Source organism: Rhizobium sp. BK529 (genome assembly GCF_014194105.1).
Classification (GTDB): domain Bacteria; phylum Pseudomonadota; class Alphaproteobacteria; order Rhizobiales; family Rhizobiaceae; genus Rhizobium.
Genome location: NZ_JACIAU010000001.1, coordinates 1,336,901 through 1,394,571 on the forward strand (window position 1 = coordinate 1,336,901; position 57,671 = coordinate 1,394,571).

A 57,671-nucleotide genomic window follows, 5' to 3' on the forward strand; every position below is an offset into this window, starting at 1 on the left:
TCTATGCGCTCGCCCGCTGGCGCAACGAGAATGTGCCGCCGGATGCGCTCGGTCCTTCCGGCGTGGTCATCCCTCAGAACATCATCGACAAGGCGCCGTCGGCAGAGCTTCGCCCCGACCAGAAAGACCAGGATTCGCTGCCGCCCTATCCGATTCTGGACGACATTCTCGAATGCCTGGTGGAGCGGGAAATGGCAGTCGAAGAAATCGTGGCGCGCGGCCATGATGTCGAGACGGTGCACCGCATCGAGCATCTGCTCTATCTCGCCGAATACAAGCGCCGCCAGTCGGCGCCGGGCGTGAAGATCACCAAGAAGAATTTCGGCCGCGACCGGCGCTATCCCATCACTAATCGGTTCCGGGATCGCTGACAGGTTCAAAGTCCGGGAGGGGAGGAGATGCGCAGCTCTGTTGAAATCTACAATGTCAGGCGAGGCGAAAGCCGCGTCGTCTGGCAGACGGAGGCGCTGGTGGAGGCGCCGAACTTTTCCCGCGACGGCGCCTATCTGCTCATCAATGGCGACGGGCTGCTCTATCGCCTGCGTCTCGACGGCAGCGACTTGGTGGAGCGGGTCGATACCGGTTTCGCGGTCAACTGCAATAATGATCATGGCATTTCGCCCGATGGCGAGGAGATCGTCATTTCCGACAAGACCGAGTTCGGCAAGTCGGCGATCTACATCCTGCCGATCGAGGGCGGCAAGCCGCGGCTGATCACGAAGAACCTGCCATCCTATTGGCACGGCTGGTCGCCCGACGGGCGCGAGCTTGCCTATTGCGGCATCCGCAACGATGTCTTCGATATCTACACGATCTCGGTCGATGGCGGCGAGGAGAAGCGGCTGACGCATGGCGAGGGCCGCAATGACGGGCCGGACTGGTCGGCGGACGGGCAGTGGATCTATTTCAACTCCAGCCGCACCGGGCTGATGCAGATCTGGCGCATTCATCCCGACGGCACGGGTCTTGAGCAGGTGACATCGGACAATTACGGCAACTGGTTCGCCCATCCGTCGCCCAACAACGACAAGGTGCTGATCCTCTCCTACGACCCAGACGTTTTCGATCATCCTCGCGATCTCAATGTGCGTCTCAGGATGATGGATATGGATGGCGGCAACCTGACGGAATTGTTCGAGCTCTTCGGCGGGCAGGGCACGATCAACGTGCCGAACTGGTCGCCCGAAGGCGATGAATTCGCTTATGTGCGGTATTTCCCGGTGACAGCTTGAGAAGGCGCACCGCAATTTGATGAGCGGGCGGTGTGAGCTCACTGATTAGTGGGATCCGTTTTCCGCCGGGCACGGTGTTTCAGAAGCGCGGTTCACAGTAATTCTTGAGTGCCCTCCGACACTTTGCAGCTGCACGGATACAGACTCGCCTCGGGAAGGGGCGAATTTTGAATCGATACTCGACACTGTGGTCTGTCCGAGGGGAAACGCCACGACGGTCGTCTCAGGTCGACCATACCTTGATGTGAATGAATAGAAGACGGTCGAGGCGAACTCATCAACGCCTCCATCTCGAGTTTTCGCCACGCTGGCGATCTTGTTGTTGTTATCGCAAACGAAAAGACTGACCTCCGCGCCATCAACATACCATTGACCGGGAAGATCAGGTGAAAGCACTCTCACCTTCCAACCCCGCTCGCTTGAGATGCGACGGGCCTCATCTAGTGAGCTACCGAGTTTAAAAACACTTGGGCTATCAGCTGTGTCAGCGTTGGCAAGCTCGGCATTGAATTCCAAAGCTGATGCTATACAGCAGGCAAAAAGCAAACGAGCACGGGCGGCAATCAAGTTTCTTGTCCTTAAAATATTCAGTCGTAAGGTGTTACGATTGCATCGATGCCGCCGGCTCCACAAGCCATTTTGTGAATAGGCGGCGGGCTTTGCCCGCCGCGACTGATGCAGCGACTCAGGCAGCAACAGCAGCCTTGCGGCGGTCGCGGACGGCCTTTGCCAAATCCTCGAGCACATCGACAGACATGTCCCAACCGATGCAGCCATCGGTGATCGACTGGCCGTAGACCAGCGGCTTGCCGGGAACGAGATCCTGGCGGCCGGCGACGAGGTTGCTCTCGATCATCATGCCCTTGATATGGTCGTTGCCGGCGACGATCTGGCCGGCGACGTCGTGGACGACCTTCGGCTGGTTCATCGGGTCCTTGCCGCTATTGGCGTGGCTGGCGTCGATCAGCATGCGCGGGTTGATACCGAGCTTGATGGCCTCAGCGATGACGGCCTGGACGTCGGCTGCCTCGTAGTTCGGGCGCTTGCCGCCGCGCACGATGATGTGGCAGTCCTCGTTGCCGCGGGTGGAGGCAATCGCTGCCTGTCCGTCCTTGGTGACGGCCGGGAAATGGTGCGGCTGGGAAGCGGCGATGATCGCGTCGAGCGCGACACGCGCACCACCATCCGTGCCGTTCTTGAAGCCGATCGGGCAGGAGAGACCCGAGGCGAGCTGGCGGTGGATCTGGCTTTCGGTCGTGCGTGCGCCGATGGCGCCGTAGCTGACGAGATCGGCGATGTATTGAGGCGTGATTGTGTCGAGGAATTCACAGCCGGCCGGCAGGCCCATGGCGTTGATGTCGAGCAGCAGCCGGCGAGCGATACGCAGACCTTCCTCGATGCGGTAGCTGCCGTCGAGATGCGGGTCGTTCACCAGACCCTTCCAGCCGACGGTGGTGCGGGGCTTCTCGAAATAGACGCGCATGACGATTTCGAGATCGCCTGACAGGCGTCGTCGCTGCTCCATAAGGCGGGATGCGTATTCGCGGGCGGCTGCCGGATCGTGGATCGAGCAGGGGCCGATGATGACGAGCTGGCGGTCGTCCTTGCCCGTCAGGATATTGTGGATCGTATCGCGCGTGCTGGTCACCGTCTCGGTGACGGCGGCGTCACGCGGGATTTCCGAGATGATGTCGGCAGGCTTGGTCAGCGGGGTGATCTCGACGATGCGCAGATCATCAATAGTATCAGTCACGGTATGCTCTCCTGTTTGGTCATACCGTGCGGAACAAAAAAGCCGCCAGGTAGACTAGCGGCTGTTCGGGTTGTCGTCGCGTTAGTTTCGGTTACGCACAGACCCGCATCCGCTGGGAGCAGCGGTACGAATAAAATCGCGATGCGTAAACGGACGAAATCGACATGCGGCCTATGTAGCCATGCCGATGCAGATTGTCACGCGGAATCTGTGAGGAAAAATGACAGGTCCGTGAAGTTTTCAGCGGCTTTCCGCCAATGCCTCTTCTTGTGCCTCTTCCCGAACCTCTTCCGGCTCCGCATGCCTATGTTTGCGACGCCGCGTCGTCAGCTCCTCGCCGGCATTGGCGGGCAGGCGCAGGAAGGTGATGCAGGCAAGCGCGGAGATCGCCGCCACGATGAAGAAGGCGGTGTGGAAATCTGAAACCAAGAGCTTGCCGCCGTGGAAGCTCGAGGAGATTTCCAGGATCGTGCCGGCGACTGCAACGCCCATGGCCATGGAGATGCGCTGCGCTACCGCATTGATGGCGGTTGCCTGGCTGCTGTCGGCATCATCCACATCGCCGAAGGCCATGGCGTTGACGCCTGAGAAGGCCATGGAGCGCAAGAGACCGCCGACGAGGAGACAGCCCATGATGACGGGGAGCGGCGTTTCGGCGGTGAAAAAGCCGTTCACGCCAAGGAAGATTGCGGCCAGGAAGGTCGTTAGCGCGATGACGTTGCGGAAGCCAAAGGCGTTGTAGGTGCGCATGGCTGCGAATTTCGAGCCCATCGAGCCGAGCGCGCTGATGAAGGTGATCGAGCCCGATTGCAGCGGCGTCAGGCCGAAGCCGAGCTGCAGCATCAACGGCATGAGGAAGGGCAACGCACCGAGGCCCATGCGGAAATTCGAGGCACCGAGGATCGAGGCCCTGAACATCGGATAACGGAACATCTTGGGGTCGAGCAGCGGATGCCGCGTGCGCCTGGCATGGATGAAATAGAGGATACCGGAGACGATGCCGACGGCGACGGTAATATAGCCGTAGACCACGGGAACGGCCGGCAGGCTGATGACCGAGACGCCAAAGACGAAGCCGGCAAAACCTATCCCTGAGAGGAAGAAACCTCGAAAATCCATCGGCTTCGGGCTGCGCGGCTCGATCGCCGGGAGGAAGCGGGTGACAAGGATGATGCCGATAATGCCGATCGGCACATTGATCCAGAAGATCCAGTGCCAGCTCAAATAGGTCGTCAGGAAGCCGCCGATCGGCGGGCCCATGATCGGGCCGATCAGCGCCGGAATCGTCAGCCATGCCATGGCATTCACCAGCTGGTGACGTGGCGTGCCGCGCACCAGCAGCAGGCGCCCGACCGGCGTCATCATCGAGCCACCGGCACCCTGTATGAGGCGGGAAACGACGAAGGCGGCGATCGAATTGGAAAAGGCGCAGGCGACGGAGCCGACCATGAAAACGAAGATGGCCAGGCGGAAGATGTTGCGCGCGCCGAAGCGATCCGACATCCAGCCGCTGACCGGAATGAAGATGGCAAGCGCCACGAGGTAGCTCGTTACCGCAAGCTTCAGCGCGATCGGCGAGGTGCCGATATCGGCAGCAATCGCCGGCAGGCTGGTGGCAATCACGGTCGAATCCATCTGTTCCATGAACAGGGCGACCGCAAGGATCATCGGCGTTAGACGGGACAAAGGCCAACCGGGATGCAAGGAGACAGGATTCGGCGCGCCAGCGGCGTCGATTGGATTTGATTTTCGTTCTAGGCCAGCATTTTCAACCTGTCCACGAAATGAATGTCGCATGCCGCTTGCTGCCGTGGCGTTTCCGCGCCATAGATCGCCCGTCAGGTGCCCGCTTTCACAAGCGGGAGAATCGGGAATCCGGTGCGAGACCGGAACGTGCCCAACGCTGTAAGGCCGACGCCCGCCGCCCAACGACGCCACTGGCCGCAAGGCCGGGAAGGCTGCGGCGAAGCGAATGACGCCAAGTCAGAAGACCGGCCTGACAAGATAGACCCAACCCGCGCGGACGGCGGGCGGTTGCGTTGTTGGGGATTTGACGATGCGACCCATTGATGATGCCGTTTGTCCGGCATCCAGTTTTTCTGCGGCCGAACGCGAGGCTGTCTATCACGCTATCATGACGCGGCGCGATGTGCGCAGCCAGTTCCTGCCCGATCCCTTGCCGGATGATCTCGTCACGCGATTGCTGACGGCAGCCCACCACGCGCCCTCGGTCGGCTTCATGCAGCCGTGGAATTTCATCCTGGTGAAAAACGCCGAGGTCCGGGCGCGGGTGCGCGATGCCTTCGCGAAGGCCAATGAGGAGGCGGCCTTGATGTTTACCGGCAAGCGACAGCAGGCATATCGCTCGTTGAAGCTCGAAGGCATCGTCGAGGCACCGCTCGGCATCTGCGTCACCTGCGATCCCACGCGCGGCGGCAGCGTGGTGCTAGGGCGCACGCATAATCCGCGGATGGACAGCTATTCCACCGTCTGCGCTATCCAGAACCTGTGGCTTGCGGCCCGTGCCGAAGGCGTCGGCATCGGCTGGGTCAGCATATTCAGGGAGGGCGATCTGAAGGCGATCCTCGGCATTCCCGATCATATCGAAGTCGTGGCTTGGCTCTGCGCCGGCTTCGTCGACCGGCTCTATGACCAGCCGGAACTGGCGGTCAAAGGCTGGCGGCAGCGGGTGGCGCTGGAAGAGCTGGTTTATCACGACGGCTGGGGGCAGGTGCAAAGCGAGGCCGCGCCGGTTTGAGCCGGCGCGGGTATGTGTCATTCGGCGGGCTGGGTACTGCAATCCCTGGCGCAGGCGGGTGCCTTCCGATGGCCAAAAGTAAGGAAACTCACAACAGCGAGAAGCCAGACGCCGATCGCTCCATAGAGCATGACGCCGCCAAAGCCCGCGACCAGCGCATCATGGACCGTCTCGGCCGGAATATCGGGCAGGGCGGCGATGTTGCCGGCGGATATCCGTTCGGCAAGCAGGCGCAGCTCGCCGGCACCCATCGAGTTTGGCAAGGCATTCTTCAGATTGGAGAGCACGCCGCTGTAGAGGATGAAGCCCATGACGGCGATGTTGATGGCGAGCGAGATCATCCGGGCGCTCATGTCGATGCCGGAGGCCATGCCTGCGCGGTCGCTGGAAACCGCACCGGTCGTCGTGTTGGTGACCGGAGTGTTGGTGAAGCCAAGCCCGATGCCGGCAAAGAGAGCACCGGGCAGCATCGTCAGCCAGCTTGGCGCGGCGGCAGCACTGCCTGACTTCATCAGCAGGAAGCCGAGCCCGATAGTAAAGAGGCCGCCAGGAATGATGATGCCAGGTCGGTAGCGCAGCATCAGCCGTTCGGCCAGCGGCGGCACGACCAGCGTCGGCAGCGTATAGGCCAACAATGCGATGCCGGCGGCCATACTGCCGTAACCGAGGCCGGCTTCATACCAGATCGGCAGGTAGATCATGAAGGGCCAGAAGCTGATGTTCATGGCAGCCGACCCGATGATCGCGCCCGAGAAGGCGCGGATGCGGAAGACCGAGGCATCGAACATCGGCCGCGGGTTCAGCCGCTCGGCAATGATGAAGGCAATGAGACTTGCTGCGGAGAGGGCGATGATGCCGAGTGCGGCGGGACTGGCGAAGCCCAGAGCCGGTCCTTGGGTGATGAAGAAGGCAAGACAGAAGACAGACAGCGAAAGGGTGGCAATGCCGACAATATCGAGCCGGCCTGCGCCGGGATCGCGCGATTCCTCAATGCCTGGCAGAGCGAGCGCTATGGTTACGGCAGCCAGCACCGCATGGATGAGGAACACCCATTGCCACCCAGCGGCCGCCACAATGGCAACACCGATGATCGGACCGAAGCCGAGGCCGAGGCCGAAGATGATGCCCCACCAGCCGAAGGCTATGCTGCGAGCGCGGCCCTCCTGGAATTGATGGGACAGGACGGCTACCTGGCAGATCAGCATCACGCCACCGCTCATGCCTTGCAGAAAGCGGGCGGCAATCAGCAGAGAGGCATTCTGTGCGAGACCGGCAACGAGCGAGGTGAGGCCGAAGGCGGCAATACCGATCAGGAAGACGCGCTTGCGGCCGTAACGATCGGCGATGGTGCCCGCCGCCATCAGCACCGTGGTGACGGCGATTGTGTAGGCATTCATGATCCATTGTAGGCTGCTGAAATCGGCATGCAGCACCTTTTCCAGTGTCGGCAGGATCGCCGGTACGCTCGATATTTCGAGACCGAACATGAGGGAGGACAGACAGGCGGCTATCAGGGCAACGATGCCACGTGTGCGAGAGGATAGAAGAGAAACAGGACGCATGCTTTGGCCTTTCGACGTTGAGGCGGAAAAGGGTGACATGCCCTTCCGCCCGTTTGCGTCAGCATAGGCGGGACTTGATCATTACAGAATTGGATGATTAAGTATTTCAGTCATAACAAATCTGGATGACTGGCTTCACCATGCTCGATGTCGATTCCGTTCAGGCCTTTGTGGCCATTGCCGATAACAGGAGCTTCACCCGAGCCGCCACCGCGCTCGACAGCACGCAAGGCGCAATCAGCGTCAAGCTGAAGCGGCTCGAGGAGCGGCTTGGCCACCGCCTGATCGAGCGCACGCCGCGGCTGGTGCGGCTCTCGGCGCAGGGCGCAGTGTTTCTCGACGCTGCAAGGGAATTCCTCGCTGCCCATGACCGGGCCGTCGCAGCCCTTTCCTCGTCGCGCCGTCGTTTCAGGCTGGGCATAGCGGCCCACGTCGCCGGCCCGGAAGTGCCGACGCTGCTTGCACGCCTCAATGCGCATGATCCGGGGCTGACGATCGAGGTGCGGCTCGACAATTCATGCGCGCTGCTCGACGCTTTCGATCGCGGAGATCTGGATGCGGCGATCATTCGCCGGGAAGAGGATCGGCGCGACGGCGAGGTTCTGGCGCCGGAGCATTTCAGCTGGTTTGCCACGCCGCAATTCGAATACCGCCGAGGCGAACCGCTGCGGCTTGCGGCGCTTTCGCCCGATTGCAAGGTGCGGGATATCTGCACCCGCGCGCTCGATGCCGCCGGCATCCCCTGGATCGAGGTCTTCCTTGGCGGCGGCTCTTCGGCTGTGACCGCCGCCGTGTCTGCAGGGCTTGCCGTCTCGACCTTCTCCCATCGCCTGGCGCCTGTCGGCACGGTGGATGTCGGCGAGCGCTTCGGCCTCCCACCGCTGCCATCTTCGGAAGTCGTGCTGCATTCGACGCTGACGGATGCGAAATCGCGCGCGGCGCTGCGCACGCTGGCGGCAGCCTTCCGCGAACATCATCGCTCGTCGACCTGAAGAAAAGCGCGTTTTGGTGTCGACTATGGCTGCTGTTGGGGCTGCGGACCGGATACCGCTGGATTGGCGAGGTCGATCTTACCCTGATCGCCAGCAAGGAATTGCGGGCCGACTTGCCGGACCCTGGTTGCAGGATCGTAGGGGCGGTCGGGCACCTGTGCCTGTGGAGCGGGCGGGGCGCCTGCGCTCTTCGGCGCTTGCGTCTGGATCGTGGTGATCGAGCCCTTCGGCTCGGTCACCGGTGCAGAAACTGACTGGCTCTTGCGAATCTCGTCGTAATAGGCCGTCAGATTGCAGGAGCAGGCAGATTTTTCGCCGGGTGCGCGGGTCTTGTAGGCGAAGGCGTTTTTCATCGCGCTATAGGGTGCGCCGGTTGCCGCCGAGATCATGTTTGCGGCATCGCCGCTCGAAATGTCACGATAATAAAGCTCCGTCTCCACGCCGGGGCACATCTTTGAGCAGGTTGCGGCATCGCGGCCGAAATCGACCGAGGTCGCATTGTTGCTGATCGGGAAGAAGCCGCCGTCGCAGGTGCGCACGCAAATGGTGCTGACCGGAGAAAGCATTTCTGCGCGCGGCAAGCCGTACCGCTCGCCGCCGCCAAGCGGGATGAAGGTATCGCCGCGCATGGCCTGTTCCTCGATGGAGGGAGCAGGCGCATAGGCATCACCCTGTACGGGTTCGCTAAAGCTGTCGCTGTTGCAGCCATTATCCTCAAGGGCGGCCAAAAGGCCTTCGCGGGCCGGATCGGCACCGGAGTCGCGCAGCTCGTTGCGGCGGTCCTGCAGGTAGCGGATATTGTCCACCATCTTGGCTTCGGATTGTTCGAGCTCGCTGCAGAAGCCGGCATTCTCGCCACCGACCACAACCATGCTGCCGGAGGTGCAGCCATATCGGCGCAGGTCGCTGCGTACCTTGCGCAGTTCGAGATTCTGTTCGGCAAGCGCACCTGCATATTGGCGCATCTCAGCCCCATTACCATTGCCGATCGATTGCGGCAGGTCGGCAAGGCGCCCGCGCAGATCCTCGCAGATCGCATTGGTCTCAGCGGCTGCAGGAGCCGCGAATGCCAGAAAGAAGACGAGATACAGGTTTCGGCGCTTCACGACGTCGTTCCGGAATGAGAAAAGGCATCCATTGGCGAATTGCGGCTTCAGTTCGCCGAGCACTATCCTAGCGTATTTCCCTTAATAACCCCGGAGTCATTCCTATCGCATTTTCGCGATGTTATCCAGCAAGTCTGATGCTTCCACTTCCATCTCTTGCGCAGTTACGCGGGAGCTCCTTAATAGATAACCGCCTGACATGACAAGTTTTTCTGACAACATCCCACTTCCTGAAACGACATCGGAAATGCCGCAAACCCGGGACGGCCTTCACGTTTTCGTGGACGGTTGTTTCGAGCCGCGTTCCTGGCACGGTGGCTGGGCCTTCGTCGCGTATCGCGATGGCGTGGAAATCGCTTCGGGTTTCGGCGGCGCTGAGAATTCTGCCAATAACGCGATGGAACTAACCGCGGTGCTGAAGGCAGCAATCTGGATCAACTGCACGGCAGCGGGCGAGGCAGCAGTTATATGGTCCGATTCAGTCTACGCTGTCGAAGGCAGCAATCACTGGCGCCCGATCTGGAAGAACAATGGCTGGAAGAAGAGCAACCCTGGCGGCAATGCCAGAAACCGGGTGGTCGCCGATGCCGAACTCTGGCAAGCCGTCGATATCGAGCTATTACAAAATCCGCAGATCAGCATTGCCTGGTGCAAGGGCCATTCCGGCGTCGCCGGCAACGAACGCGCCGATGAACTGTCGGATCAGGGACGCCGATCGCTACGGCGTGCCTGATCCAATGGATGCGAACGCTCTGCAGGCGGCTTAGGCCGGCTGTGAAGCTTCTACGACAGCCAGAGCTGCCATATTGACCACACCGCGCGAGGTAACGGACGGCGCCAGAATATGTGCCGGCAGTGCCGCGCCGAGCAAGATCGGGCCAACATGCAGCCCATCTGTCATCGACTTCACCACGCCGAGCGTAATATTGGCGGCATCGAGGTTCGGGAAGACCAGCAGGTTGGCTTCACCATCCAGCGTGGTGTGCGGCATGACGCGGCGGCGCAGATCCTCGGAGATCGCGCTCTCGCCGTGCATTTCGCCATCGACTTCGAGATCAGGCGCCGTCTCGCGCACCAACTGCAGCGCATGGCGCATCTTTGTGGCGCTTTCGGATTCGCGTGAGCCGAAATTCGAATGCGAGACGAGGGCCGCACGCGGGGTGATGCCGAAGCGCTTGATTTCCTCCGCTGCCAGAACTGTCGCCTCGGCGATCTCTTCCGCCGTCGGGTTGAAAGTCACGTAGGTATCGGTGAAGAAGGTGGCACCGCGCTGCGAGATCATCAGGCTGAGTGCTGAGAAATCACGTACATTGGGACGCTTGCCGATGATCTGGCGTACATCGCGGAGATGCTTTTCATAGCGCCCTTCGAGGCCGCATATCAATGCGTCAGCTTCGCCACGCTTCAGCGCCAAGGCCCCGATGACCGTCGTATTGGTGCGCACGATGGTGCGGGCGGCTTCCGGGATGACGCCGCGGCGGCCGACCAGCGAAAAATAAAGATCGACATATTCGCGGAAGCGCGGATCGTCCTCGGGATTGATGACATCGAAATCCGAAAGCGGGCGGATGCGCAAGCCGTAGCGCTTCAGGCGGGTCTCGATGACCTGCGGACGGCCGATGATGATCGGCTCGGCAATGCCTTCCTCGAGCAGCACCTGGGCGGCGCGCAGCACACGCTCGTCTTCACCTTCGGAGAAGATCACGCGTTTACGCTCGGCCACCTTGGCCGCCGTGAAGATTGGCTTCATCACGAAGCCGGAGCGGAAAACGAAGCGATTCAGCTGGTCGAGATAAGCGTCGAAATCGGCAATCGGGCGACGCGCCACGCCACTTTCGGCCGCAGCCCTGGCGACGGCAGGTGCGATGCGCAGGATCAGGCGCGGATCGAAGGGCGAGGGGATGAGATAATCGGGACCAAAAACCGGTGTCTCGCCGGAATAGGCGCGGGCGGCAACGTCGGACGGCTCCTCGCGGGCGAGCGCTGCGATGGCGCGCACAGCCGCCATCTTCATTTCCTCGTTGATCGTCTCGGCACCACAGTCCAGCGCGCCCCTGAAAATATAGGGGAAGCAGAGGACGTTGTTGACCTGGTTCGGAAAATCGGAACGGCCGGTGCAGATCATCGCATCCGGGCGCGCGGCGCGGGCGAGATCCGGCATAATTTCGGGCGTCGGGTTGGCGAGCGCCATGATGAGCGGCTTTTCAGCCATCTGCGCCAGGAGTTCCGGCTTCAAGACGCCAGCGGCGGAAAGGCCGAGGAAAACATCGGCTCCGCCGATATTTTCGGCGAGCGTGCGCGTGACGCTCTTCTGGGCGTAAATGGCCTTCCATTCGTCCATCAGTTCGACGCGGCCTTCATAGACGAGGCCCTCGAGATCGTGAACCCAGATGTTTTCGCGCTTGGCGCCGAGCGTCACCAGAAGGTTGAGGCAGGCGAGCGCCGCAGCGCCGGCGCCCGAGGCGACGATCTTGACCTCGTCGATCTTCTTGCCGGCCAGTTCGAGACCGTTGAGGATTGCAGCAGCGACGATGATGGCGGTGCCATGCTGGTCGTCATGGAAGACCGGGATCTTCATCTTCTCGCGCAGCTGCTTCTCGATGCGGAAGCATTCCGGCGCCTTGATGTCTTCGAGATTGATGCCGCCGAAGGTCGGCTCCAACGAAGCGACGGTGGCGACCATCTGGTCGACGTCGGTGGCATCCACTTCGATGTCGAAGACGTCGATATTGGCGAATTTCTTAAAGAGAACAGCCTTGCCTTCCATGACGGGTTTGGAGGCAAGCGGGCCGATATTGCCGAGACCGAGCACGGCCGTGCCGTTGGAGATCACGGCGACGAGGTTGGCGCGAGATGTATAATCGGCCGCAGTTTCAGGATTGTCGCGGATGGCGAGGCAGGGGGCGGCGACGCCGGGGGAATAGGCAAGCGCCAGATCGCGCTGGTTGCCGAGCGGCTTGGTCGCCTGGATTTCCAGCTTGCCGGGGCGCGGATAGCGGTGGAAGAAAAGAGCCTGATCGTCGAGGCTTCCGCCGGCCAGATCCTTTTCCGTCTTGGCCTTTTCCTGGGATTTATCCTGGTGATCCATAGCCGCTTCCAATCGTCCTTCGAAGTCTTTTGAAGACTCCTCCATACATCAATCGACCGGCCTGGACAGTACGGAAATGGCCGCAGTGGAACTTTTTGATCACATGGTAACGGCGAGCTGACATTGGCTGTTGGATCGAGCGGTCTTGCAGGGCTTTCCTGCCCTTTGTCATCTTCCTGATACACGAGTCTGATTTTGGAAAGCCAGACGAAGAACGATGGGACACGAGCGGAAAGGCTTGTGACAGACATGATGGAACCCCGGCGCTTCCGCACCCTCTTCATTTCCGATGTGCATCTGGGCTCGAAGGCCGCCAAGGCGGATTTCTTGCTCGATTTTCTCAGATATCACGAGGCGGAGACGATCTACCTCGTCGGCGATATCGTCGATGGCTGGCGCCTCAAGCGCAGCTGGTACTGGCCGCAGGTCTGCAACGATGTGGTCCAGAAGCTGCTGCGCAAGGCACGCAAGGGTACCCGCGTCGTCTATATTCCCGGCAATCACGACGAATTCCTGCGCGCCTTTCCCGGCACGCATTTCGGCGGCATCGAAGTCGTCGACCGCATCGTCCACCATGGCGCAGACGGCAAGAAGTACCTGATCCTGCATGGCGACGAATTCGACGTCGTCGTGCGTAACGCGCGTCTGCTCGCCTATCTCGGCGACTGGGCCTATGACATGGCGATCCGCATCAATATCGTGCTCGCTGCCGTGCGGCGCCGTCTCGGCATGCCCTACTGGTCTTTCTCAGCCTGGGCCAAGCTGCAGGTAAAACATGCCGTCAACTTCATCGGCGAGTTCCAGCGCGTGGTTGCCGAGGAAGCGCGCAAGAGCGGTGCCGACGGTGTCATCTGCGGCCATATCCATCACGCCGTGATCGAGGATATGGAAGGCATCCGCTACATCAACACCGGTGACTGGGTGGAAAGCTGCACGGCCATCGTCGAACATGAAGACGGCACGTTCGAACTCATCACCTGGCGTGCGCTGACCAGCAACGTGCCGGCACCAACCTCCCTGGAATTGCTTGAAGAGGGCGATCTCGCCCCGCAGGCTGCCTGAATATTGCGCGCGTACCGTGCCGGCAGGCTTGCTGCCGGGACACCAGGAATTTAGCCCGTTGCCCTCAGGCGACAGGCCCTATTTATTTTTTAAATCGTTTTGGTTTATTTTTTGAATCGTTTCGATCGGGCCATTTCTCGCCATAGTCGTGTCTGATTGGATGTGTTAGGCAACGCAGAGTTTCCTTCAGGTCCATCATGATTCCCGCACAAAATCCCTTAACGGGTGAAGGAGCGCCGCCGCGCTTCCGGCTGCTCAGCGCGCTTTGCTACAGCGCGCCGCTGCTGGTCAACGGTATCGTCCTGCCCTTCTTCCCCGTCTGGCTTTCGACTCACCAGTTCAACGATCATCAGATTGGCACCATCCTCGCCGTGCCGATGGTGGTGCGCGTTCTGGTGGCGCCGATCGTGGCGGTTTTTGCCGACCGGATGCAGGAGCGGGCGCATGTGCTCCTGTGGTCGGGCATCCTGTCGCTAGTGACGGCGATCGCGCTCTACTGGACGACGAACTTCTGGCCGGTGCTGTTCGTCTTTGCGCTGCAGGGCGCGACCTTCGCGCCCTATGTGCCGGTCGTCGAATCGATCGTGATTTCCGGTGTGCGGCGCTGGGGGCTCGATTACGGTTCCATGCGCGTCTGGGGCTCGATCGCCTTCATTGTCTCGACGCTTATCGGTGGCCAACTGGTCGGACGCTGGGGTGGTGGTATGGTGCTGCCCGTCATGATCTTCGGCTTCTTGCTGACCATCACGATGGCGATCTTCTGCCCACGCATCGGGCCGACGCGGCGGCGCGGTCAGCCGATCAATCTGCCGGCGACCACAGGAAGTGGCTTGCGCGAACCGCATCTGCTTCTCTTGCTGCTCGGTGTGTCGATCCAGCAGGCAAGCCATGCGCTGCTGAACGCTTTTTCCTCGATCTACTGGCATCAACTCGGCTTTTCCGGCACTGAGGTCGGTATTCTCTGGAGTGCGGGTGTAGCCTCAGAGGTGACGGTCTTCTTCCTGTCACGGCGTCTCAATCGTCGCTTCAATGCCTGGACGCTGATCCGTTTCGGCTGCGCCGTCAGCATCTGCCGCTGGGTCTTCTTCCCGACGGAGACGAGCTTCATCGGTTTCTTTGCGCTGCAATGCCTGCACGGCTTCACCTATGCTTTCGTGCACACGGGCGTGCAGCGGCGCATCGTGGCGACCGTACAGGAAACGCAGGAGGCCTCGGCCCAGGGCGCTTATTTCTTCTATATCGGCATGGCCTCGGGACTGATGACGATCGCCTCGGGCTATATTTATTCCGCCCTTGGCCTTTACAGCTATTACATCATGGCGCTCGTTGCCGCCTTGGGGCTCAGCCTCGTCATCATCGCCTATTATCTTCAGCCCCAGAGGCTGGCTTCGGGCGGGAAGACGAGGGAGCCGGCATAGGTCAGTCCGGGCTCGCGATCGCGGGCGAGCAGAAGCGGGCCGTCGAGATCGACGAAATCGGCGTCCTGCGCCAGAAGCACGGCCGGCGCCATGGCAAGCGAGGTGCCGACCATGCAGCCGATCATGATCGAAAAGCCGAGCCGCTGGGCTTCGGCCTTCATTTCCAGCGCCTCGGTCAAGCCGCCTGTCTTGTCTAGCTTGATGTTGATGGCGTCGTAACGATCGGCGAGGCTTGCCAGATCGCCGGTGTGATGCACGCTCTCGTCGGCGCAGACGAGGACATGACGGGCAATCTCCGCCAGCATGTCGTCGCGGCCGGCCGGCAGCGGCTGTTCGACCAGCGCGATATTAGTTTCGGCTGCGATCCGCAGATGATGTTCCAGCCGCTGCTCCGGCCAGCCCTCATTGGCATCGAGGATGATGGCAGCGTTCGGGGCGGCTTCACGCACCGCCCGGATGCGGCTTTCATCGTCGCCCGTACCGACCTTGACCTTCAGCAACGGCCGCTGCGCATGCTTGCGAGCCTCGGCTGCCATCACGTCGGGTTCACCGAGCGAGATCGTATAGGCCGTCGTCAAAGGCTTCAAATGGCGTAAATCGAGGCGGGAGGCAACACTCTTGCCCGTCAGCTTGGCTTCGAGATCCCAGAGGGCGCAATCGACGGCGTTTCGAGCAGCGCCAGGGGGCATGGCGTGCTGTAGTTCGGCACGCGCGATGCCGGCTTCGATCAGCGGGCGGGCGGATTCGATCTGGGCGACCACGCTTTCCATCGTCTCGCCATAGCGGCGATAGGGCACGCATTCGCCGCGTCCGGTAGTACCTGATTCGGTCAGGATGCAAGTAGCGACTTCGGCTGATGTCTTGGCTCCCCGCGAAATGGTAAAGGTGCCCGCAATCGGGAATGAATTCATCTGGATATCAAGATGGCGCGGCATATTTGCTCTCCTGCGAGCATGGAAATTGCGCGTTCGTTCTGTATATTAACGCGCCGGCGACGAACGATGTGTTCGCGAGTCGGAACTGTCGCTGCAAGCACTGAAAGACACAAGTATTTTGAAGTCCGAGAAACGCAACGCCGCCTCGCTGCATGTGGACGACCGAGCCGAGGGCTCGGCCCAGCATGTGCATCTTGAAGGCAACTGGCGCAGCGCCACCATCCATCTCGTCCTGCAGGACTTCGAGAAGCTGGCGCGCAACAATAGCGGCGACCTCACACTCGACCTTTCCGGCGTCACCGATATCGACACGGCCGGCATCTGGCTACTTTGCCGGCTAAAGAAACAACAGGAAGCCGCCGGACGGACGGTTCGTTTCGAAGGCACGAACCAGCATATCGACGAGCTGATCGCCACTTTTTCCAAGGAGCCGGAAAAGCAGGAGCCGGAACAGAAGGTAAAGCTCTCGCTTGTGGAGCGCATCTTCGCGCCGATCGGGAGGATGACCCTCGATGTCTGGGACAATGTCGCGGCCTCCATGTATATCCTGGGCTCGGCCGTGCGCGGCGCGCAGATGAAGTTCGGCCGCGGCAGCGGTGTTTCGCCGGCCTCGATCGTCAATCAGATCGACCATATGGGCGTGCGCGCCGTTCCGATCATCCTGCTCATGTCCTTCCTGATCGGCGCGATTATTGCGCAGCAGGGCGCCTTCCAGCTGCGTTATTTCGGCGCGGAAATCTTCGTCGTCGACCTCGTCGGCATCCTGCAACTGCGCGAAATCGGCGTGCTTCTGACCGCCATCATGATCGCCGGCCGGTCCGGCAGCGCGATCACTGCCGAAATCGGTTCCATGAAGATGCGCGAGGAAGTCGACGCACTGAAGGTGATGGGACTGAATCCGATCGGTGTGCTGATCTTCCCGCGGCTGGTGGCGTTGACCGTCGCGCTGCCGCTTCTGACCGTGATTGCGAATTTCGCCTCGCTCGCCGGCGCTGCCGGCGTCGCCTATGCCTATTCGGGTATCACGTTCGCCACCTTCCTGTCGCGCCTACACGAAGCTGTGACGCTGTCCACCGTGCTTGCCGGCATGATCAAGGCGCCCTTCATGGCGCTGGTCATCGGCATTGTCGCAGCCGTCGAGGGGCTGAAGGTCGGCGGCAGCGCCGAATCTCTCGGCCAGCATGTGACGGCCTCCGTCGTGAAAGCGATTTTCGTCGTCATCCTGATGGACGGGCTTTTTGCGATGTTCTATGCAGCGATCGATTTCTGACATGGCGGGCAACGTGGATCAGCAACCGATCGAAACGGGCGGGAACGGGGCCGAGAAGGGCGCCGACAACGGGACCAAGGGTCATGGGCGCGACATCGTGCTTTCCGCCAAGGACGTCACGGTCGCTTTCGGCCCCAAGGTCGTGCTCGACAGGCTCAATCTCGATATCTACCGGGGCGAAATCCTCGGTTTCGTCGGGGCCTCGGGGACCGGCAAATCGGTGCTGATGCGCACCGTGTTGCGCCTGCTGCCGCGCCGCTCCGGCACCATTAAGATTCTCGGTCAGGATTTCGACGAGCTGGACGAGCCGGAACGCAATGCGCTCGACATGCGTTTGGGCGTTCTCTTCCAGCAGGGTGCGCTCTTCTCCTCCCTGACGGTGAAAGAGAATATCCAGGTGCCGATGCGCGAATATCTGGATCTGCCGGCCTCATTGATGGATGAGCTGGCGCATCTGAAGATCCGTATGGTGGGGCTGGCGGCGGATGCAGCCGACAAATATCCGTCAGAGCTTTCGGGCGGGATGATCAAGCGTGCGGCCCTTGCCCGCGCACTTGCTCTCGACCCGGAACTCGTCTTCCTCGACGAGCCGACATCGGGCCTCGATCCCATTGGTGCGGCGGAATTCGACGAGCTGATTGCCAATCTGCGAGATAGCCTGGGGTTAACCGTCTATATGGTGACCCACGACCTCGACAGCCTGTTTTCCGTCTGCGACCGTATTGCCGTGCTCGGAAAGAAGCGGGTAATGGTGGAAGGAACGATCGACGACATGCTGGCCTATGACGATCCGTGGGTTCAGGCTTACTTCAAGGGCAAGCGGGCGCGTTCGATCGTGCCGCAGGAACACGCGCCGGCACAGGCGCAGCATGACAGCGGGAAGTGACCGGAGACGATGGAAACCAGAGCCAATTACACGATCGTCGGTTTTTTCACCGTTCTGGTGATCGCAGCCGCATTTGGCTTCGTCTACTGGATGGCGGAATATGGCCGAAGCGGCCCGATGGCCGAACTGATTGTGCGCATTCCGGGCTCCGCCAACGGTCTGAGCGTCGGCTCGCCCGTGCGCTTCAACGGCATTCAGGTCGGTTCGGTGCAGTCGCTCTCCATCGATGCCGACGATCCGCAATATTCGCTGGCTTTCACCGAAGTGCGCTCGGATGCGCCGATTTATCCGTCCACCAAGGCTGCCCTTGAAATCCAGGGCCTGACGGGTGCGGCCTATATCGAACTTTCGGGCGGCCGCAAGGAAGAGAAGAACATTCTCCAGCAGGCACTGGAAAGCGGAAAACGCGCCGTCATCGTCGCGGATCAGTCGAGCGTCACCAACTTGCTTGCAACCGCCGACAAGATCCTCGACCGCGCCAACGACGCCGTCGGCGATGTGCAGGGTTTCGTACGCGATGCGCGCGGGCCGCTGACCAAAACATTGCAGAATGCCGAAACCTTCTCGGATGCGCTCGCCAAGAATTCCGGCAATATCGACAGCTTCCTGCAGAGCGTCGGTGATCTCTCCAATACGGTGCGCAACGTTTCCGGTCGCGTCGATTCGACGCTTGCGGCCATCGAGGATCTCGTGAAGGCCGTCGATGCGCAGAAGATCAATACGATTCTGACCAATGCAGAAAAGGTCAGCCGCGACGTGGCGGATGCCTCAGGCAATCTCAAGGGCTTGGTTGCCAAAGTCGACCAGACGGTCACGACCTATAACGAATTCGGCAAGAAGGCGCAGCTGACGCTCGACCGCGTCGATACGCTGATGGCCGCCATCGATCCCAACAAGGTCAAGGGTTCGGTCGACGACATCGCCCAGGCGACGAAGGACGCGCGCGCCGCCGTTGCCTCGATCCGCGATGTCTCGAACACCGTCGCAGACCGTCGAAAGGACATCGACCAGACGATCAAGGACGTCCAGCAGATGGCGAACAAGCTGAACTCGGCCTCGACGCGCGTCGACGGCATCCTCGTCAAGGTCGATGCGCTGCTTGGTTCGGACAATACCAACTCGCTCTTCACCGAGGCGCGCGCCACATTGGCATCCTTCAAGCAGGTCGCCGACAACCTCAATGGCCGCATCGGACCGATTGCCGACAATCTGCAGAGGTTCTCGGGCGGCGGGTTGCGTGATGTCGAGACGCTGGTCAACGAACTGCGCGGTACGGCCAATAACCTCAACAATGCCATCACCAATTTCGACCAGAATCCGCAGCGGATCATCTTCGGCGGACCGACGGTCAAGCAATATGACGGGCGCACGCGGCGCTAAAAGCAATTTCAGTAAAAGTGTATAGCGGTGCATCCGGAATTGCGGAAACAAAGAAACAGGAGTCAGGGGTAGCGTATATGGGTCTATCGCATTCGATGTCGCGCCGTTCCTGGATCCGTGGAACGGCGATTATTTTGCCGCTGGCGGCAGCCCTTTTGACAGGCTGCGGATCGACTGCCAAAAACGACACCTTCGATCTCTCGGCAGCATCCGTTGACGGTACCGGACCTTCGGCAAAGAACAAGCAGCTCCTGATTGCCGATCCATCGGCCTTGAAGGCGCTGAACAGCGACCAGATCGTCATCCGCGTTTCGCCCTCGGAAATTCAATATCTCTCACGCGCCCAGTGGAGCGATACGCTGCCGCGCATGGTGCAGTCGAAACTCGTCCAGGCGTTCGAAAATTCCGGCAAGCTCGGCGGCGTCGGAAAGCCGGGGCAGGGACTGGCGATCGACTATCAGCTGGTTACCGACATCCGATCCTTCGAGATCGACGCGTCCTCCGGCAACAGGGCGGTGGTCGAGATTTCCGCCAAGATCCTCAACGACCGCAACGGGACGGTGCTCACTCAACAGGTCTTCCGCGCAACGGCTGCTGCCGGCGGCGACAATACCGGCTTCGTGAAGGGGCTCGGTCGCGCCTTTACCGAAGTCACCGACCAGATCGTCGGCTGGACGCTGAAGTCGATTTAGAGCCTTCTCCTTTCACAAAGAAGCCCGAAACCGTGGGACGGTTTGGGGCTTTCTTTATTTTTGGCTTATCTCGACGGTTTACTTCGTTGGCTGGGTGTCCGTCATCGTCGGGTTGCCGCCGCTTGCCGATGCCGTGGCAGTCGCAGCGGCCGGCAGGTAACTGTCGAGCAGGCTCGCCATCTTGTCGTCGCGCAGGTTGGCGGTTTTTTCACCCATGACGACGCCGACCACACGGCGACCGTCCTTGGCGGCCGAAGTCACAACATTGTAGCCCGATGCATCGGTGAAACCGGTCTTGATACCGTCAACGCCATTGTAGCGGTACATGAGGTTGTTGTGGCCGCGCAGCTTCATGCCGCGGAACTGGAAGCCGCGCATGGAGAAGAGCTTGAACTCCTCCGGAAAGTCGCGCATCAGCGCAACGCCAAGGGTCGCCATATCTCGCGCCGTCGTCACCTGCTCGGGATCCGGTAGGCCCGACGGATTCTTGAAGACGGTGTTCGTCATGCCGAGCTCATGAGCCTTTGTCGTCATCAGCGTGCCGAAAGCCTGTTCGGAGCCGCCGAGTTGCTCGCCGAGCGCCACAGCGGGGTCATTGGCCGAGAGAACCACGATGCTTTCGACGGCTTTCTTGACGGTGACCTTGCGGCCGGCGCCGACGGCGAGCTTGAAGGGTTCCTTGCTCTCGGCATTTTCCGACATGGTGAGTTTCTGATCCCAGGTCAGGCGTTTGTCATGCAGCGCCTGGAAGGTGAGGTAGAGCGTCATCATCTTGGTCAGCGACGCCGGATAATTCAGATCATCCTGATTGGAAGCCTCCAAAACCTGGCCGGACTGCACATCCACGAGAAAGCTTGCCTGGCCGGCTTCAGCCCGAATGAACGCGCTCAAAAAGAATACGGACGAGAAGGCGGCGGCCATAAGCCGGGAGGTCGTCTTGGTCATCAATGTCTGCGGTCTCTGTCGTGGCAAGCGATGGCGTTGCCTATCGGCTTGGCAAGTGGTCTGGGCAAAATGGTCTGGCGGATCGCCGTCTGACGTATCGTCCGGCAATCCGGCTTGATGAATGCGGATCGGGAATGTTTGTGACGGAATGAAGGAGTAGGGGCAATAAAAAAGGGCCATCCACAGATGACCCTTTTTGTCTCACCATCTTTTCGTGCCCACTCAGCTCAGACGGCCCGCCGCATGCGCAAGCATCGTATAGACCTTTCCGGTATCCGACGTCAGGTAGGATTGCGTCACCGTGCGGTTCGGATCGGTGCGGGCGACATCGGCGAGCAGCTTTTCGAAGTCGCCGATATAGCGATCCACGGCGGTACGGAATTCCGGCTCGCGATCATACTTGCGCTTGATTTCGTCGAAGGTCTGCTGGCCCTTCAGCGTGTAGAGGCGACGGGTAAAGACGTCGCGCTCGCCGCGCTGGTAGCGGCGCCACAGATCGACCGAAGCATCGTGATCGATGGCGCGGGCGATATCGACCGAGAGCGAGTTCAGCGATTCAACGACATGGCGCGGGTTGCGGCTGTCATTAGCGCGCTGGGCGGGAGCAGGGGCCGGAGCGGCTGCTTCCGCGGCAGGGCGCGCCGGAGCGCGCTGAGCTTCCTCGGTTTCTTCACGCGAGGCGCCGCGCAGGAGATCGCTGATCCAGCCGCCGCTGCTGGCTTCGGTGCGCGGAGCCTCCTGCCTGACCGGCGCCGGCGCAGGCTGTGGAGCGACCGGACGCTGCGGAGCAGGCGCAGGAGCTGCCGGGGTCGGTGCGATAGTGCCGCGCAGGCCCATGGATTCGATCGACTGGCGCGCCGTCGGTGCCGGTTGCGGGGCGGGTGCCGTCGGGATCACCGGCTGAGTGACGCGCGGTGCGGGCTCGGCCTGGGCGAGCGTGCGAGCGACCGGCTCGGAGAGTTCCAGCCGCTGGCTGGAGCGGCCGACGATCTGCGAGATATCCTGCAGGGCCTTGATCTGCTCGGCGACAGCGCGGCGCATGGCAGATGCGCTCTCCTTGGCTTCCTCCGGCAGATCGAAGGCGCCACGCTTCAGTTCGGCGCGGGTCGAGTCGAGTTCGGCACGGATATCGGCAGCAGAGCGACGGATATCCTCCGTTGCACCTGCAAAGCGGGTGACCGCCTCGTCGATCGCGTCACGTAGCGATTCCCGCAGGTTCTGCGCTGCATTGTCGGAGGCACGGCCGGCTTCGCCGAGCATGCGCTCGACTTCCGACAGCGAAGCCGTCAGGCCGCCACGCAGGCGGTTGGTGAGGTCGCCGGAGCGGCGCTCGACATTGGCAAAGCTGTTGTCGATCGTCGCATTGGCTTCCTCTCCGGCGCGATTGATCGCCTCGCGCATGTTTGAAGCGGCTTCCTCGGCGCGCTTTTCGGTATCCGAAAGCACCCGGCCAATATCGGCAAACGAGGCCTGCACACTCTGGCGCAGCGTACCGGTCACCTGGTTGGAGCGCTGCTCGGCACGTTCGAAGACGGTCTCGATCATGCCGCCGAGGCCCCGCATGGTCTTTTCGATTTCACTCGAACGCTGGACGAGGCCGGCTGCCAGCGTCTGCAGAGCATCTTCGCGCTCTTCCAGTGTGGACACGAGGCCGGACTGGGCGGCTGCAAGAAGCTGCGAGGCCTGGCCGAGAACCTTCGAATGGTCGTCGAAGCGGCCGATGATGCTGCCGACCTGGGCGAGCGTCTGGCCGGAAATATCCGACAGGCGGTCGACCTTGCCTTCAAGCAGACGGGTGGAGGCAGACACCATTTCGGCAGCCTTGGCGGCGGAGTCGGTGAACCGCGTGGTCGTGTCGCCGAGTCGGTTGTCGACGTCGCTCAGCTGATCGGCGGCGCGCGTCATCATGACAGACATGGCAGCGCTGCTTTCCGACAGGCGCTGGACGAGGCCGTTGACGTTGTTCGTCAGGCTGTTCTCGATGGCGGCGACGGCGTTGGCGACGTTTTCGGCGCGGGCGGCGACGGCCTGGGTCAGCGCTTCGTTTTCGGCGCGCAGGCGATCGGCGCTGAGGCTTGCGGCCGCAGTGATGCGGGCTGCGGCCTCTTGGCCGGCATCGGTGTAACGATCGATGATCGGGCGCGCCGTCTCGTCCAGGATGCGCGTCAGCTCAGTAGAGCGGCCGGCCAGCATGGAGTTGAGATCGCGGGTGCGCTCGTCGAGCGTTGCGCGGATCGAGTTGCCGCGTGCTTCCAGCGCCTTGTCGATATCGGTGAGTGTCGCATCGATCTCGCGGGCACGCTGCTCCAGACTGGAGCGGATGATGCTGGTGCGGGCTTCGAGCGCACGGTCGACTTCGGCCATGCTCAATGTGATCTGGCTGCCGGCATCCGTCAGCGTCGAGCGGATGGAGTTGCCATGCACTGCCAGCGTCTGGCCGGCATCGGCAAGCGCGTGATTGATGGCGCTGACCTGGCTGCTGACGATATTTTCCGCTTCCGCGACCTTGTTGACGATGACATTGCCAGCCTCGGAGAAGGTCTGGGCAACGGCGGCCGCCTGGCCGGCGAGGCGGTTCTGGGCCTCGGCGACGCGATTGACGATCTGCGAGGAGCGCTCGTCCATGGCTTCGGCGAACTGCTGGCCGGTGCGGCTCAGCAGTTCCGAGGACTTGGTGGCTTCGCCATCCATGCCTTCGGCAGCCTCGGCGACGGCACTGCGCAGAGTCGCTGCAAGACCGGCAGCCTTGCCTTCGATCGTGCGGTTGACGGCATCCAGACCGACAGTCAGAGCGCGATCCATGGTCGAGAGACGCTCTTCGATGCGCGCGTTGCCGCGATCCATCATGTCGCTCAGTGCCGCGGTGCGGCCGTCGATCGACTGCGCAATGGTCGCGCTGCTGCTGTCGAGCGTTTCGGCAAGATGGGCCCGGCGGCTGTCCAGAGCCTGGGTGAGGTTGGCGCTGTGACTGTCGAGAGCGCGGGTGAGGTTTGCACTGCTGTTATCGAGGGCCTGGGTGAGATTAGCAGTGCCGGCTTGCAGTGCTTCCGTTAGGCTGGTGCTGCGGCCGTCGAAAGCCTCCGTCAGGCTGGCGGCGCGGCTATCGAGGGCCTCGGTCAAGCTGGCGCTGCGGCTGTCGAGCGCATGCGTCAGGTTTGCGGCGCTGTTGCCGAGTGTTGCGGCGATGCGCTGGGCTGTGTCGTCGCCGATCGCGCTGAGGCGGGAGATGCCATCGTCCAGTACACCGGAGAGATGGTTGCCCGCAGCGTCGAGTTTATCCGCCACACCGCCAACACCATTGGCTATGCGCGCCTCGATTGCGGCAAGGCCAGCTTCGACGCGGCTGCCGGTTTCAGTGAAGCGTCCCGTAAGACTGTCAATGGAATGATCGAGATGGCCGGAGAAATCGGCGGCGGAACGCGAGATCGTATTGGCGGCGTCCTGGAAGCGGCCGGCGATCTGGCCGGCTCCCTCGCGCATGCGATCCTCGAGCGTCTGCGCACTCTTGTCGATCGCCTCGCGGATCGCGTTTTCGCGATCTTCCAATGACATTTCGAGCATGCCGATGCTGGTTGCCACCGATGTACCGATCGACGTCGCCTGTTCGGAGAGCGTGTCGTTGATGAGGTTATGGGCCTCGGTCAGCGACAGCTTGATGGCATTGGTACGATCGTCGAGCGTGGCGCGGATGCGGTCATGTGCGGCTTCAAGCCCACCTTCGATGTTGCTTGCCGCATCGCTCGCAAGGCTGCCCAGACGCCGCTGAGCGTCGGTGAGGCTATCCTCGATGCGGCCCGTCATGCTGCCGATGATGCCTTCCATGCGCATGCCGCCCGCATCCAGGGCTTCCGAAAGGGTAGCACTGTGCTCGGCAAGGGCGGTTTCGAGACGGGCCTGATTATCCGTATAGGCGGCGCGGATTGCTTCCGTACGGTCGGCAAAGGCTCCGGCAACCCGCTCTTCGGCGCTGGCAACGGTGTCCATGATGGCATTGCTGCGGTTTTCGAGAGCGGATTCAAAGCGGCTCTGACCGTCATCGAGCGAAATGGCGAGCGCCATGGTCTTTTCGTCGAGCGTATCGGAGAGGCGGTCGGCACTGTTCGTGACGGCATGGACGATGGACTCGGCGCGATTGGTGAGCGCTTCCTCGATGCGAAGCTGGCTTTCGCCGAGTGCTGCGGCGATCCGCTCATGCGTGCCGGTGGCCGCATTGATGAGCGTGCTGGTGCCCGCCGTCAACGTGTCTTCCAGGCGGCTCTGGCTTTCGTTCAGCGAAATGGCAAGTGCCATTGCCTTTTCGTCGAGCGTTTCGGCGAGGCGATCATGCGTGCCGGAGACGGCACTGATCAGCGCTTCCGAACGGGTCGATAGCGTATCCTCGATGCGAGCCTGCGTTTCGTTCAGCGAGATGCCGAGCGCCATCGCCTTTTCGTCGAGCGTTTCGGCAAGACGGTCATGCGTGCCCGAAACGGCATTGATGAGCGATTCCGAATGGGTCGACAGGGTGTCTTCGATGCGTGCCTGCGTTTCGTTCAGCGAGATCGCCAGCGCCATTGCCTTCTCGTCGAGGGTTTCGGCGAGACGGTCGTGGGTGCCCGAGACTGTATTGATTATGGCTTCGGAGCGGCTCGCGAGCGTATCGTCGAGACGGGCCTGCCCTTCGTTCAGCGCGATGGCAAGTGCCATCGCTTTTTCATCCAGGGTTTCGGAGAGGCGGTCGTGCGTGCCCGAGACGGTGTTGATGAACGATTCCGAATGAGTCGCAAGCGTGTCTTCGATGCGCGACTGCGTCTCGTTCAGCGAGATCGCCAGCGCCATTGCCTTCTCGTCGAGGGTTTCGGCAAGACGGTCGTGGGTGCCCGAGACAGTATTGATAATGGCTTCGGAGCGGCTCGCAAGCGCCTCGTCGAAGCGGCTGTGATGGTCAGCGAGTGCGCCGATCAGCGCGCCGCCGCGTTCGGCCATCACGCTGTCGAGGCCGGTATGGGCGCTCTTCAGCGCATCGGTGATTTCAGCGGCGCGGGCGGCGAGAACGTTGCTCAGCTCTTCGGCGCGACCGCCGAATGCGCCCGTGACCTTTTCGGTGCCGCTATCGACGGCAGCGGCGAGTTCGGTCGTCGTCGCCTGCAGCGTTTCGCGGAATTCGGTCGCCCGGGCGGCGAGATTGTTCTTCAAATCGGACGTGCCGGACGCGAGCGCCAGCGAGATTTCCGATGTGGCGTTGCCGAGGGTCGAGCTCAGCTCGCCGGTGCGGGTCGTCAGCGCCGAGGTGATTTCGTCGGCACGGTTGGCGAGCGTGCTTTCCAGCACTTCCTGGCCGGTAGCGAAGGCGGCTGCCAGTGCCAGCGACTGCTCCGTCATCGATGAGCCAAGACGATCGATGTTGGTATTGAGAATGTTATCGATGGAATCGGCATTGCCCGACAGTGTCTCGTTGATGCGCGTGAGGCTTTCAATGAGCTTGGTGTCGAGGGAGCCGGCGCGCTTGTCGAAGGCATCGGTGAATTCGGCGACGCGTTCGTCAAAGGCCGTCGAAAGCTGGGCCACGGTCGTCTGCAGGCGTTCCTCGAAGAAGCCGGAGCGCACGTCAAGATCCATGACCGCGTCATCAGCCGTCGACTGCAGGCTCTGGCGGAAGCTGGCGCCCTTTTCGTCGAGCGCCGCGTTCAGCCTCGAGAGCACGTCATCGAGCGTGCCGCCGATCGTTCGTTCGCCGGAAGTCAGGCTTTGATTGATATCGCGGGTGCGGGAAATCAGGATCTCATTGAGCTGCTGGGTGCGCTCCTGCAGGGCAGCGTTCAGGCGCTCGGTGCTGGCGTCCATGGTCGAAGCGCGCGTCTCGAATTGGGTGAGCAGACGCTCGCCATGTTCGTTGATCGTGTTGGTCAGCGCGTCCAGGCGATTGTCGAATTCATTGCCGATCGCAAGCCCCGAAGCGGTCAGCGTATGGAGCAGCGTATCGGTCTTGGCAGCCAGCAGCGTGCCGAGCGACTGTATGGCGCTGTCGGACTTTTCCATGATCGCAGCCGCGCGCGTATCGATCAGCGAGGCAAAGGCTTCGCCCGAGGTCGCAAGGCGGATGGCAATTTCTTCCGTGGCAAGCGACAGCTCTTCCTTGAGCTGGTCGTGGACGCCGGCGATGGAGGAGCGGATGCGGTCGGCATGGTTGACGATTGCCTCGCGCTCGGAGCCGAGTTCGTGGACGAGGCCGCGTACGCGCAACTCATTATCCGCATAGGACCGCTCCAGCGCATTCACTTCGGAATGCACAAGCGTTTCGAGTTCGGAAGCGCGTGCAATGGTGCGCTCGATGCCTTCGTTCATTGCCGAGACTTCGCGGCGGACGGCCTGGCCGACCGTCATGATACGTTCGGAGGCGATGGTTTCCGGCTCAGCCAGGCGCAAGGCGACTTCAGCCATGGAGCGGGCCGCATTGCGCATGTCCTGCGCGCGCGAGATCATGATGGCGAAAGCATAGAACATCATGACCGGGACGATGATGCCGACAATGCCTGCGATCACGCCCGGCAGGGCGGCAAGATCTGTCAGCGAGCGGATCTGGGCAATCTGCGACGCATAGAGCATGAACATCAGCCCGAGGCCGATGACCACCCAGAGGATGGAGACGAGAGTGGCCGTACGCAGGGCAGGGCGGCTGGAGCCGTTTTCCAGCGACTTCAGAAGCGAGGCGGGCGAATTGCGGCTGGCATCGTTGGCGGGGGCAAAGGCCGGTGACCTCGGAGCCTGCTGATCGCCTGTACGGGCAGCGCGGCCGCGACGGCGTTCGGCGTCTTCCTGGGACTGATTACGGGCATTGGATGGGTCAGTCACATTTGCCTCCGGGGCGTGGGACGCGCTACCGCGGCGAGACGGGGCGTCCTCCTGGCCGAAATCGATCTGAAGCGCTTCGTCCAATGCCTTGAACGCCTTGTCCTCGATCGATTCATTGTACTTGTTATTCGCCATTCCGATATGCCTCGCAATTTTCGGCAAGTCCGGCAGCGCATCCGGGCCACCGCCTTTGCCCGGAAAGAACCTTCGCCGTTCCAGCCTTCCATCCCAAGACGGACGGATAAGCATGTCATTTCAGAGTAGATAGCCGATTTTTCAAACGAAAGGTATCAAAACACTACCATTATCCACTCTGTCGGCAAAGGCGCGCGGCATGAGCCCGCCTCAACAGTATCGTAGTGACACATCTGAGGGGCTTACACAATTAATGAACCCTTGCGTTTCGACCTCTCTTAACTCGGTGTTAACACCTTTAAATTTCAGAAGCGGCTCAAAAGCCGATGTTTTAGCGATATTTAAGGGACGTTAACCATACGGCTAGATTTCCGCCCCTGTTGTGCCGGAATTTAACGGGATGGCCATTCTCCAAACGCACAACAGTATCAAAGCGCGGGCGATATAAGACCGGAGAATTGGCACATGGCGGCAGTGAGTATTGCGTTCGAAGCACCGGACAATTCGAAGGGGCCTTCGCCCTCCAAGGTTCAACCGATCGACCTTGTCCATCTTGCGCGCCAGACCATGGGCGACAAGACGGTGGAAATCGAAGTTCTCCAGATGTTTGCGCGCCAGGCGCGCGCCTGCCTGCAGGAGATTGCAAGCGGTGAGACAAAGAAGGTCGGCGCGGCCGCGCACCGCTTGAAAGGGGCTGCCAGTGCTGTCGGCGCCTTCCGGATTTCGCAATCGGCGGAAGCCGTCGAGAAGAATAATGGCGATGTCGCGGCAATGGCAGCACTCGGTGCAGCCGTTGTCGATGCCGAGAATTTCATTCTGAAACTCTGCCGCGGATAAGGCAGGACAGACTAAAGACGACCTCAGGCCCGCTGTTCCATTAGGGAACGGCGGGTCTTTTTGCGACCTGCTCGATGACGCATTGAGAATGGCGGAGTCTTGCCCGATCTGCGAGGTTCGAGGGTGACCCGGCAATGTTGACTGACGCGCCGAATTGTCGGAAGAAAATCCGCCCATCTGTAAGAAACCGGAAATACTCCTGATGCCCAAGCTTACCATCGTCGCCTTTGACGGAACGCGCTTCGACCTCGATGTCGATCAAGGCTCCACCGTGATGGAGAACGCAGTCCGCAATTCCGTGCCCGGCATTGAAGCCGAATGCGGCGGCGCGTGCGCCTGCGCGACCTGCCACGTCTATGTCGACGAGCAGTGGACCGAAATCATCGGTCCACCAGAAGCGATGGAAGAGGATATGTTGGACTTCGCCTTCGACGTGCGGCCGACCTCGCGTCTCTCTTGCCAGATCAAGATGAAGGCTGCCTATGACGGACTGATCGTGCACGTACCGGAACGGCAGGCTTAAACTCTCGAAGAAGTCGCCGGAGAAACCGGGCTGGGAAGACGTCGGAAGGCTTTTCAAAAAGAGAGCCTCGCGCGCCGGAGGCGGGCGAGGCGAGGCGGGCGCATTACCTACGGATGAGGGAGGAACACCCGCGGCTTCGGAACGCGCCAGGAGAACACAGTCACGAAAGCCAGCTACCTTACTGCACTTTCTAATATATTCATAATACCGCGTTCCGGTTGAGTCCACCAGAATGAAAAATGATCGGTAAAAGGCTGGGAAGCGCACAAGTTTCGCACAAGTTTCATTGTGCAGCTAACGGTCTCTGCTCGCCTTTCGCGCGAAAAAAGCTTATCTTTCGCCGCCGTTGCCCTTGAGTCGATTATTGAGCAGTCTCAGCATACGGTTCTGGAAATTGACCGCCTCGACGCGATCGAATCGGGCCTGCAGCTTGTCATGCTCCTCTATTCCGCGAGCCGATTCGTTCGAGACGAGTTCCTGCATGGCCTCGCAATCGCGCTGCGATGGCAGCGCTTTGAGTTCGCGCTCCATGACGCGGGCCTGGGTGCGCGCGATCTCTGCATGGCGCTCCTCGTGGCGCCTGATATCGCTTGATAAAGCATCCCAGATCATCGACAGCTCGCGACTCGCGCCCTTGCGGTCGCTCCAGCGCGGCATGATGATCTGCGTGTGGACGGTGACCTTGACGTTGCCGACGCGGCAGCGGCCGTTCTCCTGGATGTAGGTCGCCTCGCCACCGAAACGGATCTTGGTGGCGCCGGGATGGCGAGCGGAAGAGCCGTTAGCCGTTGGACCACGACGGCTCAGCTCATCGTCCAGTTGGTCCGCCGTCTTTCCCTTGATATCGAAGTAGGAATAGCTTTTCGTTGCGACGACTTCGGCTGCCGCGGGGCTGCAGAGAAAAAAGGCAACCATGGAAAAGGCGATGGAAAGGCGCATATAACGCAACGCAAGCGGCATTCTGAACTGAACCCGTGTTGAAGTTTGGCGGAGCTTGGGGCATAGCCACGGCAAGCGCAATATCGGACAGCGGTTTTTTCGCTAAAGCATGCCGCGCAAAAGTGCGCAGCGGTTTTACGATAACGAGATGCGTGAAACAAAGGCTTAAAGCTTGGCAAGCAGATCCTGGAGATTGCAACCGGGCTTTTGGCGACGGATCAGATTGGTGAAGCAGTTCGGCAGCAGTTTATGGCGTGTGGCCCATGGCCGCGAGATCGAGCTCGGCAAGCGCTCGGTGATCATGGCGATCGTCAACGTAACCCCGGATTCCTTTTCGGACGGCGGGCGTTACCAGAACGTTGACAAAGCCGTCGAGCATGCGCTGCAGGCGGTCGCAGACGGCGCCGAGATCCTCGATATCGGCGGTGAGTCGACGCGGCCTAATGCGGCCTTCGTCGGCCCGGCGGAGGAACAGGCGCGTGTGCTGCCCGTCATCGAAGCCCTCAGTAAACGCACGCAAGCGTTGATTTCCATCGATACCTATCGCGAGGAAACGGCGCGGCTTGCCATCGGTGCAGGCGCCCATATCGTCAACGACGTCTTCGGCCTGCAGAAGGAGCCGGCCATTGCCGCGCTCTCGGCCAAGACCGGGGCAGGGCTCTGCATCATGCATACGGGCCGCGACCGGCAGAAGCTTGCCGATATCATCGAAGACCAGGCCTTCTTCCTCGAACGCTCGGTGGAGATCGCTTCTGCCGCCGGCGTCCTGCGCGACCGGATCGTGCTCGATCCCGGCTTCGGCTTTGCCAAGGAAACGCCGGGCGAGAACCTGGAACTGATGGCACGTTTCGAAGAACTGCACCGCTTCGGGCTGCCGCTTCTTGCCGGCACATCGCGCAAGCGGTTCCTCGGCGCCGTCACCGGCCGGGAGCCGGCGGAGCGCGATGTTGCGACGGCAGCCACAAGCGTGCTCCTGCGGCTGAAGGGTGCGGCTGTTTTCCGGGTACACAATGTCGCAATCAATAGGGATGCACTTGCCGTAGCCGATGCTATGCTTGCCGCCCGGAATGACCTTCAAACAGCGGGTAGCGATCTCCAGAATCTGTCTGCCACGCTTTAAGTCTTTGTTTTTACGCATGTCGTTATCGCAAATTCGTTGTACACTTGCGCGACACGCTTTCAGTCTTTTGTTTCGCATGTCGTTACCGCAAAACCGCTGTTTTGCGCGACACGCTCTAGGGGGAGGCCGTGATGAGCACCTATACGATCCTGATGCAGAATTGCGCCTTCTTCGCCCGCCACGGCGTGCACGCTGAGGAGGAATTTCTCGGCCAGCGCTTCTTCGTCGATGCGGAACTGGAAGTGGAAGCGGGCAGTGCGCTGGAAAGCGACTCCATCGACGAAACCGTGCATTACGGCACCGCCTTCACCATCATCGAGGAGATCGTCGTCGGCCAGCGGCGCTACCTGATCGAGGCGCTGGCGCTCGATATCGCCAAGGGGCTTTGTAAAAAATTCCCGCAAATCATCAGGGCCAAGATCACCGTGCGCAAGCCGAATGCGCCGATCCCCGGAGTGCTCGACTTCGTGCAGGTGACCGTTGAGCACCGTGCCCGATAATTCGTTCCGTCTCGCAACGCTGGGCCTGGGCGGCAACATCGGCGATCCGGTCAAGTCCATCGCGTCAGCGCTTGCGGCGCTGGCCTCCCATCCCGATTGCCGAGTGGCTGCCGTGTCGCGGCTTTACCGCACGCCGCCATGGGGCAAAACGGACCAGTCCTATTTCTTCAATTCCTGTGCGGCGGTGGAAACAAGACTTCCTCCTGAGGCGCTGCTTGAATTTTGCCTGTCGATCGAGCGGGAAATGAAGCGAGAGCGCATCGAGCGTTGGGGGCCACGCACGCTCGATATCGATGTGCTGACTTATGAGGGCGTCGAGCAAGATGCGCCAAGGCTGGAACTGCCGCATCCGCGCATGACTGAGCGGGGCTTTGTGCTGATGCCGCTCGCCGACATCGCGCCGGAACTCCTGGTCCGGGGCAGGACCGTTGCCGACTGGCTGGCTGGTGTCGACATCGCGGGAATCGAGATCGCAGACGAGAGCAGCAATTGGTGGCACAAGGCCTGAAATGGCCGAAGCTCTTGAACTTTTTGTGAACGGAACATTCTGGAAGCGCTCCGGTTGAACCTTGGTAAGAAACCCAAGGAGAAAATCATGCGCATGAAAATCATTGCAGTATCGTTGCTCACTCTCGGCGTGGCAACGTCGGCCTTCGCACAGTCGAGCAGCGGTACTGGCGGCGCCGGCAGCAATTCCGGCGGCAACGGTACGGGCATGTCCGGCAATACGAATAGCCAGAGCGGCACGGGTTCGCAGAACGGCAACGGGACTGACAACAATTCGACCGGTTCGGTCAATGGCGGCAACAATGCGGGCAACAACTCGCTCGGCAACAGCAATGCCAATGACGACAATTGCCGGCCGAAGACTGGCACCTCGCCGACGCAGAACGACAACACGGCGCAACTCAGCCCCAACAGGCAAGGGGAATGCCAATAAAAGCGCACTGCAGCCACTCAGGCATGCTAAAAAAGCCCCGTCGCGCGGGGCTTTTTGCAATTCTCGAAGTGAGCTGCAACATGAGCATCTTTCCGAGGGGTGAGGGGAAGCGGATCAGAGACTGGAGAGGAATGCGTCCGTTTCGGTGATCTCCACCTGAACCGAAAAACGACCGCCCAGCAATTCGAGCGTCGCGTCATGCGTTTCGTCAGCACTGCTGCAGACGGCGTCTTTCAACAGGATTACCCGATAGCCGAGATCGACCGCGCCCAGTGCTGCAGCGAGCACGCAGACATCGGTTTCGCCGCCAGTAATGACAATGGTCTCTACCTCTTCCCGGGTGAAGATTTCATGCAGCCGCCCGTCGAACCAGGGAGAATAGGTTCTCTTGCTGAAGATGCGGGCTGGCGGGACGAAAGATTTCAGATCAGCGACGATATCCATGAGTTCCGGCAGCAAGCGTTCGCCGGTCATCATCGGCCATTTTTCGTAGTAGTTCCTCCACATGCCCGGCATGGCGTCAGCGGTCGGCGGGGGCATGAAGCGCGTGAAAACCGTTCGCTCCGGATATCGGCCTGCAAGGTCGACGATCTGCGGTGACACCGTCGCCATCCATGGCACATGCCACGGCGTCTGCTCCGCGAACATTCTCTGCATATCGATGCAGAGATGGATCCAGCTGTCGGACATCGGGCCCTAACTTCCAGCTTTCAAGGCGAGTTGATGGTAGGAAGGAAGTCCTCGACCTGCTTGCGGTCGGCGGGGGATAGGGGCTGTACCTGTTCCTGCCAGAAGCGCTCGGCCTCCGGCGGATCCTCCTCCCACTGGCGCACGGTGGTGATGTTGTCGTCGATCTTAGAGCGGCGGTGACCGCCGAGGCGCAGATATTCCTTGGCGAGCTTCAGGCTCTTGGTTTCCGTATCCGTATTGGTCGCGTTCATCGCATTGATCTCCGTTGCTTTGCATGGCCATGAACAGGTTTTATTTTGTACCCGAACCCGGCTCAGCCATTTTCGCGTGCTGGTGGGCCAGCATGCTGGCGGGGGTGACGTTGGCGACGGCGGCTTGCAGTTTATTCTTCCAGCCGCTGACGACATCGCCTTCGCCGTCTAGCATGGCATCATAGCCGATGCGGGCCACGTCGACCGGGTCATCTTTCTTCGCTTGGCCGATAGACGTATCCATCAGGTCCGCCCGCCTGAAGAACTCGGTTTCGGTCGGACCAGGCATCAGGCAGCTCACCGTGACGCCGCTGTCCTTCAGCTCTTCGCGCAGAGCAAATGAGAAGCTGTTGATGAAGGCCTTCGTGCCGTTATAGACGGCTTGATAAGAACCCGGCATGAAACCGGCAATAGAGCCGGTGAGAAGGATGCGTCCTTGCCCGCGCGCCCGCATGTGATTGCCGATCTGCTGGACCAGATAGATTGTGCCGGTGATATTGGTGTCGACGACCTTGCGCGCCTCGGTAAAATCCTGATCCAGAAATCCCTTGCCGAGGCCGCGGCCCGCGTTCGCCATCAGCAGATCGACTGATCGGCCATCGGCTTCGACGCGTTCCATCAGCTTGTCGACGCCCTGAACGGTCGATAGATCGGTATCGAACGCCTCGACGCTCACGCCGAATTCCTTGAGGTTTGCGCCTGCCTGGAGAATGCGGGATTCATCGGCGGCAATGATGAGATCGTAGCCATCCTGTGCCGCACATTTGGCAAGCTCGTAGCCAATTCCTGTCGAGGCGCCCGTGACGACGGCGAGACCCTTGGTCGATGCAGTATCAGCCATCTTGTTCTCCTTATGGCTTGAGGACGACCTTGATGCAGCCGTCCTGTTTGTCGCGGAATGTCTTGTAGAGATCAGGTCCATCTTCAAGGGACGCCCGATGCGTGATGACGAAGGATGGATCGATCTCGCCCTTTTCAATGCGCTCCATCAGAAGCGGGAGGTAACGCTGCACCGGCGTCTGGGCCATCTTGAACGTCAGGCCACGGTTGATGGCGGACCCCATGGGAATCTTGTCGAGAAAGCCACCATAGACACCGACGATGGAGACGGTGCCGAAGTTCCGGCAGCAATGGATCGCCTGGCGAAGAACATGCGGCCGATCCGTGCCCATGAAGGTGGCGACCTTGATGCGGTCGAGCCTTGAATCCCAGCTAGCGGCAGCCTCGGCCTCGGTTCCGACAGCATCGATACACGCGTCGGCTCCGCGGCCGTTCGTCAGATCCATGAGCCTGTCGTAGATATCTTCGTCCATGAAATCGAGGACGATGGCGCCTGAAGCTTCGGCCAGCGCAAGCCGCTCCGGCACGGTATCGACAGCGATGACGCGTTCGGCGCCGAGAATGAAGGCAGATTTGATTGCCATCTGACCGACCGGGCCGCAACCCCAGACAGCGATCGTATCGCCAGGTTGGATGTTGCAGAAATCGGCTGCCATGTAGCCTGTCGGGAAAATGTCGGAGAGGAAAAGAACCTGTTCGTCGGTCAGCCCATCCGGAACCTTGATGGGGCCGACATCGGCATAAGGCACGCGCAGATATTCCGCCTGTCCGCCGCTGTAGCCGCCGAGCAGATGCGAATAACCGAAGAGGCCGGCAGGCGAGTTGCCCCATAATTTGCGCACCTTCGATGCGTCAGGATTGCTGCGCTCGCATCCCGAGAAGAAGCCACGCTTGCAGAAGAAACATTCGCCGCAGGAGATGGTGAAGGGCACGACGACACGATCGCCGACCTTGAGCTTGTTGTTCTCTTTGCCGACTTCGACGACCTCGCCCATGGTTTCATGCCCCATGACATCGCCGCTGCGCATCTCAGGCATGACACCATCAAAAAGGTGAAGATCGGAGCCGCAGATCGCGCAGGCAGTGACCTTGATGATCGCATCGCGGCCATCCTGAATGCTAGGATCGGGGACGCTCTCGCAGCGAATATCGTGTTTGCCATGCCAGGTGAGGGCCTTCATCGCATTTCTCCATTGTTGCTGTCGCAGAACGGCGCAGATGCGGAAATGATCCTGTGGACTTCACGAAATATTAAAATCGGGAACGAGAGCGGGCTCGCATAGTTCTCCTTACCGAGGCGGCGATGAGCCGATCTCACAATCATGAGAAAGGAGAATTGATCATGGCAAACCAAGGCGGTTCACACGAACAGCACGTCAAGGCAGGTCAGCAAAGCCACAAGAATGCCAGTTCACAACAGGCTTCGTCTGCCGGCAATCAATCCAGTTCGGGTACCCGCGGCGGCACGCATGAACAGCATGTGAAAGCCGGTCAGCAAAGCCATAAAAACTCGTAGTAAAAGATCTGACCAAATGGAAAGGAGCCCGCAGAAGCGGGCTTTTTTCACGTCTTCGTTCCAAGAAAAGCAAAAGCGGCGGAAAACCGCCGCTTCAGGAAAATCCGTTGCGGCAAATGGCCTTATTCGATCGAGCCAACCGCCATTTCGTCGACCTGGCGGGTCAGCGTCAGGCCGATGACCGGGATCATCTGGCTTTCGACCTTGACCGAAACGGTGACGTTCATGGTCTTGTCGTCGCGAACGCGGGCGATCATGGCGCCATTCAGCTTGGAGCGATTGATGCCGACGACGACTGTGTCATCGGTGACGGCGCCCGAGACGATGTCGAGGCCCTTGCCTTCGGCACCATCCAGGAACTTGCCCTTATAGGTGGAGCCGGACTGGGAAATCACGGCGGTCATCGGCTGCTTGAAGACGCCGACCCGGCAGGTGCCGTCAAGCTTGATGCCGGCAGTGGAATCTTCGGCCGGCGAACCGACGAGATTGCAGGTGAATTTCGTGCCTTTGTACTTGCCGGCAACGATTTCGCCCGGACCTTTCCAGGTGCCGGCGACGGATTCGAAGAAGGCTTTGTCGCGGGTTGCCGCTGTGGCGTTGGACGTGACGTCTGCGACCGGAGACAATGCCGCGGCGGCCAGGCCGCATACGAAAAGAAACTTGCGCGAGTACATGAATTTTCCTTGGCAAACACCACTCGGGAACTGACAGGAAGTTTTGCCGGAGAATGGTTAACGCTTTCTTTCCGGCGCGCCGAAATGCGTTGAGATCCAGGGCTTTCGTAAGGCAAGGCTTCTCAGCCTGCGCCTTCAGCACATTGAATCCGCTGGAATTTTTAACGCCGTGAGCAAGAAGGCGTGAATATGTCGAAATCAGGAGTTCGGTTTAGGGATTACCGTTGCGCGCAGTCATCGAAGGCGTCAGGTCGCCGATGAAATCGCCGATTCCCGGCCGTTTGAGCGCGCGGAATGTCAGCGGGCGGCAGAGATCCATGGCGGCAATGCCAATGCGAGCCGTCATCAATCCATTGACGACACCTTCGCCCAGTCGGGCTGAAAGCTTCGAGGCGAGCCCATGGCCTAGTACTTGCTGCACAAGGCTGTCGCCGACGGCAATCGAGCCGGTCACGGCGAGATGCGCAAGCACGTCGCGCATCAATCTCAGCATGCCGAGCGTGCCAGGCCGACCGCCATAGAGCTCGGCCATGGCGCGAATCAGACGCGCGGCCTCAAAGAGCACATAGAGCAAATCAACGACTGCGCGCGGGCTGACCGCCGTGACGATCGAGACGCGCTTGGAGGAATTGACGATCAGCGCGCGGGCGCGCCGATCCAGCGGGCCAAGCAGTTCACGCTCGGCAAGCGCAATCAGATGCGGGGGATCGATGACCTCGCCTTCGGTCGCCTTCAGTGTGGCGCGGCCCTTGGCGGTTTCCGGCTTGTCGCCCAGCAGGCCAGTGAGACGGGAAACGACGGCACGGGCCTTGGCCGGGCGGGTTTCCAGGATTGCGGCGTCGGCTTCAGCCTTGATGGTCTGCACCGCGGCAAGCCGCATCATGCCCGCCGTCTCCCGGATGACGATGGCGATGACGGCGAGGATGCCGATCGCAAGGACGGCAAGTGCAGCATAACCCAGCCAGTCGGCACGGCTGAAGAGATCTCGGATCAGCCGGTCGGTCCACAGGCCGAAGGCGAGCGACAGCAGAATGCCGAAGGCGCCTGCGGCAATGCCGGCAAAGGAGGTACGGCGTTTGCGCGGGGCTGCGACCGGTAGCGGGCTCAGATCCTGCTCCGGATTAAGGAAGGGATCTTCCTCATCTGGCGTCAGCACTACTTCGCCGGAGAAACTTGCCGGCTTGCGACGCTCTGCACGCGGGGTTTCTGGGCGCGGGGTTTCGGTCGCCGCATTGTCTTCCTCATAAGTGAAGGCGGCTGGCGCCCGGCGCGGCGGATTGGGCTGGTCGATCGGCGGCTTGCTCATGCGAGGCGATCTCCAAACAGGAACTGCATGGCGCGGTCGAGGCGGATATGCGGCACCGAGAGTTTTATGCCGCCGCCGGTTTCCTCGAGTTGCGGCGGGCGAAAGCGCACGACATTGACATCGGGCAGTTCGACAGAGCCATCGCCGGCTTCGATGCGCTCGAACAGGGTCTCGGGGTTTTCCGGCAGATCGCCGGGAAAAATTGCAGTCTTGCGCTCGCCGTCGAAGGTCTCGCCAGCGATCTTTTCGCCTGCCATGGGCGTGCCGACAATGACCGGCAGGTCGTGGCCATCCCGGCGCACGGTGGCCTCCCGCGTGGCGCGCACCGAGGCAAGCGCCATGACGTCGATGCCGGCGCCGGCCATGCCGATCCGGTCGATGGCGCGATCGACGAGGCGGCGCGTCAGCCGGTCCAGCCGGTCATGGCTTTCATGGTGCAGATGGTCAGCCTTGGTGGCGGCAACCAGTACGCGGTCGATGCGACGGCCAAGCAGCGAGGACAGGATGGAATTGGTGCCGGGGCGGAAGCAGGCGAGCACATCGGTCAGCGCACGTTCCAGATCCTGCACGGCTTCCGGGCCGCGGTTCATTGCCTGCAGCGCATCGACCAGCACGATCTGCCGGTCGAGCCGCGCGAAATGCTCGCGGAAGAAGGGTTTGACCACAACGGACTTATAAGCCTCGTAGCGGCGCTCCATCATCGCCCAGAGCGAACCGCGGTCGGGCCGGCCCCCCGGGGGCAGGGCAAGCGGCGCAAAGGTCAGCGCAGGCGAGCCATCGAGATCGCCGGGGAGCAGGAAGCGGCCGGGGGGAAGGGTGGACAACGATCGCTCGTCGGCCTTGCAGGCCTTCAGATAGTCGGCGAAGCTGGTCGCGAGGTCGCGGGCGACCATTTCGTCGGCTGACGCGTTGATATCGGTTGCTCTGGTCAGCGCCAGCCATGCGCTCGACAGTTCAGCGCGGATGCCGGTCGCGGCAAGTGCGATCGTCTCCTCGCTGAAGCTGCGGAAATCCTTGCCGAGCAGCGGCAGGTCGAGCAGCCACTCGCCGGGATAATCGACGATGTCGATCGACAGACGGCCCGGCGAAAACATGCGCGTCCAGGAACTGGCGCTCTGATAGTCCAGCGTGATGCGCAGTTCGGAGATCGCGCGCGTCGAATCCGGCCAGATGCGCTCTTTCACCAGCGCACGGATGTGATCCTCATACTGGAAACGCGGCACGGCATCATCGGGCTGCGGCTCGAGACGCACAGCCGAAACGCGACCGGACTGAACCGCCTCGAAGAGCGGTAGGCGGCCACCATGCAGGAGGTTATGGACGAGCGAGGAGATGAAGACGGTCTTTCCGGAGCGGGAAAGGCCGGTAACGCCAAGCCGGATGGTCGGATTGACGAGACCGCTGGCGCGGTCTGCAAGATTATCCAGCGCGATCAGCGCATCGTCGGCAAAGGATGTCAGGCGTAGCGGCAAATCGGGATCCCTGATGGCAGTGCCCACAATATAGGCCCGCAATATAGGAAATCGCCGCAGCCTGAAAAAGAAGCGGCGCAAAAGAGCTTGGAGCTCCTAGTCGATGACGAAATCTGCGAGACGCCAGGCCGAAGTCGTGGCGACGTAGTCGATGACGGCGAGACCGGCCGTCGGGAATCCCTTCGGCACAGAGCCTGCCATAGCCTTTTGGCCGATCAGCGCCGACAGGACTTGTTCCATTGTCGGGTTATGGCCGACGAGCATGACGCTCGTCGCATCCTGCGCGTCGAGGATTTCAAGATAGGTATCGACCGAGGCGTTATAGAGCGTATCGACGAAGCGCATGTCGAGCGTTTCGCCCATGGCGCGGTGCACGGCCTCTGCAGTGTCGCGGCAGCGAAGCGCCGTCGAGCTGATCAGAATATCCGGACGGTAGCCTTTGTCGGCAGCACGGTCGGCAACGATCTCGGCGTCGCCGAAACCCTTCTCGCTCAGCGGGCGGTCGAAATCGCGCTGTCCGGGCTCGGCTTGGACAGCTTGGGCATGACGGAGGAGGTAGATCCGGTGCGGTGGAGGCAGGAGGGCGACCATGGGCAAATCCAGCTTCGAGCGGAGCCTTTTAAGTAGCGGCTGCGGTCCGGCGACGTCAACTGTCGAAAGGCTTTCACGAGCGCAAAAGGGCGGTGGCGACACGCCATTTTGAATGCGAACCGCGAATCACCACTCCGAATAATGGTGAGAAAATAGACCGTTAGCTCAAATTTATGACAGATTTAAAAATCTGTTTACCTGTCTTATTTGGCTTGAATCGCTGATAGCGCTTGGGATATACACCCCGCCAGATGAGATGTTCTTCAGGAGAATCGCGTTGAGTGAGAAGATCGATCTTAGCAATTATGTTCCCTCGGAAGACGAGGAGTTCATGAACACGAACCAGCGCGCTTATTTCAGAGCCAAGCTGGTCGCCTGGAAAAACGATATCCTTAGAGAAGCGCGCGAAACACTCGACCATCTGGCCGAAGAAAGCGCAAATCACCCTGACCTCGCAGACCGCGCATCCTCCGAAACCGACCGGGCCATCGAACTTCGTGCCCGCGACCGCCAGAGAAAGCTGATCTCCAAGATCGACGCAGCCTTGCAGCGCATTGAAGATGGCACCTACGGCTACTGCGAGGAAACCGGCGAACCGATCGGCCTCAAGCGTCTGGATGCCCGCCCGATCGCCACGCTGTCGATCGAGGCGCAGGAACGCCACGAGCGCCGTGAAAAGGTTTATCGGGACGAATAGGCGCTTCCAAAAACGGACATGAAAAAGGCACTGCGAGACGAAACGCAGTGCCTTTTTTGTTTGCATAGTTTTACCTGGGGCTCAGTGGCCCCGTTCCTTATTTGTCGCGGTTAACGCTCATCTCGCCGAATATGCGGGCAACTTCCTTCTGAAGCGCTGCATCCGCACCTGTGATCGGCGCCATTTCAGGGTCGCGGCGCGGCATCGAACCGGGCTGCTGAGAGGGGCCGGGCTGCTGGGCAGGGCGGACCGGAGATGCGTTGGGTGCGGGAACCACGCGCTCGGCGGCCGGATTAGCCAATATCTCCTCATCAAGCACGCGCTGGAAATCCCGGCGGATGGCAGCAGATTGCGCTTCGCCATCCTCCGCTGCTACCGGCGCTCCGCCCGATACGGCGGGGATGCTCTGTGCCGGCGGCGCGGAGACCTCCGGCTCGATGCGCTGCTGCGGCAACACGCGCTGGCGGGCTGCATCGAGAATATCGGCGGCGTTTGCCGTATCGGGCACCGGAGCGGACCGTTCCGGCTGGCGCTGCTGAATCTGAGCCAAACGCTGCGGGTTGTCACGCTCGGCTGTGAGCGGCGGAGCGAAGACCTGCGGCGTCGGCACCTGTTGGGCAGAGACATGCTGGCCCAACATTTGCTGCGCAGACGTTTGCTGGGCCGACATCGGCGGGGCGACCGCCGGCGCAACGACCGGAGGCTCGGGACGCTGGCGAACGGGCTCGGCTGGCGGCGCGATGACAGGGGCGGGCGCCGGGCTGTAGGCTTCTAAATCGGGCTCGGCGCTTGCGGCTGCAGGCGGCGCAATCGGCTGCGGCCGCAGTTGCGGGGCAGGCGGAGGTTCACGCCGCGTCTGGATGGCGGCGGCCGGGCGCTCCCGGACGGCTGGGCGGTCCTCGACCGGCTGCGGGCGGAACTCAGAAGCCGTCTCTGCTTCGGATTCCGGCAGGATGCGGCTTTCGATGACGATGTCGGTCGGGCCGCCAATCATGACGAGATGTTCGACATTGTCGCGGCGCACGAGCACCAGGCGGCGTCGGGCATCGACGGCTGCGGCGTCGAGCACCTGCAGGCGAGGCTGGCGGTTGCGGCCGCCGCGAACGAACGGCGAAGGCGCGCGGCCGCGCAGATACCACAGAACGAGAATGAGCAGGACAAGCGCAATGCCGACACCACCGGCGGCAAGCAGGAAGCGGCTACCGTAAGCCCCTACAACATCATCGAACATAGGCACTCACTCCATTTCGCATCATGGCACAACAGACGACTTTTCCGCTCCTTAGGCAAGAGCCGGCGGGTCTGTCCAGTCACCGGCGGACGCGATTTCCTGTTGTGCAACCTATTTGGTAGAACGGGGTTACGGGGCAAACTGGCGCGTTTGCCTGTGAATTCAAGCAGTCTGACGAAAGCCTGCTGTTTTTGAGGGCGCAGCAAGTTGGTAAGAAGAAAAAGAATGCCTGATTCCCGCTTCGCAACGGTGTTACAAGCGCGGCAGGTCAGGCTTATGCGAGGAATAGATGACGAAATCGCGTCAGGTCGATGACTATAACGCGCCGCTTGTGGATCGCGGGGGGCGTTCTGGCACGGCGCTACGCATCATTCTGCTGGCAATCGTGCTGATTGCGGCAGCGGCAGCCTTCGTCCTCTTCAAGGATTCGCTCGGCAATGAATTGGTTCTTGGCGGGCTTGGCGTGCTTGCCATGGTCGGCATCTTTTTCCTCGTCTCCTCGGTAATCGGCTTTATCGAAGTGATGCCGCAGCGCCAATCCGACGGCCTGGCGCGCGCCTTTCTGAACAGCCATCCCGACGGGACGTTGATCACGGACGAAAAAGGCCGCATCGTCTATGCCAATGCCGCTTACGGCGCATTGACCGGCGCCCGCAAGGCGACCGAGGTGCAGACCCTGGAAACCCTGCTGTCGCGCCATCGCGAATCGAATGAAGCGCTTTACCGGCTGGTGAACGGTCTGCGCGAAGGCCGGGAAGGCCGCGAGGAATTCCGCCTGTTGCGCGCCGTCGGACCGGGGGGCAGCGCCGGCGCGCACTGGTATCGCCTGAAGGCGCGGCTGCTGAAGCCGGAAGACGGCGACGGCAAGCCGCTGCAGATCTGGCAGATTACCGATATCACCACCGAGCGCGAAGACCAGGAGCGCTTTTTCAAGGAACTGCAGAACGCGATCGACTATCTCGACCACGCGCCGGCTGGCTTCTTCTCGGCCGGACGCAAGGGCGAAATCTTCTATCTCAATGCCACGCTTGCCGAATGGCTGGGTCTGGACCTGACGAAATTCATGCCAGGCTCGATGAATATCGGCGATCTCGTCGCGGGCGAAGGGCTGGCGCTGATCCAGTCGGTGCAGGCCGAACCCGGCCTGAAGAAGACCGTGACGCTGGACCTCGACCTGCGCAAATCGAACGGCCAAAGCCTGCCGGTGCAGATCATCCATCGCGTCACCTCCATGCGCGACGGTGCGCCCGGCGAAAGCCGCACCATCGTGCTGACGCGCGATGCGGGCCAGGAGAACGAGCAATCCGCCTCGGCCGCCGCCATGCGTTTCACGCGTTTCTTCAACAATACACCGATGGCGATTGCTTCGGTCGACGGTCGCGGCAAGATCCTGCGCACCAATGCGCCCTTCCTGAAACTCTTTTCCAATATCGTCTCGCGTGACGATCTTGAGCGCGGCGCACTTCTGGAAACCATCGTGCAGGAGAGCGACCGGCCGCAGATTGCTGCAGCGCTCGCCGCCGCAAAGGACCGGCAAGGCGATATCGCGCCGATCGATTCCCGCACGCCGACCGATGAGGCGCGTTTCTTCCGCTTCTATGTGAATGCCGTCATCGACCAGTCGGACGAGGCGCCGGAAGAGGCGGCAATCGTCTATGCGGTCGAAGTGACCGAGCAGAAGGCGCTCGAAGCGCAGATGGCGCAGACGCAGAAGATGAATGCGGTCGGTACGCTCGCCGGCGGCATCGCGCATGACTTCAACAACGTGCTGACGGCAATCCTGCTTTCCTCCGACCATCTGCTGCTGCAGGCGAGGCCTTCGGATGCAAGCTTCGCCGATCTGATAGAAATCAAACGCAACGCCAACCGCGCGGCGGTACTGGTACGCCAGTTGCTCGCCTTCTCGCGCAAGCAGACGATGCGGCCGACGGTGCTCAACCTCACCGATGTCGTCGGTGATCTGCGCATGCTGGTCGACCGGCTGATTTCGGGCACCAATGTCAAACTCGACGTCGAATATGGCCGCGATCTCTGGCCTGTGAAAACCGATCTGTCGCAATTCGAGCAGGTGCTGATCAATCTCTGCGTCAATGCCCGCGATGCGATGCCCCAGGGCGGCACGCTGACGCTGCGTACCCGTAATTTGCCGGCCGCCGAAGTCGCCGCCTTCAACTATTCCTACATGCCGCATGAGGACATGGTGCTCGTAGAAGTGACCGATACCGGCACCGGCATTGCGCCCGAGATCATGGACAAGATCTTCGAGCCCTTCTTCACCACCAAAGAAGTGGGCAAGGGCACCGGTCTCGGCCTTGCCATGGTCTATGGCATCGTCAAGCAGTCCGGCGGCTACATCCAGCCGGAATCGGAAGTCGGCAAGGGCACCACCTTCCGCATCTTCCTGCCGCGCCATATCGCCGAGCCGGCCGTTGCCACGGAAGCGGAAGCTTCGGATCAGGCAGTTGCTTCAGGCGGTGCAAATGTAGTGGAACTCGTTCAGCCGAAGCAGCCGGAAGACCTGACGGGTTCGGCCGTCATCCTTCTCGTCGAGGACGAGGAAGCAGTGCGGCGCGGCGGCAAGCGCATGTTGGAGACGCGCGGCTATACCGTCTATGAGGCGGGCTCGGGTGTGGAAGCGCTCGACATCATGGATGAACTCGAAGGCAAGGTTGATATCGTCGTCTCCGACGTTGTCATGCCCGAGATGGACGGGCCATCGTTGCTGCGTGAGCTACGCAAGAAATATCCGGACCTGAAATTCATCTTCGTGTCCGGTTACGCTGAAGACGCATTCGCCCGCAACCTGCCGCCGGAAGCCAAGTTCGGCTTCCTGCCGAAGCCGTTCTCGCTGAAGCAACTGGCTGTGGCGGTGAAAGAGACGCTGGATAGCTGAGACGAACAAGGGGCGCTGTGCGCCCCTCACGTCTTTCCACGATGTAATTGCTGGCGAAACCCGTCCGCCCTGGCTTTATTCGCCGAGTGCGACGGCGATTTCGGCCGCCAGGCGAGCGTTGTTCTCCACCAGCGCAATATTCGTCTTCAGGCTCTGACCATCCGTCAGGTCGAAGATCGTGCTCAGCAGGTACGGCGTTACCGCCTTGCCGGTGATTTCGTCACGCTCGGCGCTGTCGAGGGCGCGTTCGATATAGATTTCCATTTCCTCGCGAGCAATTTCGTCGGCTTCCGGGACCGGGTTGGCGATCAGCATGCCGCCTTCGATGCCAAGCTGTTCGCGCGTGGTCTGGAAATTGGCGATCGCCGCCGGACTGTTCAGCGTCAACGGGCTGCGGATGCCCGACGAGCGCGACCAGAAGGCCGGGAATTCGTCGCTTTCATAGGTAACGACGGGTACGCCACGCGTTTCCAGCACTTCCAGCGTCTTCGGAATATCGAGGATCGCCTTGGCGCCGGCGCAGACGACAATGACGCCGGTGCGGGCGAGCTCTTCGAGGTCGGCAGAGATATCGAAGGTTTCTTCAGCACCGCGGTGCACGCCGCCGATGCCGCCGGTGGCGAAGACCTTGATGCCGGCAAGCGCCGCCGCAATCATCGTGGCGGCTACTGTCGTCGCCCCGGTGCGGCGTTCGGCGATCGCGAAGGCGATATCGGCGCGCGAAACTTTCATGACATCCTTGGCCTGGGCAAGCTGCTCCAGTTCGGCAGCCTCGAGGCCAATATGCAGCCTGCCATGAATGACGGCGATGGTGGCGGGAACGGCACCCTGATCGCGGATGATCGATTCGACGCTGCGCGCCATCTCGATATTGCCGGGGTAGGGCATGCCATGGGTGATGATGGTCGATTCGAGCGCCACGATCGGGGCGCCGCGCTGCTTGGCGGCGGCCACTTCCTTCGAATAGGAAATCGGCAGCTGAGGTGAGATGGGTTTGGTCATGATCCGTATCCGTTTATCGATTTAGCGGCTTCAATGCAGAATTCTCGCCGCCGGGACAAGCGAAAGCATGTCGCGGAGCAGGTCAGGCGAAAGATTTTCGTTCACGGCATGCGATGACTGGACGGTCAATGCTGCGGCAGCAGCGCCATGACGAACCGCTTCTTCGAGCGGCAAGCCGAGCATCAGGGCGGAGAGCGTACCGGCTGCAAGCGAATCTCCCGCACCGGTGACATCGGCGACAGTGTCGGAAATCGGCGGCTGCAGGACGAGCGCACGGCCTTCCTTGAAGGCGACGAGCTCGCGCTGGCCGCGGGTGACGACCGCTCCGCCAACACCGATGTCACCGAGCAGCGACGGCCAGCCGGCAGCATCGTCCGGGCGGTCGCCGACAAGGGCCGCAGCCTCGGCCTCGTTGAGGAAGAGATAGTCGATACCGTCGAGGCAGGGCAGGAGGCGCACCACCTTTGCCGGCGAGATGGCGATAGCCGCAACCGGCCTGCCGAGTGCCTTGGCTTTCGCAACGATGGCGACAGCTGTTTCCTCGGGCAGATTGGCATCGAAGAGGATGAAATCGGTGGCGGCGAAAGCGTCACGCACCCAGCGGATCGACAGCCGCCGCGGTGCAAAGAATCGATAGAGATCCATATCGGCAAGCGCGATGACCAGATTGCCGTCCCTCTCGATGATCGCCGTATAGCTCGGCGTCTTGCGGTCGAGGAAAACGAAGGGGCGGTCGTTAATCCCGGCAAAGTCCGCCGCCTCGCTCACCATCTCGCCGATCGGGTCGCCGCCGCGCGGTGAAATCATCGTCACGTCGAATCCGAGGCGGGCGAGATTGCGCGCCGCATTGAAGCCGCCGCCGCCGGGTTCCTCGAACCATGTGCCGGGATTGCTGGCGCCCGGCGCCGTCTCGCCGGAAATGCGGCCGCGGCGATCGATATGGGCGCCGCCGAGAACGAGAATCTTAGCGCTCATTTCTGCACTCCGGAAGCGAATCGAATGGCGGGCAAAGTGGCCGCATTCACGGGGCGAAGCACACTAAGCCGTTGCTTTGCATCGATAAAACAAAAATAGAACACAGGCCGTTTTACCTTTTTCTTTCAATTATTTGCAACCCCATTGCGAAATAAGAACAAATGGAGTACAAACTTCGCATCAGCGGCGACATTGCTTGAGCAGCGTCAATAACCTAAAGGTGGATCGAATGTCTCAGAATTCATTGCGGCTCGTAGAGGACAAATCGGTGGACAAAAGCAAGGCGCTCGAAGCGGCACTCTCACAGATTGAGCGGTCGTTCGGCAAGGGCTCGATCATGAAACTCGGCTCGAACGAGAACATCGTCGAGATCGAAACGGTTTCCACAGGTTCTCTCAGCCTCGATATCGCGCTCGGCATTGGCGGTCTGCCGAAGGGTCGTATCATCGAGATTTACGGTCCGGAAAGCTCCGGTAAGACGACGCTCGCTCTGCAGACCATTGCCGAATCCCAGAAGAAGGGCGGCATCTGCGCGTTCGTCGACGCCGAACATGCGCTCGATCCGGTCTACGCCCGCAAGCTCGGCGTCGATCTGCAGAACCTGCTGATCTCCCAGCCCGATACCGGCGAACAGGCACTCGAAATCACCGACACGCTGGTGCGCTCCGGCGCTATCGACGTTCTCGTCGTCGACTCGGTCGCAGCGCTGACGCCGCGCGCCGAAATCGAAGGCGAAATGGGCGACAACCTGCCGGGCATGCAGGCCCGCCTGATGAGCCAGGCGCTGCGCAAGCTGACGGCCTCGATCTCCAAGTCCAACTGCATGGTGATCTTCATCAACCAGATCCGCATGAAGATTGGCGTCATGTTCGGTTCGCCGGAAACGACGACGGGCGGCAACGCCCTCAAGTTCTACGCCTCCGTCCGCCTCGACATCCGCCGCATCGGCCAGGTGAAGGAACGCGAAGAGGTGATCGGCAACCAGACGCGCGTCAAGGTCGTCAAGAACAAGATGGCGCCTCCCTTCAAGCAGGTCGAATTCGACATCATGTATGGCGAGGGCGTTTCCAAGACCGGCGAACTCATCGACCTCGGCGTCAAGGCCGGCATCGTCGAAAAGTCCGGCGCCTGGTTCTCCTACAACAGCCAGCGCCTCGGCCAGGGCCGCGAGAACGCCAAGATCTTTCTGCGCGACAATCCGGATCTCGCCCGCGAGATCGAAACGGCGCTGCGCCAGAATGCCGGCCTGATCGCCGACCGCTTCCTGCAGAATGGCGGCCCTGACGCCGGTGACGATGCAGGTGACGCCGGCGACATGTGATCGGCCATAACTGAATCGAATTCCAACCGGCCGCATTCTGTGACGAGAATGCGGCCGGTTTTGTTTGTTCGCTGGACAGTGGCTAGGTCGAACGATAAAAGCCGATGGATTTAATTTTACCTGCCTGCTGGCAGCATCGAAGGGCATGAAATGAGCGGTGTAAACGATATCCGGTCGACCTTCCTCGACTACTTCAAGAAGAACGGCCACGAGATCGTTCCATCGAGCCCGCTCGTGCCGCGCAATGACCCGACGCTGATGTTCACCAATGCCGGCATGGTCCAGTTCAAGAACGTCTTCACCGGCTTGGAAAAGCGTCCCTACTCGACGGCGACCACCTCGCAGAAGTGCGTGCGCGCCGGCGGCAAGCATAACGATCTCGATAATGTCGGCTATACCGCGCGCCACCTGACCTTCTTCGAAATGCTCGGCAACTTCTCCTTCGGCGACTATTTCAAGGAGAATGCGATCGAGCTTGCCTGGAAGCTCGTCACCGAAGGTTTCGACCTGCCGAAGAACCGCCTGCTGGTGACCGTCTATTCCGAAGACGAGGAAGCAGCGACGCTGTGGAAGAAGATTGCCGGCTTCTCCGACGATAAGATCATCCGCATCCCGACGTCGGACAATTTCTGGCAGATGGGCGATACCGGCCCCTGCGGTCCGTGCTCGGAAATCTTCATCGACCAGGGCGAGAAGATCTGGGGCGGCCCTCCCGGCTCGCCGGAAGAGGATGGCGACCGGTTCCTGGAATTCTGGAACCTCGTCTTCATGCAATTCGAACAGACCGAGCCCGGCGTGCGCAATCCGCTGCCGCGCCCGTCGATCGATACCGGCATGGGCCTGGAGCGTATGGCCGCCGTTTTGCAGGGCGTCCAGAGCGTCTTCGACACCGACCTCTTCCGTACGCTGATCGGCGCCATCGAGGATACGATGGGCGTCAAGGCTGAAGGTTCCGCAAGCCATCGCGTCATCGCCGATCACCTTCGCTCGTCGGCCTTCCTGATCGCCGATGGCGTGCTGCCGTCGAACGAAGGCCGCGGCTACGTGCTGCGCCGCATCATGCGCCGCGCCATGCGCCACGCCCAGCTTCTCGGCGCTAAGGAGCCGCTGATGTACAAGCTGCTGCCGACGCTGGTGCAGGAGATGGGCCGTGCCTATCCGGAACTGGTGCGCGCCGAAGCCCTGATTTCTGAAACGCTGAAGCTCGAAGAAGGCCGTTTCCGCAAGACGCTGGAGCGCGGCCTGTCGCTTCTGTCGGATGCGACCGCCGACCTGACCAAGGGCGACATGCTGGACGGCGAGACCGCCTTCAGGCTCTACGACACCTACGGCTTCCCGCTCGATCTGACACAGGATGCCCTGCGCGCCCGCGAAATCGGCGTCGATATCTCGGGCTTCACCGATGCGATGGAGCGCCAGAAGGCCGAGGCACGCTCGCATTGGGCCGGCTCGGGCGAGAAGGCGACCGAAACCGTCTGGTTCGAGCTCAAGGAAAAGCATGGCGCGACCGAGTTCCTCGGTTACGACACCGAGACGGCCGAAGGCGTGGTGCAAGCGATCGTCAAGGACGGCGCCGTTGCCGCTGAGGCCAGGGCCGGCGACAAAGTGCAGATCGTTGTCAACCAGACGCCGTTCTACGGTGAGTCCGGCGGCCAGATGGGTGATACCGGCGTCATCTCCACCGACCACGGCAAGATTGAGATATCGGACACGCAGAAGAAGGGCGAAGGCCTGTTCGTGCATTCTGGCACCGTTGTCGAAGGCGCGTTCAAGACCGGCGAGGCGGTTGTCCTGACAGTCGATCACGCCCGCCGTTCCCGCCTGCGCGCCAACCACTCGGCAACGCATCTTCTGCATGAGGCGCTGCGCGAAGTGCTCGGCACCCATGTCGCCCAGAAGGGTTCGCTGGTCGCCCCCGAGCGCCTGCGCTTCGACGTTTCGCATCCGAAGCCGATGACGGCTGAGGAGTTGAAAGCCGTCGAAGAAATGGCCAATGAGATCATTCTGCAGAATGCGCCTGTTACGACCCGCCTCATGAGCGTCGACGACGCGATCGAAGAAGGCGCCATGGCGCTCTTCGGCGAAAAGTACGGCGATGAAGTGCGTGTCGTATCGATGGGCACCAGTCTGCATGGAGCCAAGGCCGGCAAGCCTTATTCGATTGAGCTCTGCGGCGGTACGCATGTATCTGCCACCGGCCAGATCGGTCTCGTTCGCATCCTTGGCGAAAGCGCTGTCGGGGCTGGCGTTCGCCGTCTCGAAGCCGTCACCGGCGAAGCGGCGCGCGAATATCTTGCCGAGCAGGACGAACGCGTGAAAACGCTCGCTGCCTCGCTGAAGGTTCAGCCGTCCGAGGTCCTCTCGCGAGTCGAGGCGCTGATGGACGAGCGCCGCAAACTCGAAAAGGAACTGGCCGATGCCAAGCGCAAGCTCGCCATGGGCGGCGGGCAGGGCGGTTCTGCCGATGCCGTGCGTGAGGTCGCCGGCGTCAAGTTCCTCGGCAAGGCCGTGGCCGGTGTCGACCCGAAGGATCTGAAGGGTCTCGCCGATGACGGCAAGGCCAGCATCGGCTCCGGTGTCGTGACGCTGATCGGCGTTTCGGAAGACGGCAAGGCAAGCGCAGTCGTCGCCGTCACGCCTGATCTCGTCGACCGTTTCAGCGCGGTCGATCTGGTGCGTGTCGCCTCTGCAGCGCTCGGCGGCAAGGGCGGCGGCGGCCGTCCTGACATGGCCCAGGCCGGCGGCCCCGATGGCGCCAAGGCTGACGAGGCGCTTGAGGCCGTTGCGGCGGCACTCGCAAGCTGAACTCCAACATGGATTGATTGCAAAGGCGGGACATGTTCCCGCCTTTTCTTTTTGGGCGAGCGTCGCTTTTGTTCTGCATGAGGTTGTTCCGAGCGCGACAAGGCGCAGACCTCCTGCGTGTCATGAGAAGTCCGCAGGATTTGTCAAATGAGGCTATGCTTTGCTGCAGCCGATCGAATAGCGGGGTTTGACATGGTGGCTGAAATGGTATGGGCGCTTTACGAAGACCGTCTGAGACGGGTTTCGGCCTATATTCATGATCATCTGGACGAGGATCTGGATATGGAGCGGCTGGCCGAGATTGCCTGCCTATCAAGCTATCACTGGCATCGGATCTACAGGGCGATTTACGGCGAGACGCTGGCGGCGACCGTCAAGCGGCTGCGGCTGCATCGCGCGGCGGGCGACATCGTCCGCACGGATCTTGATGTCAGCGAGATTGCGAAGCGATCAGGCTATCCTAATCTCCAGTCCTTCAACCGCATCTTCAAATCGGTCTACGGAATGCCGCCGGCACGTTACCGGAAAGAGGGAAGCCACACGCAGTTCGAACTCTCAATCTCCGGAAAGGCGCAAGCCATGTTTGATGTCACCCTGAAAACCATTCCACCGCTCGAATTGGTCGGCGTTCCTCATACCGGCTCCTATATGGAGATCGGAAAGGCCTTCGAAACGCTGTTCGGCATGCTTTACGCCCGTGGACTTGCAAAGCCCGACATGCGGATGATCGGCGTCTATCTCGACGACCCCGATCTGGTGCAGCCCGAGAAACTGCGCTCGATAGCCTGTGTGACAGCTGGTAGCGAGACGGCAGTCAACGCACCGCTGGAGCGGCTGAAGGTGGAAGGCGGCGACTATGCCGTTCTGCATCACAAAGGACCTTATGCCGACATGTACAAGGCCTATCAGTGGCTCTATGCCCAGTGGCTGCCGGCATCCGGCCGGCAGCTCCGGGATCGCATCATGTTCGAGGAATACCTCAACAATCCGCGCCAGGTCGCGCCGACTGAATTGCGGACGGACATTTATATGCCGCTTGCGTAGGATGCTCAGGCAGCCTGCATCGCTTTCGCCGCTTCTTCGTCCAAGGCCGTTGCCCGCTTATAGGCATCACGTTCGGACAGCCGGCCAAAATAGTCGACGAAGACCTGGCGTTTTTCGATGCTGCCGAAGGCAAGCCCCCAGCCGATATGCGAGCCTACATAGACGTCGGCCGCTGTGAAGCGCTTGCCGGTGATATAGGGGGAGGCGGCCGAAACTGCCTTCTCCAATGTGCCCATCACATCGCCGAAGGAACCGCAGCCGGCCATGCGCAGCCGTTCCTGCGGAATTTCGAAGCCGAGCGCCTTCAGTGTGACGGCGGCTTCCAGCGGCCCGGCGGCGAAGAACATCCAGCGGTAATAATCGGCCCGTTCATCGGGCGGCGGCGCGAGGCCTGCTTGAGGAATGGCGTCCGCAAGATACGCACAGATCGCCGCGCATTCCGTCACGATCGTCTTCCCGTGACGGATCGCCGGCACCTTGCCCATCGGGTTGACGGACAGATAGTCCGGTTCCTTCATCGTCCCGCCGAAAGTCAGGATTTCGGTATGATATGGGACGCCGGTTTCTTCCAGCATCCATCGCGCTATTCGGCCGCGCGACATCGGGTTGGTGTAGAAGGTGATTTCCTCGTTCATCCTGTTCTCCTTTATCCCATGCTCTTTTCGTAGCATTGGCGCGGGAGATTTCAACCTTCGGGGCGGGCGGCATCTTTACGGCAGCGCGAGGAATGATCTCGGTCGACGGCGGTATTTCGCCAATTGCCGCCTGACCGTGAGGCGAACGAAACCGTTGATTGTAATGTTGGGTCTGGGTCTCGAGCAGTGCGAGATCGAGATAGAAGACAATCATATCCTGACCCTCCCGGCGAGCGAGCAGCCTTACAAGTTGCAGGAATTCGGGGACGAAACTCTTCTTGGCCATCAGAACCTCCATGCCTGGGCGAGTAGGTTGATAGACCTTGCAACTTACGCGAGGCTTGTGTTTTGCAGCTATTGCTAATTTAGCAGCAACGTCGAAGCATTGGAGCAACAAAAAACCCGGCGCAAAGGCCGGGTTTTCGAATTCTATCCGAGCAGGCTCAAGCCATCGCGGCCTGCAGGTTCTGGTCGATCTTGTCGAGGAAGGCAGTGGTCGAGAGCCAAGGCTGATCCGGGCCGATGAGCAGCGCCAGATCCTTGGTCATGAAGCCGGCTTCGACGGTGTCGACGCAGACCTTTTCCAGCGTCGAGGCGAACCTTGCGAGCTCGGCATTGTCGTCGAGCTTGGCGCGGTGGGCGAGGCCACGGGTCCAGGCGAAGATCGAAGCGATAGAGTTCGTCGAGGTTTCCTGGCCCTTCTGGTGCTGGCGGTAGTGTCGGGTCACCGTGCCGTGAGCGGCTTCGGCTTCAACCGTCTTGCCGTCGGGCGTCAGCAGGACCGAGGTCATCAGGCCGAGCGAGCCAAAGCCCTGGGCAACCGTGTCGGACTGGACGTCGCCGTCGTAGTTCTTGCAGGCCCAGACATAGCCGCCGGACCACTTCAGGGCAGAGGCGACCATATCGTCTATCAGGCGATGTTCGTAGGTGATGCCGGCTTCCTTGAACTGATCCTTGAATTCGGTTTCGAAGACTTCTTCGAAAATGTCCTTGAAGCGGCCGTCATAGGCCTTGAGGATGGTGTTCTTGGTCGACAGGTAGACCGGCCACTTGCGCATCAGGCCGTACATCATCGAGGCGCGGGCGAATTCGCGGATCGACTCATCGAGGTTATACATGGCCATGGCAACGCCGGCGCCCGGGGCGTTGAAGACTTCCTTCTCGATGACCGTGCCGTCTTCACCGACGAACTTGATCGTCAGCTTGCCCTTGCCGGGGAACTTGAAGTCGGTTGCGCGGTACTGGTCGCCGAACGCGTGACGGCCGACGACGATTGGCTGCGTCCAGCCGGGAACGAGGCGGGGAACGTTGCGGCAAATGATCGGCTCGCGGAAGATAACGCCGCCGAGGATGTTGCGGATCGTGCCGTTCGGGCTCTTCCACATTTCCTTGAGGTTGAATTCCTTCACGCGGGCTTCGTCGGGCGTGATCGTCGCGCACTTGATGCCGACACCGTACTTCTTGATGGCGTTGGCGGCGTCGACCGTAACCTGGTCGTTGGTGGCGTCGCGGTTTTCGACCGAAAGGTCGTAATAGTCGATGTCGAGGTCGAGATACGGATGGATCAGCTTATCCTTGATGAGCTGCCAAATGATGCGAGTCATTTCATCGCCGTCGAGATCGGCGACGGGATTGGCGACCTTGATCTTCTTCATGTATCTGCCTCGTAAGCTTAGGAGAGGGACAGAGCTGTCCCGGGTGGGTGATGTGGGTCCGCAGCGCTATAGCATTGTGAGCCGGGAACGCAAAGCAGAACGGGCGGGACCGTGACGTTTTTGCCGCCATTGCCAAGAGCGGGAAAATGGCTAACCTCCGCGTCAACAGCCCCCCGAGTCCCGGACATTTTGCCATGAAGAAGATCGCCGTTCTGTTCGCCGGCCTCGTTGCCGCCCTGGCTGTCGCACCCAGCCTTTCGCTTGCGGCCGACGCGACTGCGCCGGTCAAGGAGATCATGAAGGACACGCAGAAGAACTGGGCGGGCGACAATAGCGACTGGATCGATATTTTCGAAGAGAACACGCTCGGCCGCCTCTACAGCAAGGATTTCGGCGAGAAATACAAAGCTGCGGCTCAGAACCCGGCTGCGGACGAGGATGGTATTTCGCCCTTCGACTATGACGTGATCGTCAACGGTCAGGATGCCTGCCCGCTGCAGGACCTTTCCATCGACCCCGGCCAGCCGGCCAACGGCACGACCGAAGTGACGGTAAAATTCAAAGCAGCAACCTGCATGGAAGGCGCGCCCAACAAGGATGCCTTTACGACCGCGCGTTTCGAGGTGATCGATGAGAATGGCAAACCCGTGATCGACGACATCATGATCCAGGGCGAAGAGGGGCAGGGGCCGATCTCGCTCAAGGAAGCCATGATACAGATCGCCAACGGCGAATGACTCTTCCGCGTGCCTTGATTGACGACGCCATAGTGGTGACACCTGGTGATCACCATTCTGGTGACACCGGGTGCGATTTGATTATTGTCAGGGCGGCGGTGTCTCGCTCTTGGGCAACGCAGCCATTGGCGCGCAAAAGGACTGGCAAGAGTGATTTTCGGCTTTGAGTTCCGAGACTGGTTGCTTGCCAACGACCCGGCGCTTTCGCGTCTGCGCATGGGTTCGCGCGTCACGCTGTCGATCATGCTTTCCTTCCTGATCCTGTTTGCGATCAGCACGCTCATCGTACCGCTGCCAACCGCCTCCTACGGTCTCGGCATTGTGTTGTCGATCGAAGGCGGGGTCGCGGTGCGCGACAAGGGCTCGACGCGCCAGCTCATTACCCGGCTGCTCGGCTGCATTGCGAGCGTTGTCGTCGTCGGCATTGCAGCAGCTCTCGAGTCGCATCGCATACTCTCGGATTTCATTTTCCTCCTGGTTATCTTCCTCGCCTCGTCCGGCCGCGTTTACGGTCCGCGTGGATTTGCGATCGGCATGTTCGCTTTCACCTCCTATTTCATGGGCTCCTATTTCCAGCCGAAGATTGCGGAACTGCCTCTCGTGGTGATTGGCCCTGTTGTCTCAGCGCTTGTCAGCCATTGGGTGAGGGCGGTGCTCTTGCCCGATAATTGGCGGCGCGACCTGCTGCGCTCGCTGGAAAGCGTGCGGGGCCGCATTAATCAGATCCTCTTCAAGCTCGCTGCCGTCGCGGCCGATGGAAAGGTCGAGGAAGCCGACCGGCAGGAACTGCGACAGCTGGAAGACCGGCTGAAAGAAGTGGTGCTGATGGCCGAGAGCTTCATTCCGCGCCCGCCAGGCGGCGTCTTCGATGGAGCTTCTGCACCAGCTGCGGAACTGGCGATCCGGCTTTTCGATGCGCATCTGGCAACGGAAAGCGCCATCATGGTGAGCTTCCAGAGTCCGCCATCCTTTGCGCTCGTGCACGCCGTGATCGAGGATGACAGGGCGGTGCTGTCGGCAGAAGAAAAGGCAGTCGCTGATATCGAGGGCCAGCTGCAGAGCGAGACGGCGCGTGCGGTGCTCTGGCTTGGTGCAGCGCGCCGGCAACTGATGGAAACGATCGACGCAGGACGCAGGACGGAGTTTGCCGAGATCGCCTCAATTGCTGAAACGAGCACACCCGAGGCTGTCGATTTTTCGTTGAAGAATCCGCTGATGCGCTCGGCCTTGCAGATCACACTGGCCTCGGCGATTGCCATGACGCTCGGCCTGGCGCTTTCTCGTGAGCGCTGGTTCTGGGCGGTGCTCGCGTCTTTCCTCGTCTTCACGAATACCAATTCGCGTGGCGACACTGCCATCAAGGCACTGCAGCGCTCGATCGGCACGCTGTTCGGCATTGCCTTCGGTCTGGTGCTGGCGACAGTGCTGACGGGACAGACGGCAATTGCCGTTGTCGTTGCTGTCGTCTGCATCTTCCTTGCTTTTTACTTCCTGCAGATTTCCTATGCGACGATGACGTTCTTCATCTCCATCGTGCTCTGTCTCATCTATGGCATGATGGGTGTGCTGACATTTGATCTCCTGAAGCTGCGGCTTGAGGAGACCGTCATCGGCGCGGTGGCGGGCGCACTGGTTGCCTTCCTGGTGTTGCCGTCGCGTACGCGCGAAACGCTCGATACGGCGATCGACAAATGGTTCGCGACGCTGAAAAAGCTGCTCTCGGCCGTATCGGACAAGAAGAGCCAGCCGGAACTCATCGTCATCGCGCAGGAGGTCGATGCCTGCTACCGGGACATCACGCTTGCCGCGCGCCCGCTCGGCTCGTCGTGGTCGATTGTCACCAGACCGGGACAGATTCGCCAGACGCTGGCGATTTTTCTTTCCGTTACCTATTGGTCGCGCATTCTGGCACGCAACCACACGGCCGATGCCGTGGATGATGATCTGAAGCGCCGGATCGCCGCTGACATCGCCCTGCTGGATGTCGTGGCACCCCGCGGCTCCGAATGTTTCCTCGTCACCCGCAAGCAGATGAAGCCGACTGGTCGCCACCTGCCGCTCTGGCGGGGAGGGGCACGGCTGGCGGTGGAAATGATCGGCTCGACGCTGGACCGCCTCTACCCGCACGAGACGCAGGACTTGCCGTTTGCGGCCGGCAAAGCTATTGCGCCCCTGAATCAAGAATAATGGGCAATCAGGAATAGGAACACGAATAGGCACCATGGCCGGCACCAATAGCGAGCGTCAACTTCTGGCCGAAGGGCCTGTCATCATTCTGGTCGAACCGCAGATGGGCGAGAATATCGGCATGGTGGCGCGCGCCATGGCGAATTTCGGTCTTGCCGATCTTCGCCTCGTCAATCCGCGCGACGGCTGGCCGAATGAGAAGGCGCAGGCGGCGGCCTCTAAGGCCGATCATGTCATCGAAGGCA

Annotated in this window: 49 protein-coding genes and 1 riboswitch (2 of these 50 running past the window's edge); of the genes, 26 read left to right on the forward strand and 23 right to left on the reverse strand. The window is 60.9% G+C overall.

All coding sequences use genetic code 11. The features are described 5' to 3' along the window. Window positions 1–371: the 3' end of an NAD+ synthase gene (locus tag FHX08_RS06835; RefSeq protein ID WP_132651678.1), read on the forward strand. The gene continues 1,309 nt to the left of window position 1, outside the view; the window shows 371 of its 1,680 coding nt (coding positions 1,310–1,680); its start codon lies off the left edge, out of view; it ends in the stop codon at window positions 369–371. Window positions 372–398: 27 nt separating this feature from the next. After that, entirely contained in the window at window positions 399–1,232 is an 834-nt protein-coding gene (locus FHX08_RS06840) for a TolB family protein (RefSeq protein ID WP_132651677.1), read from the forward strand. A 45-nt stretch (window positions 1,233–1,277) separates the two neighbouring features. On the opposite strand, the gene FHX08_RS06845 is transcribed toward FHX08_RS06840, so the two are convergent. The 3 genes from FHX08_RS06845 to FHX08_RS06855 form a co-directional block, all read right to left on the reverse strand. Next, the gene (locus FHX08_RS06845; RefSeq protein ID WP_184327051.1) at window positions 1,278–1,799 is read right to left on the reverse strand and encodes a hypothetical protein; all 522 of its coding nucleotides are present in this window, start codon (window positions 1,797–1,799) and stop codon (window positions 1,278–1,280) included. A gap of 118 nt (window positions 1,800–1,917) precedes the next feature. Further along, window positions 1,918–2,985: a 3-deoxy-7-phosphoheptulonate synthase gene (locus FHX08_RS06850; protein ID WP_184327052.1), complete on the reverse strand. Its 1,068-nt coding sequence runs from the start codon at window positions 2,983–2,985 to the stop codon at window positions 1,918–1,920. A 240-nt stretch (window positions 2,986–3,225) separates the two neighbouring features. Continuing rightward, the gene (locus FHX08_RS06855; protein ID WP_132652003.1) at window positions 3,226–4,653 is read right to left on the reverse strand and encodes an MFS transporter; all 1,428 of its coding nucleotides are present in this window, start codon (window positions 4,651–4,653) and stop codon (window positions 3,226–3,228) included. Between the two features lie 155 nt (window positions 4,654–4,808). Next, a riboswitch (cobalamin riboswitch) is annotated at window positions 4,809–5,000 on the forward strand. Window positions 5,001–5,041: 41 nt separating this feature from the next. On the opposite strand from FHX08_RS06855, the gene bluB reads away from it, so the two are divergent. Beyond that, window positions 5,042–5,743 (forward strand): 5,6-dimethylbenzimidazole synthase, encoded by a 702-nt coding sequence (bluB, locus tag FHX08_RS06860; RefSeq protein ID WP_132651675.1) that lies wholly within the window; start codon window positions 5,042–5,044, stop codon window positions 5,741–5,743. 17 nt (window positions 5,744–5,760) lie between these two features. Here the strand turns inward: bluB and FHX08_RS06865 are convergent, their stop codons facing one another. Further along, window positions 5,761–7,305, reverse strand: a complete 1,545-nt coding sequence (locus FHX08_RS06865) for an MFS transporter (protein WP_132651674.1) — start codon at window positions 7,303–7,305, stop codon at window positions 5,761–5,763. Window positions 7,306–7,430: 125 nt separating this feature from the next. Between FHX08_RS06865 and FHX08_RS06870 the strand changes: the two genes are divergently transcribed. Further along, window positions 7,431–8,297 (forward strand): LysR substrate-binding domain-containing protein, encoded by an 867-nt coding sequence (locus tag FHX08_RS06870; protein WP_132651673.1) that lies wholly within the window; start codon window positions 7,431–7,433, stop codon window positions 8,295–8,297. A gap of 23 nt (window positions 8,298–8,320) precedes the next feature. On the opposite strand, the gene FHX08_RS06875 is transcribed toward FHX08_RS06870, so the two are convergent. Further along, window positions 8,321–9,403, reverse strand: a complete 1,083-nt coding sequence (locus FHX08_RS06875) for a DUF2865 domain-containing protein (protein ID WP_132651672.1) — start codon at window positions 9,401–9,403, stop codon at window positions 8,321–8,323. A gap of 199 nt (window positions 9,404–9,602) precedes the next feature. On the opposite strand from FHX08_RS06875, the gene FHX08_RS06880 reads away from it, so the two are divergent. Continuing rightward, complete coding sequence (locus FHX08_RS06880) at window positions 9,603–10,136, forward strand: ribonuclease H (RefSeq protein ID WP_184327053.1); 534 nt, start codon at window positions 9,603–9,605, stop codon at window positions 10,134–10,136. A 30-nt stretch (window positions 10,137–10,166) separates the two neighbouring features. Here the strand turns inward: FHX08_RS06880 and FHX08_RS06885 are convergent, their stop codons facing one another. After that, window positions 10,167–12,491: an NADP-dependent malic enzyme gene (locus tag FHX08_RS06885; protein WP_132651670.1), complete on the reverse strand. Its 2,325-nt coding sequence runs from the start codon at window positions 12,489–12,491 to the stop codon at window positions 10,167–10,169. Window positions 12,492–12,740: 249 nt separating this feature from the next. On the opposite strand from FHX08_RS06885, the gene FHX08_RS06890 reads away from it, so the two are divergent. After that, on the forward strand, window positions 12,741–13,553 hold the full coding sequence (locus FHX08_RS06890; RefSeq protein ID WP_132652002.1) for a UDP-2,3-diacylglucosamine diphosphatase: 813 nt from the start codon (window positions 12,741–12,743) through the stop codon (window positions 13,551–13,553). Between the two features lie 197 nt (window positions 13,554–13,750). Beyond that, window positions 13,751–14,971: an MFS transporter gene (locus FHX08_RS06895; protein ID WP_184327054.1), complete on the forward strand. Its 1,221-nt coding sequence runs from the start codon at window positions 13,751–13,753 to the stop codon at window positions 14,969–14,971. On the opposite strand, the gene dgcA is transcribed toward FHX08_RS06895, so the two are convergent. Further along, window positions 14,923–15,906, reverse strand: coding sequence for an N-acetyl-D-Glu racemase DgcA (dgcA, locus tag FHX08_RS06900; protein WP_132651668.1), 984 nt, complete (start codon window positions 15,904–15,906; stop codon window positions 14,923–14,925). The two genes, FHX08_RS06895 and dgcA, sit on opposite strands and share 49 nt — an antisense overlap. 100 nt (window positions 15,907–16,006) lie before the next feature. Here dgcA and FHX08_RS06905 point away from each other — a divergent pair, with 100 nt between their 5' ends. The 4 genes from FHX08_RS06905 to FHX08_RS06920 all read left to right on the forward strand — a co-directional run bounded on the left by FHX08_RS06905 (window position 16,007) and on the right by FHX08_RS06920 (window position 20,134). After that, window positions 16,007–17,176: an ABC transporter permease gene (locus tag FHX08_RS06905; RefSeq protein ID WP_184327368.1), complete on the forward strand. Its 1,170-nt coding sequence runs from the start codon at window positions 16,007–16,009 to the stop codon at window positions 17,174–17,176. A 1-nt stretch (window position 17,177) separates the two neighbouring features. Then, window positions 17,178–18,062 carry an ABC transporter ATP-binding protein gene (locus tag FHX08_RS06910; protein WP_132651666.1) on the forward strand — a complete coding sequence of 295 codons (885 nt, stop codon included), beginning with the start codon at window positions 17,178–17,180 and terminating at the stop codon, window positions 18,060–18,062. A gap of 9 nt (window positions 18,063–18,071) precedes the next feature. Further along, window positions 18,072–19,442, forward strand: coding sequence for an MlaD family protein (locus FHX08_RS06915; RefSeq protein WP_132651665.1), 1,371 nt, complete (start codon window positions 18,072–18,074; stop codon window positions 19,440–19,442). A gap of 77 nt (window positions 19,443–19,519) precedes the next feature. After that, window positions 19,520–20,134, forward strand: coding sequence for an ABC-type transport auxiliary lipoprotein family protein (locus FHX08_RS06920; protein WP_132651664.1), 615 nt, complete (start codon window positions 19,520–19,522; stop codon window positions 20,132–20,134). 78 nt (window positions 20,135–20,212) lie between these two features. Here the strand turns inward: FHX08_RS06920 and FHX08_RS06925 are convergent, their stop codons facing one another. Beyond that, window positions 20,213–21,079: a D-alanyl-D-alanine carboxypeptidase family protein gene (locus tag FHX08_RS06925; RefSeq protein ID WP_132651663.1), complete on the reverse strand. Its 867-nt coding sequence runs from the start codon at window positions 21,077–21,079 to the stop codon at window positions 20,213–20,215. Window positions 21,080–21,301: 222 nt separating this feature from the next. After that, window positions 21,302–28,045 (reverse strand): hypothetical protein, encoded by a 6,744-nt coding sequence (locus FHX08_RS06930; RefSeq protein WP_184327055.1) that lies wholly within the window; start codon window positions 28,043–28,045, stop codon window positions 21,302–21,304. Between the two features lie 465 nt (window positions 28,046–28,510). On the opposite strand from FHX08_RS06930, the gene FHX08_RS06935 reads away from it, so the two are divergent. Further along, entirely contained in the window at window positions 28,511–28,882 is a 372-nt protein-coding gene (locus FHX08_RS06935; RefSeq protein ID WP_132651661.1) for an Hpt domain-containing protein, read from the forward strand. A 202-nt stretch (window positions 28,883–29,084) separates the two neighbouring features. Next, window positions 29,085–29,405, forward strand: coding sequence for a 2Fe-2S iron-sulfur cluster-binding protein (locus FHX08_RS06940; protein WP_132651660.1), 321 nt, complete (start codon window positions 29,085–29,087; stop codon window positions 29,403–29,405). 330 nt (window positions 29,406–29,735) lie between these two features. On the opposite strand, the gene FHX08_RS06945 is transcribed toward FHX08_RS06940, so the two are convergent. Then, the gene (locus FHX08_RS06945) at window positions 29,736–30,365 is read right to left on the reverse strand and encodes a DUF922 domain-containing Zn-dependent protease (protein WP_132651659.1); all 630 of its coding nucleotides are present in this window, start codon (window positions 30,363–30,365) and stop codon (window positions 29,736–29,738) included. A gap of 280 nt (window positions 30,366–30,645) precedes the next feature. On the opposite strand from FHX08_RS06945, the gene folP reads away from it, so the two are divergent. From folP to FHX08_RS06965, 4 genes are all read left to right on the forward strand, one after another. After that, window positions 30,646–31,464 (forward strand): dihydropteroate synthase, encoded by an 819-nt coding sequence (gene folP, locus FHX08_RS06950; RefSeq protein ID WP_245508230.1) that lies wholly within the window; start codon window positions 30,646–30,648, stop codon window positions 31,462–31,464. Between the two features lie 131 nt (window positions 31,465–31,595). Then, window positions 31,596–31,964 carry a dihydroneopterin aldolase gene (gene folB / locus FHX08_RS06955; protein ID WP_132651657.1) on the forward strand — a complete coding sequence of 123 codons (369 nt, stop codon included), beginning with the start codon at window positions 31,596–31,598 and terminating at the stop codon, window positions 31,962–31,964. Further along, window positions 31,945–32,472, forward strand: coding sequence for a 2-amino-4-hydroxy-6-hydroxymethyldihydropteridine diphosphokinase (gene folK / locus FHX08_RS06960; RefSeq protein WP_210288177.1), 528 nt, complete (start codon window positions 31,945–31,947; stop codon window positions 32,470–32,472). The genes folB and folK overlap by 20 nt, the downstream gene beginning before the upstream one ends. An 87-nt stretch (window positions 32,473–32,559) precedes the next feature. Beyond that, on the forward strand, window positions 32,560–32,904 hold the full coding sequence (locus FHX08_RS06965; protein WP_132651655.1) for a hypothetical protein: 345 nt from the start codon (window positions 32,560–32,562) through the stop codon (window positions 32,902–32,904). Between the two features lie 114 nt (window positions 32,905–33,018). Here FHX08_RS06965 and FHX08_RS06970 read toward each other — a convergent pair whose 3' ends face one another. The 4 genes from FHX08_RS06970 to FHX08_RS06985 are packed head-to-tail and all read right to left on the reverse strand — an operon-like array spanning window position 33,019 to window position 35,866. After that, the gene (locus tag FHX08_RS06970; RefSeq protein WP_132651654.1) at window positions 33,019–33,594 is read right to left on the reverse strand and encodes a cysteine hydrolase family protein; all 576 of its coding nucleotides are present in this window, start codon (window positions 33,592–33,594) and stop codon (window positions 33,019–33,021) included. A gap of 20 nt (window positions 33,595–33,614) precedes the next feature. Further along, window positions 33,615–33,854, reverse strand: coding sequence for a hypothetical protein (locus FHX08_RS06975; RefSeq protein ID WP_245508229.1), 240 nt, complete (start codon window positions 33,852–33,854; stop codon window positions 33,615–33,617). A 31-nt stretch (window positions 33,855–33,885) separates the two neighbouring features. Continuing rightward, window positions 33,886–34,686, reverse strand: coding sequence for an SDR family NAD(P)-dependent oxidoreductase (locus FHX08_RS06980; RefSeq protein ID WP_132651652.1), 801 nt, complete (start codon window positions 34,684–34,686; stop codon window positions 33,886–33,888). Between the two features lie 10 nt (window positions 34,687–34,696). Then, window positions 34,697–35,866 carry a zinc-dependent alcohol dehydrogenase gene (locus tag FHX08_RS06985; protein WP_132651651.1) on the reverse strand — a complete coding sequence of 390 codons (1,170 nt, stop codon included), beginning with the start codon at window positions 35,864–35,866 and terminating at the stop codon, window positions 34,697–34,699. A 161-nt stretch (window positions 35,867–36,027) separates the two neighbouring features. Here FHX08_RS06985 and FHX08_RS06990 point away from each other — a divergent pair, with 161 nt between their 5' ends. Continuing rightward, window positions 36,028–36,201 (forward strand): hypothetical protein, encoded by a 174-nt coding sequence (locus FHX08_RS06990; protein ID WP_165911831.1) that lies wholly within the window; start codon window positions 36,028–36,030, stop codon window positions 36,199–36,201. Between the two features lie 122 nt (window positions 36,202–36,323). Here the strand turns inward: FHX08_RS06990 and FHX08_RS06995 are convergent, their stop codons facing one another. The 4 genes from FHX08_RS06995 to FHX08_RS07010 form a co-directional block, all read right to left on the reverse strand. After that, complete coding sequence (locus FHX08_RS06995; RefSeq protein WP_132651650.1) at window positions 36,324–36,875, reverse strand: hypothetical protein; 552 nt, start codon at window positions 36,873–36,875, stop codon at window positions 36,324–36,326. 211 nt (window positions 36,876–37,086) lie between these two features. Further along, window positions 37,087–38,181 carry a YcjF family protein gene (locus tag FHX08_RS07000; RefSeq protein WP_132651649.1) on the reverse strand — a complete coding sequence of 365 codons (1,095 nt, stop codon included), beginning with the start codon at window positions 38,179–38,181 and terminating at the stop codon, window positions 37,087–37,089. After that, complete coding sequence (locus FHX08_RS07005; RefSeq protein ID WP_132651648.1) at window positions 38,178–39,653, reverse strand: YcjX family protein; 1,476 nt, start codon at window positions 39,651–39,653, stop codon at window positions 38,178–38,180. Before FHX08_RS07005 ends, FHX08_RS07000 begins: the two co-directional genes overlap by 4 nt. A 96-nt stretch (window positions 39,654–39,749) precedes the next feature. Next, a complete protein-coding gene (locus FHX08_RS07010) occupies window positions 39,750–40,244 on the reverse strand; it encodes a histidine phosphatase family protein (RefSeq protein ID WP_132651647.1) in 495 nt (164 codons plus the stop codon). A gap of 277 nt (window positions 40,245–40,521) precedes the next feature. On the opposite strand from FHX08_RS07010, the gene dksA reads away from it, so the two are divergent. Beyond that, window positions 40,522–40,941 (forward strand): RNA polymerase-binding protein DksA, encoded by a 420-nt coding sequence (dksA, locus tag FHX08_RS07015; protein WP_007826301.1) that lies wholly within the window; start codon window positions 40,522–40,524, stop codon window positions 40,939–40,941. A gap of 97 nt (window positions 40,942–41,038) precedes the next feature. Here dksA and FHX08_RS07020 read toward each other — a convergent pair whose 3' ends face one another. After that, on the reverse strand, window positions 41,039–42,172 hold the full coding sequence (locus tag FHX08_RS07020; protein ID WP_184327056.1) for a flagellar biosynthetic protein FliO: 1,134 nt from the start codon (window positions 42,170–42,172) through the stop codon (window positions 41,039–41,041). 289 nt (window positions 42,173–42,461) lie between these two features. On the opposite strand from FHX08_RS07020, the gene cckA reads away from it, so the two are divergent. Then, window positions 42,462–45,065, forward strand: a complete 2,604-nt coding sequence (gene cckA / locus FHX08_RS07025) for a cell cycle histidine kinase CckA (RefSeq protein ID WP_132651645.1) — start codon at window positions 42,462–42,464, stop codon at window positions 45,063–45,065. 75 nt (window positions 45,066–45,140) lie between these two features. On the opposite strand, the gene FHX08_RS07030 is transcribed toward cckA, so the two are convergent. After that, window positions 45,141–46,067 carry a pseudouridine-5'-phosphate glycosidase gene (locus FHX08_RS07030; RefSeq protein ID WP_132651644.1) on the reverse strand — a complete coding sequence of 309 codons (927 nt, stop codon included), beginning with the start codon at window positions 46,065–46,067 and terminating at the stop codon, window positions 45,141–45,143. Between the two features lie 30 nt (window positions 46,068–46,097). Then, window positions 46,098–47,042, reverse strand: coding sequence for a carbohydrate kinase family protein (locus FHX08_RS07035; RefSeq protein WP_132651643.1), 945 nt, complete (start codon window positions 47,040–47,042; stop codon window positions 46,098–46,100). A gap of 229 nt (window positions 47,043–47,271) precedes the next feature. Between FHX08_RS07035 and recA the strand changes: the two genes are divergently transcribed. The 3 genes from recA (at window position 47,272) to FHX08_RS07050 (ending at window position 52,212) form a co-directional block, all read left to right on the forward strand. Beyond that, the gene (recA, locus tag FHX08_RS07040; RefSeq protein ID WP_132651642.1) at window positions 47,272–48,363 is read left to right on the forward strand and encodes a recombinase RecA; all 1,092 of its coding nucleotides are present in this window, start codon (window positions 47,272–47,274) and stop codon (window positions 48,361–48,363) included. Window positions 48,364–48,513: 150 nt separating this feature from the next. Further along, window positions 48,514–51,168: an alanine--tRNA ligase gene (alaS, locus tag FHX08_RS07045; RefSeq protein ID WP_132651641.1), complete on the forward strand. Its 2,655-nt coding sequence runs from the start codon at window positions 48,514–48,516 to the stop codon at window positions 51,166–51,168. Between the two features lie 192 nt (window positions 51,169–51,360). Then, a complete protein-coding gene (locus tag FHX08_RS07050) occupies window positions 51,361–52,212 on the forward strand; it encodes a GyrI-like domain-containing protein (RefSeq protein WP_132651640.1) in 852 nt (283 codons plus the stop codon). Between the two features lie 5 nt (window positions 52,213–52,217). Here FHX08_RS07050 and FHX08_RS07055 read toward each other — a convergent pair whose 3' ends face one another. Both FHX08_RS07055 and FHX08_RS07060 read right to left on the reverse strand, forming a co-directional pair. Continuing rightward, a complete protein-coding gene (locus FHX08_RS07055) occupies window positions 52,218–52,847 on the reverse strand; it encodes a glutathione S-transferase family protein (protein ID WP_132651639.1) in 630 nt (209 codons plus the stop codon). Between the two features lie 443 nt (window positions 52,848–53,290). Further along, window positions 53,291–54,502: an NADP-dependent isocitrate dehydrogenase gene (locus tag FHX08_RS07060; RefSeq protein WP_132651638.1), complete on the reverse strand. Its 1,212-nt coding sequence runs from the start codon at window positions 54,500–54,502 to the stop codon at window positions 53,291–53,293. A 194-nt stretch (window positions 54,503–54,696) separates the two neighbouring features. On the opposite strand from FHX08_RS07060, the gene FHX08_RS07065 reads away from it, so the two are divergent. The 3 genes from FHX08_RS07065 to FHX08_RS07075 all read left to right on the forward strand — a co-directional run. Further along, the gene (locus FHX08_RS07065) at window positions 54,697–55,239 is read left to right on the forward strand and encodes a hypothetical protein (protein ID WP_132651637.1); all 543 of its coding nucleotides are present in this window, start codon (window positions 54,697–54,699) and stop codon (window positions 55,237–55,239) included. Window positions 55,240–55,389: 150 nt separating this feature from the next. Then, window positions 55,390–57,426, forward strand: coding sequence for an FUSC family protein (locus FHX08_RS07070; protein WP_184327057.1), 2,037 nt, complete (start codon window positions 55,390–55,392; stop codon window positions 57,424–57,426). Between the two features lie 34 nt (window positions 57,427–57,460). Next, window positions 57,461–57,671, forward strand: the 5' end (the start) of a protein-coding gene (locus FHX08_RS07075; protein WP_132651635.1) for an RNA methyltransferase. 620 nt of this gene lie beyond the right edge of the window; the window shows 211 of its 831 coding nt (coding positions 1–211); the start codon lies at window positions 57,461–57,463; its stop codon lies beyond the right edge, outside the window.

Bases quoted from the DNA above. Each gene is read 5' to 3' on its own strand.
- cckA (WP_132651645.1), top strand. From the start codon at position 42,462: ATGACGAAATCGCGTCAGGTCGATGACTATAACGCGCCGCTTGTGGAT.
- FHX08_RS07020 (WP_184327056.1), bottom strand. From the start codon at position 42,172: ATGTTCGATGATGTTGTAGGGGCTTACGGTAGCCGCTTCCTGCTTGCC.
- dgcA (WP_132651668.1), bottom strand. From the start codon at position 15,906: ATGCCGCGCCATCTTGATATCCAGATGAATTCATTCCCGATTGCGGGC.
- folB (WP_132651657.1), top strand. From the start codon at position 31,596: ATGAGCACCTATACGATCCTGATGCAGAATTGCGCCTTCTTCGCCCGC.
- FHX08_RS06980 (WP_132651652.1), bottom strand. From the start codon at position 34,686: ATGGCTGATACTGCATCGACCAAGGGTCTCGCCGTCGTCACGGGCGCC.
- FHX08_RS06855 (WP_132652003.1), bottom strand. From the start codon at position 4,653: ATGATCCTTGCGGTCGCCCTGTTCATGGAACAGATGGATTCGACCGTG.
- FHX08_RS06910 (WP_132651666.1), top strand. From the start codon at position 17,178: ATGGCGGGCAACGTGGATCAGCAACCGATCGAAACGGGCGGGAACGGG.
- FHX08_RS06880 (WP_184327053.1), top strand. From the start codon at position 9,603: ATGACAAGTTTTTCTGACAACATCCCACTTCCTGAAACGACATCGGAA.
- FHX08_RS06890 (WP_132652002.1), top strand. From the start codon at position 12,741: ATGATGGAACCCCGGCGCTTCCGCACCCTCTTCATTTCCGATGTGCAT.
- FHX08_RS06940 (WP_132651660.1), top strand. From the start codon at position 29,085: ATGCCCAAGCTTACCATCGTCGCCTTTGACGGAACGCGCTTCGACCTC.
- FHX08_RS06915 (WP_132651665.1), top strand. From the start codon at position 18,072: ATGGAAACCAGAGCCAATTACACGATCGTCGGTTTTTTCACCGTTCTG.
- FHX08_RS07000 (WP_132651649.1), bottom strand. From the start codon at position 38,181: ATGAGCAAGCCGCCGATCGACCAGCCCAATCCGCCGCGCCGGGCGCCA.
- FHX08_RS06865 (WP_132651674.1), bottom strand. From the start codon at position 7,305: ATGCGTCCTGTTTCTCTTCTATCCTCTCGCACACGTGGCATCGTTGCC.
- FHX08_RS06945 (WP_132651659.1), bottom strand. From the start codon at position 30,365: ATGCCGCTTGCGTTGCGTTATATGCGCCTTTCCATCGCCTTTTCCATG.
- FHX08_RS07010 (WP_132651647.1), bottom strand. From the start codon at position 40,244: ATGGTCGCCCTCCTGCCTCCACCGCACCGGATCTACCTCCTCCGTCAT.
- FHX08_RS06895 (WP_184327054.1), top strand. From the start codon at position 13,751: ATGATTCCCGCACAAAATCCCTTAACGGGTGAAGGAGCGCCGCCGCGC.
- FHX08_RS06965 (WP_132651655.1), top strand. From the start codon at position 32,560: ATGCGCATGAAAATCATTGCAGTATCGTTGCTCACTCTCGGCGTGGCA.
- FHX08_RS06840 (WP_132651677.1), top strand. From the start codon at position 399: ATGCGCAGCTCTGTTGAAATCTACAATGTCAGGCGAGGCGAAAGCCGC.
- FHX08_RS07030 (WP_132651644.1), bottom strand. From the start codon at position 46,067: ATGACCAAACCCATCTCACCTCAGCTGCCGATTTCCTATTCGAAGGAA.
- FHX08_RS06995 (WP_132651650.1), bottom strand. From the start codon at position 36,875: ATGTACTCGCGCAAGTTTCTTTTCGTATGCGGCCTGGCCGCCGCGGCA.
- folP (WP_245508230.1), top strand. From the start codon at position 30,646: ATGGCGATCGTCAACGTAACCCCGGATTCCTTTTCGGACGGCGGGCGT.
- FHX08_RS06970 (WP_132651654.1), bottom strand. From the start codon at position 33,594: ATGTCCGACAGCTGGATCCATCTCTGCATCGATATGCAGAGAATGTTC.
- alaS (WP_132651641.1), top strand. From the start codon at position 48,514: ATGAGCGGTGTAAACGATATCCGGTCGACCTTCCTCGACTACTTCAAG.
- FHX08_RS06930 (WP_184327055.1), bottom strand. From the start codon at position 28,045: ATGGCGAATAACAAGTACAATGAATCGATCGAGGACAAGGCGTTCAAG.
- FHX08_RS07035 (WP_132651643.1), bottom strand. From the start codon at position 47,042: ATGAGCGCTAAGATTCTCGTTCTCGGCGGCGCCCATATCGATCGCCGC.
- FHX08_RS07055 (WP_132651639.1), bottom strand. From the start codon at position 52,847: ATGAACGAGGAAATCACCTTCTACACCAACCCGATGTCGCGCGGCCGA.
- FHX08_RS06870 (WP_132651673.1), top strand. From the start codon at position 7,431: ATGACTGGCTTCACCATGCTCGATGTCGATTCCGTTCAGGCCTTTGTG.
- FHX08_RS06885 (WP_132651670.1), bottom strand. From the start codon at position 12,491: ATGGATCACCAGGATAAATCCCAGGAAAAGGCCAAGACGGAAAAGGAT.
- recA (WP_132651642.1), top strand. From the start codon at position 47,272: ATGTCTCAGAATTCATTGCGGCTCGTAGAGGACAAATCGGTGGACAAA.
- FHX08_RS06935 (WP_132651661.1), top strand. From the start codon at position 28,511: ATGGCGGCAGTGAGTATTGCGTTCGAAGCACCGGACAATTCGAAGGGG.
- FHX08_RS06990 (WP_165911831.1), top strand. From the start codon at position 36,028: ATGGCAAACCAAGGCGGTTCACACGAACAGCACGTCAAGGCAGGTCAG.
- FHX08_RS07060 (WP_132651638.1), bottom strand. From the start codon at position 54,502: ATGAAGAAGATCAAGGTCGCCAATCCCGTCGCCGATCTCGACGGCGAT.
- FHX08_RS06925 (WP_132651663.1), bottom strand. From the start codon at position 21,079: ATGACCAAGACGACCTCCCGGCTTATGGCCGCCGCCTTCTCGTCCGTA.
- bluB (WP_132651675.1), top strand. From the start codon at position 5,042: ATGCGACCCATTGATGATGCCGTTTGTCCGGCATCCAGTTTTTCTGCG.
- FHX08_RS07065 (WP_132651637.1), top strand. From the start codon at position 54,697: ATGAAGAAGATCGCCGTTCTGTTCGCCGGCCTCGTTGCCGCCCTGGCT.
- FHX08_RS07050 (WP_132651640.1), top strand. From the start codon at position 51,361: ATGGTGGCTGAAATGGTATGGGCGCTTTACGAAGACCGTCTGAGACGG.
- FHX08_RS06985 (WP_132651651.1), bottom strand. From the start codon at position 35,866: ATGAAGGCCCTCACCTGGCATGGCAAACACGATATTCGCTGCGAGAGC.
- FHX08_RS06920 (WP_132651664.1), top strand. From the start codon at position 19,520: ATGGGTCTATCGCATTCGATGTCGCGCCGTTCCTGGATCCGTGGAACG.